This window comes from Kitasatospora sp. NPDC034023 (genome assembly GCF_055575795.1).
In genome coordinates this window covers 1-55970 of the sequence record NZ_JBVIRY010000028.1, presented here as the reverse complement: position 1 = coordinate 55970, position 55970 = coordinate 1, and the positions used below count along the sequence as shown (strand labels likewise).

Annotated in this window: 52 protein-coding genes and 1 pseudogene; 24 read left to right on the top strand and 29 right to left on the bottom strand. The window is 72.7% G+C overall.

Features of this window, described 5'->3' with window-relative positions; genetic code table 11:
• Positions 1-242 precede the first annotated feature (242 nt).
• On the top strand, positions 243-917 hold the full coding sequence (locus tag ACZ52R_RS30910; RefSeq protein ID WP_465754508.1) for a hypothetical protein: 675 nt from the start codon (positions 243-245) through the stop codon (positions 915-917).
• Between the two features lie 48 nt (positions 918-965).
• On the opposite strand, the gene ACZ52R_RS30905 is transcribed toward ACZ52R_RS30910, so the two are convergent.
• Positions 966-2240 carry a M23 family metallopeptidase gene (locus ACZ52R_RS30905; protein WP_465754507.1) on the bottom strand — a complete coding sequence of 425 codons (1275 nt, stop codon included), beginning with the start codon at positions 2238-2240 and terminating at the stop codon, positions 966-968.
• A gap of 336 nt (positions 2241-2576) precedes the next feature.
• Complete coding sequence (locus tag ACZ52R_RS30900) at positions 2577-3014, bottom strand: hypothetical protein (RefSeq protein WP_465754506.1); 438 nt, start codon at positions 3012-3014, stop codon at positions 2577-2579.
• Positions 3015-3263: 249 nt separating this feature from the next.
• Between ACZ52R_RS30900 and ACZ52R_RS30895 the strand changes: the two genes are divergently transcribed.
• Entirely contained in the window at positions 3264-3857 is a 594-nt protein-coding gene (locus ACZ52R_RS30895) for a DinB family protein (protein WP_465754505.1), read from the top strand.
• A gap of 413 nt (positions 3858-4270) precedes the next feature.
• Here the strand turns inward: ACZ52R_RS30895 and ACZ52R_RS30890 are convergent, their stop codons facing one another.
• Genes ACZ52R_RS30890 through ACZ52R_RS30870 form a run of 5 tightly spaced genes read right to left on the bottom strand, consistent with a single transcriptional unit; the run spans position 4271 to position 11937 of the window.
• Positions 4271-5638: a nitrate/nitrite transporter gene (locus ACZ52R_RS30890; RefSeq protein ID WP_465624636.1), complete on the bottom strand. Its 1368-nt coding sequence runs from the start codon at positions 5636-5638 to the stop codon at positions 4271-4273.
• Entirely contained in the window at positions 5635-5988 is a 354-nt protein-coding gene (gene nirD / locus ACZ52R_RS30885) for a nitrite reductase small subunit NirD (protein ID WP_465624638.1), read from the bottom strand. Before nirD ends, ACZ52R_RS30890 begins: the two co-directional genes overlap by 4 nt.
• Entirely contained in the window at positions 5985-8609 is a 2625-nt protein-coding gene (gene nirB, locus ACZ52R_RS30880; protein WP_465754504.1) for a nitrite reductase large subunit NirB, read from the bottom strand. Before nirB ends, nirD begins: the two co-directional genes overlap by 4 nt.
• Positions 8606-9826: an NAD(P)/FAD-dependent oxidoreductase gene (locus tag ACZ52R_RS30875; protein ID WP_465754503.1), complete on the bottom strand. Its 1221-nt coding sequence runs from the start codon at positions 9824-9826 to the stop codon at positions 8606-8608. The genes nirB and ACZ52R_RS30875 overlap by 4 nt, the downstream gene beginning before the upstream one ends.
• Complete coding sequence (locus ACZ52R_RS30870; protein ID WP_465754502.1) at positions 9823-11937, bottom strand: molybdopterin oxidoreductase family protein; 2115 nt, start codon at positions 11935-11937, stop codon at positions 9823-9825. Before ACZ52R_RS30870 ends, ACZ52R_RS30875 begins: the two co-directional genes overlap by 4 nt.
• Before the next feature lie 194 nt (positions 11938-12131).
• On the opposite strand from ACZ52R_RS30870, the gene ACZ52R_RS30865 reads away from it, so the two are divergent.
• Entirely contained in the window at positions 12132-13256 is a 1125-nt protein-coding gene (locus tag ACZ52R_RS30865; protein ID WP_465754501.1) for a uroporphyrinogen-III synthase, read from the top strand.
• The gene (locus ACZ52R_RS30860; RefSeq protein ID WP_465754500.1) at positions 13256-13951 is read left to right on the top strand and encodes a sirohydrochlorin chelatase; all 696 of its coding nucleotides are present in this window, start codon (positions 13256-13258) and stop codon (positions 13949-13951) included. The genes ACZ52R_RS30865 and ACZ52R_RS30860 overlap by 1 nt, the downstream gene beginning before the upstream one ends.
• A gap of 1 nt (position 13952) precedes the next feature.
• Here ACZ52R_RS30860 and ACZ52R_RS30855 read toward each other — a convergent pair.
• Positions 13953-14055, bottom strand: a pseudogene (locus ACZ52R_RS30855) (phosphorothioated DNA-binding restriction endonuclease); the annotation flags it as partial.
• Here ACZ52R_RS30855 and ACZ52R_RS30850 point away from each other — a divergent pair.
• From ACZ52R_RS30850 to ACZ52R_RS30840, 3 genes are all read left to right on the top strand, one after another.
• A complete protein-coding gene (locus ACZ52R_RS30850) occupies positions 14051-14788 on the top strand; it encodes a TIGR03943 family putative permease subunit (protein WP_465624650.1) in 738 nt (245 codons plus the stop codon). The pseudogene ACZ52R_RS30855 and the gene ACZ52R_RS30850 overlap by 5 nt on opposite strands.
• A 417-nt stretch (positions 14789-15205) precedes the next feature.
• A complete protein-coding gene (locus ACZ52R_RS30845) occupies positions 15206-16342 on the top strand; it encodes an eCIS core domain-containing protein (protein ID WP_465624652.1) in 1137 nt (378 codons plus the stop codon).
• Between the two features lie 52 nt (positions 16343-16394).
• Entirely contained in the window at positions 16395-17006 is a 612-nt protein-coding gene (locus ACZ52R_RS30840; RefSeq protein WP_465754499.1) for a hypothetical protein, read from the top strand.
• 84 nt (positions 17007-17090) lie between these two features.
• On the opposite strand, the gene ACZ52R_RS30835 is transcribed toward ACZ52R_RS30840, so the two are convergent.
• The gene (locus tag ACZ52R_RS30835) at positions 17091-17429 is read right to left on the bottom strand and encodes a hypothetical protein (RefSeq protein WP_465624656.1); all 339 of its coding nucleotides are present in this window, start codon (positions 17427-17429) and stop codon (positions 17091-17093) included.
• Positions 17404-18105: a hypothetical protein gene (locus tag ACZ52R_RS30830; RefSeq protein ID WP_465754498.1), complete on the bottom strand. Its 702-nt coding sequence runs from the start codon at positions 18103-18105 to the stop codon at positions 17404-17406. The genes ACZ52R_RS30835 and ACZ52R_RS30830 overlap by 26 nt, the downstream gene beginning before the upstream one ends.
• Positions 18106-18215: 110 nt before the next feature.
• Between ACZ52R_RS30830 and ACZ52R_RS30825 the strand changes: the two genes are divergently transcribed.
• The 4 genes from ACZ52R_RS30825 to ACZ52R_RS30810 all read left to right on the top strand — a co-directional run bounded on the left by ACZ52R_RS30825 (position 18216) and on the right by ACZ52R_RS30810 (position 19995).
• Positions 18216-18650 carry an Hsp20/alpha crystallin family protein gene (locus ACZ52R_RS30825; protein WP_465624660.1) on the top strand — a complete coding sequence of 145 codons (435 nt, stop codon included), beginning with the start codon at positions 18216-18218 and terminating at the stop codon, positions 18648-18650.
• A 135-nt stretch (positions 18651-18785) separates the two neighbouring features.
• Positions 18786-19079: an STAS domain-containing protein gene (locus ACZ52R_RS30820; protein ID WP_360506728.1), complete on the top strand. Its 294-nt coding sequence runs from the start codon at positions 18786-18788 to the stop codon at positions 19077-19079.
• A gap of 52 nt (positions 19080-19131) precedes the next feature.
• Positions 19132-19536, top strand: a complete 405-nt coding sequence (locus ACZ52R_RS30815; protein WP_465754497.1) for a DUF2267 domain-containing protein — start codon at positions 19132-19134, stop codon at positions 19534-19536.
• Between the two features lie 60 nt (positions 19537-19596).
• The gene (locus ACZ52R_RS30810) at positions 19597-19995 is read left to right on the top strand and encodes a DUF2267 domain-containing protein (RefSeq protein WP_465624664.1); all 399 of its coding nucleotides are present in this window, start codon (positions 19597-19599) and stop codon (positions 19993-19995) included.
• A gap of 240 nt (positions 19996-20235) precedes the next feature.
• Here the strand turns inward: ACZ52R_RS30810 and ACZ52R_RS30805 are convergent, their stop codons facing one another.
• The 3 genes from ACZ52R_RS30805 to ACZ52R_RS30795 form a co-directional block, all read right to left on the bottom strand.
• Positions 20236-20469 carry a DUF6296 family protein gene (locus tag ACZ52R_RS30805; RefSeq protein ID WP_465754496.1) on the bottom strand — a complete coding sequence of 78 codons (234 nt, stop codon included), beginning with the start codon at positions 20467-20469 and terminating at the stop codon, positions 20236-20238.
• 11 nt (positions 20470-20480) lie between these two features.
• Positions 20481-20885: an STAS domain-containing protein gene (locus ACZ52R_RS30800; RefSeq protein WP_360506739.1), complete on the bottom strand. Its 405-nt coding sequence runs from the start codon at positions 20883-20885 to the stop codon at positions 20481-20483.
• Positions 20886-21065: 180 nt separating this feature from the next.
• Positions 21066-21428 carry a helix-turn-helix transcriptional regulator gene (locus ACZ52R_RS30795; RefSeq protein ID WP_465624671.1) on the bottom strand — a complete coding sequence of 121 codons (363 nt, stop codon included), beginning with the start codon at positions 21426-21428 and terminating at the stop codon, positions 21066-21068.
• A 198-nt stretch (positions 21429-21626) separates the two neighbouring features.
• On the opposite strand from ACZ52R_RS30795, the gene ACZ52R_RS30790 reads away from it, so the two are divergent.
• Positions 21627-22595 carry an NPCBM/NEW2 domain-containing protein gene (locus tag ACZ52R_RS30790; RefSeq protein ID WP_465754495.1) on the top strand — a complete coding sequence of 323 codons (969 nt, stop codon included), beginning with the start codon at positions 21627-21629 and terminating at the stop codon, positions 22593-22595.
• Between the two features lie 522 nt (positions 22596-23117).
• On the top strand, positions 23118-23702 hold the full coding sequence (locus tag ACZ52R_RS30785) for a DinB family protein (RefSeq protein ID WP_465754494.1): 585 nt from the start codon (positions 23118-23120) through the stop codon (positions 23700-23702).
• Positions 23703-24465: 763 nt separating this feature from the next.
• Here ACZ52R_RS30785 and ACZ52R_RS30780 read toward each other — a convergent pair.
• Complete coding sequence (locus ACZ52R_RS30780; RefSeq protein ID WP_465664362.1) at positions 24466-25203, bottom strand: TetR/AcrR family transcriptional regulator; 738 nt, start codon at positions 25201-25203, stop codon at positions 24466-24468.
• A gap of 116 nt (positions 25204-25319) precedes the next feature.
• Here ACZ52R_RS30780 and ACZ52R_RS30775 point away from each other — a divergent pair, with 116 nt between their 5' ends.
• Both ACZ52R_RS30775 and ACZ52R_RS30770 read left to right on the top strand, forming a co-directional pair.
• A complete protein-coding gene (locus ACZ52R_RS30775; protein ID WP_465754493.1) occupies positions 25320-26027 on the top strand; it encodes a DUF4386 domain-containing protein in 708 nt (235 codons plus the stop codon).
• A gap of 455 nt (positions 26028-26482) precedes the next feature.
• Positions 26483-26884, top strand: coding sequence for a DUF5958 family protein (locus ACZ52R_RS30770; protein ID WP_465754492.1), 402 nt, complete (start codon positions 26483-26485; stop codon positions 26882-26884).
• Between the two features lie 99 nt (positions 26885-26983).
• On the opposite strand, the gene ACZ52R_RS30765 is transcribed toward ACZ52R_RS30770, so the two are convergent.
• Entirely contained in the window at positions 26984-27676 is a 693-nt protein-coding gene (locus tag ACZ52R_RS30765; protein WP_465754491.1) for an SDR family oxidoreductase, read from the bottom strand.
• Positions 27677-28126: 450 nt separating this feature from the next.
• Here ACZ52R_RS30765 and ACZ52R_RS30760 point away from each other — a divergent pair, with 450 nt between their 5' ends.
• The 3 genes from ACZ52R_RS30760 to ACZ52R_RS30750 all read left to right on the top strand — a co-directional run bounded on the left by ACZ52R_RS30760 (position 28127) and on the right by ACZ52R_RS30750 (position 30381).
• Positions 28127-28552, top strand: a complete 426-nt coding sequence (locus tag ACZ52R_RS30760; RefSeq protein ID WP_465754490.1) for a hypothetical protein — start codon at positions 28127-28129, stop codon at positions 28550-28552.
• 408 nt (positions 28553-28960) lie between these two features.
• Positions 28961-29416 carry a hypothetical protein gene (locus tag ACZ52R_RS30755; RefSeq protein WP_465754489.1) on the top strand — a complete coding sequence of 152 codons (456 nt, stop codon included), beginning with the start codon at positions 28961-28963 and terminating at the stop codon, positions 29414-29416.
• A 230-nt stretch (positions 29417-29646) separates the two neighbouring features.
• Complete coding sequence (locus ACZ52R_RS30750; RefSeq protein WP_465664365.1) at positions 29647-30381, top strand: class I SAM-dependent methyltransferase; 735 nt, start codon at positions 29647-29649, stop codon at positions 30379-30381.
• A gap of 257 nt (positions 30382-30638) precedes the next feature.
• Here ACZ52R_RS30750 and ACZ52R_RS30745 read toward each other — a convergent pair whose 3' ends face one another.
• Positions 30639-31172 carry an ATP-binding protein gene (locus ACZ52R_RS30745; RefSeq protein ID WP_465754488.1) on the bottom strand — a complete coding sequence of 178 codons (534 nt, stop codon included), beginning with the start codon at positions 31170-31172 and terminating at the stop codon, positions 30639-30641.
• Between ACZ52R_RS30745 and ACZ52R_RS30740 the strand changes: the two genes are divergently transcribed.
• The gene (locus ACZ52R_RS30740; protein WP_465754487.1) at positions 31123-31944 is read left to right on the top strand and encodes a maleylpyruvate isomerase N-terminal domain-containing protein; all 822 of its coding nucleotides are present in this window, start codon (positions 31123-31125) and stop codon (positions 31942-31944) included. The genes ACZ52R_RS30745 and ACZ52R_RS30740 overlap by 50 nt on opposite strands.
• A gap of 409 nt (positions 31945-32353) precedes the next feature.
• On the opposite strand, the gene ACZ52R_RS30735 is transcribed toward ACZ52R_RS30740, so the two are convergent.
• Complete coding sequence (locus ACZ52R_RS30735) at positions 32354-33499, bottom strand: ArsR/SmtB family transcription factor (RefSeq protein ID WP_465754486.1); 1146 nt, start codon at positions 33497-33499, stop codon at positions 32354-32356.
• A gap of 43 nt (positions 33500-33542) precedes the next feature.
• On the opposite strand from ACZ52R_RS30735, the gene ACZ52R_RS30730 reads away from it, so the two are divergent.
• Entirely contained in the window at positions 33543-33998 is a 456-nt protein-coding gene (locus tag ACZ52R_RS30730) for a peptidoglycan-binding domain-containing protein (protein WP_465624694.1), read from the top strand.
• Between the two features lie 168 nt (positions 33999-34166).
• On the opposite strand, the gene ACZ52R_RS30725 is transcribed toward ACZ52R_RS30730, so the two are convergent.
• The 5 genes from ACZ52R_RS30725 to ACZ52R_RS30705 all read right to left on the bottom strand — a co-directional run bounded on the left by ACZ52R_RS30725 (position 34167) and on the right by ACZ52R_RS30705 (position 41855).
• A complete protein-coding gene (locus tag ACZ52R_RS30725; protein ID WP_465624696.1) occupies positions 34167-35147 on the bottom strand; it encodes an LAETG motif-containing sortase-dependent surface protein in 981 nt (326 codons plus the stop codon).
• 365 nt (positions 35148-35512) lie between these two features.
• A complete protein-coding gene (locus ACZ52R_RS30720) occupies positions 35513-38665 on the bottom strand; it encodes a lantibiotic dehydratase (RefSeq protein WP_465664368.1) in 3153 nt (1050 codons plus the stop codon).
• Positions 38662-40074: a lanthionine synthetase C family protein gene (locus ACZ52R_RS30715; protein WP_465664369.1), complete on the bottom strand. Its 1413-nt coding sequence runs from the start codon at positions 40072-40074 to the stop codon at positions 38662-38664. Before ACZ52R_RS30715 ends, ACZ52R_RS30720 begins: the two co-directional genes overlap by 4 nt.
• 73 nt (positions 40075-40147) lie before the next feature.
• The gene (locus ACZ52R_RS30710) at positions 40148-40921 is read right to left on the bottom strand and encodes a hypothetical protein (protein ID WP_465624702.1); all 774 of its coding nucleotides are present in this window, start codon (positions 40919-40921) and stop codon (positions 40148-40150) included.
• Positions 40922-41249: 328 nt separating this feature from the next.
• Positions 41250-41855 (bottom strand): hypothetical protein, encoded by a 606-nt coding sequence (locus ACZ52R_RS30705; RefSeq protein WP_465624704.1) that lies wholly within the window; start codon positions 41853-41855, stop codon positions 41250-41252.
• Between the two features lie 59 nt (positions 41856-41914).
• On the opposite strand from ACZ52R_RS30705, the gene ACZ52R_RS30700 reads away from it, so the two are divergent.
• A complete protein-coding gene (locus ACZ52R_RS30700) occupies positions 41915-42748 on the top strand; it encodes an NAD(P)H-binding protein (RefSeq protein ID WP_465624732.1) in 834 nt (277 codons plus the stop codon).
• Positions 42749-42923: 175 nt separating this feature from the next.
• On the opposite strand, the gene ACZ52R_RS30695 is transcribed toward ACZ52R_RS30700, so the two are convergent.
• From ACZ52R_RS30695 to ACZ52R_RS30685, 3 genes are all read right to left on the bottom strand, one after another.
• A complete protein-coding gene (locus ACZ52R_RS30695) occupies positions 42924-43619 on the bottom strand; it encodes a DUF4241 domain-containing protein (protein WP_465664370.1) in 696 nt (231 codons plus the stop codon).
• A 414-nt stretch (positions 43620-44033) separates the two neighbouring features.
• Positions 44034-46586 (bottom strand): ABC transporter permease, encoded by a 2553-nt coding sequence (locus ACZ52R_RS30690; RefSeq protein WP_465664371.1) that lies wholly within the window; start codon positions 46584-46586, stop codon positions 44034-44036.
• A gap of 6 nt (positions 46587-46592) precedes the next feature.
• Complete coding sequence (locus ACZ52R_RS30685; protein ID WP_465664372.1) at positions 46593-47372, bottom strand: ABC transporter ATP-binding protein; 780 nt, start codon at positions 47370-47372, stop codon at positions 46593-46595.
• Between the two features lie 138 nt (positions 47373-47510).
• Between ACZ52R_RS30685 and ACZ52R_RS30680 the strand changes: the two genes are divergently transcribed.
• Entirely contained in the window at positions 47511-47888 is a 378-nt protein-coding gene (locus ACZ52R_RS30680) for a BlaI/MecI/CopY family transcriptional regulator (RefSeq protein WP_465624734.1), read from the top strand.
• Positions 47889-47898: 10 nt separating this feature from the next.
• The gene (locus ACZ52R_RS30675; RefSeq protein ID WP_465664373.1) at positions 47899-48855 is read left to right on the top strand and encodes a M56 family metallopeptidase; all 957 of its coding nucleotides are present in this window, start codon (positions 47899-47901) and stop codon (positions 48853-48855) included.
• 281 nt (positions 48856-49136) lie between these two features.
• Here ACZ52R_RS30675 and ACZ52R_RS30670 read toward each other — a convergent pair whose 3' ends face one another.
• Positions 49137-50132 (bottom strand): ribosome-inactivating family protein, encoded by a 996-nt coding sequence (locus ACZ52R_RS30670; protein WP_465664374.1) that lies wholly within the window; start codon positions 50130-50132, stop codon positions 49137-49139.
• Positions 50133-50143: 11 nt separating this feature from the next.
• Between ACZ52R_RS30670 and ACZ52R_RS30665 the strand changes: the two genes are divergently transcribed.
• Positions 50144-50713 (top strand): hypothetical protein, encoded by a 570-nt coding sequence (locus ACZ52R_RS30665; protein ID WP_465664375.1) that lies wholly within the window; start codon positions 50144-50146, stop codon positions 50711-50713.
• Positions 50714-51372: 659 nt separating this feature from the next.
• Here the strand turns inward: ACZ52R_RS30665 and ACZ52R_RS30660 are convergent.
• From ACZ52R_RS30660 to istA, 3 genes are all read right to left on the bottom strand, one after another.
• Positions 51373-52731 (bottom strand): M48 family metallopeptidase, encoded by a 1359-nt coding sequence (locus ACZ52R_RS30660; protein WP_465754485.1) that lies wholly within the window; start codon positions 52729-52731, stop codon positions 51373-51375.
• 801 nt (positions 52732-53532) lie between these two features.
• Positions 53533-54258, bottom strand: coding sequence for a dienelactone hydrolase family protein (locus ACZ52R_RS30655; protein WP_465624724.1), 726 nt, complete (start codon positions 54256-54258; stop codon positions 53533-53535).
• Between the two features lie 561 nt (positions 54259-54819).
• Positions 54820-55767 carry an IS21 family transposase gene (gene istA / locus ACZ52R_RS30650; protein WP_465664377.1) on the bottom strand — a complete coding sequence of 316 codons (948 nt, stop codon included), beginning with the start codon at positions 55765-55767 and terminating at the stop codon, positions 54820-54822.
• Positions 55768-55970 lie beyond the last annotated feature (203 nt).

Below are 55970 nucleotides of genomic sequence, written 5' to 3'. Positions count from 1 at the left end.
TCCTTCGCCGCGGCGTACGAAGAAGGCCGGGGGCTGGACCGCGTGACGGCCGCGACCGAGGTCGACCCCGCCTCGATGTCCGGAGCCAACGGACGCACTGATCGAAGCCCGGCGGCCGAGCGGCGCGCGGGCCGGGGCAGGTCGCCGTGCTTGTCGGAGTCGGTCGACCTCGTGGGCGGTCCTGTCGGCGGCGGACCGTATCGTTGGCGGAGTTCACCATCCGAACGCACGCGGGGGCACTCATGACCGTTCACCGGCCCGGACTGCCGGAGGACCTTCCGCCGGCCGAGGAGCTGTGGGCACGCTGGGCGCTCCTCGCCGCCCTTGAGGCGACCACCGAGGACGAGGAGCGCCCGCCGCGCTACCGGACCGGCCGGTGGATCGATGACGAGGGTCTGCACTGGGACGACTGCGGTTGCACCTGGTGGGTCATGTCCAAGGGGGGCGAGGGCCGGTTCGTGCTCTACGGCGAGGACGAGGCGAGCGACGTCAAATGGTACGAGCCGGCGATCGACGTGCTGGCGGGCGGCCCGAACTGGCTGCCCTACGAGGCACTGCGGGACCGGCTCGCAGGGCACGAGATCGGCTGCGTCTACTGGTACGAGAACGGCGCCTGGGCCCGGGCGCCGTACCCGGACGGCCTTGACGACGACGGCCTGGACTGCGGTATGAGCTCCTTCATCGACCGAAGCGAGGTGCTGGGCGATCTGACGAACCACCTGGACGACACGGTCGACGGGCAGAGCGCGGACAGCCTCCTGGCCGACGCGGAGGCGTACCGGCTGGAACCGCAGAGGCTGCTGGAACGCCTGGGGCAGACCAACGGCAACGACGACCCGCTGGACCGGCCGGCCATCGTCCGGGCGCTGGCCCGCGCGGGCCTGACAGGGGAGTTCGCGGCGAGCGACACCGTCTGAGCCGCCTGATGCGTCCCCAGGCCGGAGCGGGATGCGGCCGGAGCCCGGTCAGAAGTCCAGGACCTCGCGGTCGAGCGGATACTGCGCACGGTGGAGGCCCTCGTACGGCGAGGGCGTGATCGGCAGGACGCCGGTCGGCTGCAGGCCCAGGTTGTCGTCCCAGATCCGGGGTTCGACCTGTCCGAGGACGCGGAACCGCTGGAAGGTGAACGGCGGGCTGTCGGTCGGGAAGAACTCGGCTGTGGTCGTCACCTGGAAGTGCAGGTGCGGCGTGGTGGAGTTGCCGCTGTTGCCGATCAGCCCGAGGACCTGGCCGGGTTCGACGCAGTCGCCCTCCCGGACGCCGAGCGAGCCGGCTTGCAGGTGGGCGTAGAGCAGATAGCGGCCCGGCGCGACCTCCACGGTGACGTGGTTGCCGACGGTGTCCTCGATCGGCGGGACGGGCGGCGTGACGGGCGGCGGGTTGTCCGGGATTCCGTCCTGGACCTCCACCACCCGGCCGCCGGCCGCCGCCACGACCGGCTGACGGTAGCTCAGGTAGCTGGTGAGCTGGGCAGGGTCGCCTTCCCAGGCCTGCCCCTGCTCGCCGACCCGGTACCAGTCGATCGCGAAGCGCTGCGGCACGCCGAAGCGGCCGTTGATCGGGGCGAGGCCGCGCCGGTGGTGGGTGTTGCCGCAGCACGACTCGCTGGCGTACCAGGTGCCGGGCAGGACCGGCGGGTTCAGGTTCAACGGCGCGGTGCGGGCGATCGGGGTGGCCTGCACAGTCTCCTCGAACGCGGAGGGGCCGGAGGCGGTCAGGATGGCACCCGAGAGATGGTGTTCGAGGACGTCGGGCGCCGGCTGACCGCGGTCGAGGGTCAGGTCGAGCCAGATGATCCACTGCTGGGATCCCTGGATGACGGTCGGCGTCGGCGCGGGCGGCGGTGGGGTGTACCCGTCCGCACCCGGCAGGGGGTCGCCCACCGGATTGGCGGCCTCGCTCAGCGCCTGCCCGCTCAGCGAGCCGATGACCTGGTGGGTCCGGGCGTCTCGGACCTCGACACGGTCGAGCCGCATCGGCGTGCTGCCGGACAGTGCGCTCGTGGTCAGCAGTTCGTACGAGAGATGCGTCCTGCCGTCCGTGGCGTCGAACGGCGTCGGTTCGGTCAGCACCGCCGCCGTCAACGGCGTGAACTGCGTGCCGGGTGCCAGGGCGGCCGCGCCGGTCCCGTATCCGGGTCCCGCTGAGGCCGCCAGCACGGCGGCCGTGAGCACGGCAGCGGCGAGCCCGCGCAGGAGAGGGCTGCGGCTGGTGCGGTCGCGAGGGTCGCGCTCTGCCATGGTGCTCTTTCATCCGTCGGGTCCGGGTCCGTGAAGGACGCCGGCACGCCCCGCGGCGAGACGCAGGCCCATGTAACCCGCCGGCGCGCCGCTTCGGGCGGAGGCCGCCGAAGCCAGGTGCCGAACTGCACCCGTCCAGCCGCATCGACCGCCGAGTCCTTGCCTCCATGGCTCGCAGGAAGGGGAACGGGTGCAGGGGGCGGGCAGCCGGGGCGAGGCCATCGCGGCGGCGCGGACGGCGGGCCTCGGGTACTCGTGGCGGAGCGAGGTCGGGGGAGGGGACGGTCACGGACGCTGGGACGGTTCGAAGCGTCCCCGCCATCGTCCGTCCGGCGTTCACGATCGGTACGCGGCGTCGTGGTATCTGCGCAGCCGGGGGCCAGGGATCGCGGGCAGCCGGACCAGGGTGGCGCTGAAGGCGCCGTTGTGGGGTTCCAGGGGGTACCAGGGACGCGGCGGCAGCGGGTAGTCGTCACGCAGGACACCCGCCGGGAGCACCCCGGTGGCGGGCGTCGGCGAGGTCTCCTCCGCGGGACTGGCGAGGTACGCCCAGACTCCGCTGTCCAGCGGCACCACCGTCGCATCGCCGCCGGGTGGGCGCCACGGCTCACCCGTGTCGGGGTGACGGGGGACAAGGAGGACGTCGGGGCGGGGCTGGGGCTCGGGGATGCCCGGGCCGGCCAACCCCACCGACCGGGGGTCGGGCCCGGGCGGGAGGTAACGGGCGGCGGCGTGGCCGAGCAACTCGGCGACGGGGCCGGCGGGGAGGGCCACCGGGTGGTTCTCGGTCGCCGCCACCCTCGCTCGCGGCTGAGGATCCATCGGATTTCGGAGCGGCTCCAGGGCTTCCGGGGTGCGCGTCATCCCCGGGTTGATGACGGGTCGGCCCGGCCCCGGGGCGACGAACGCCCCGTGCCCGGAGCACCCGGTGGCTACTTCGAGGCCTTGTCGCCGGCTGGTGCATCCTGGGCGGCCGGCGAACTCACGCGACCGCTGTCGGTAGGTGATGCGAGACTCGGTCCCATGAAGCCCAATGACCCCAAAGACGACCTGCACCGCTACCTCAAAGCAGCCCGCGCAGCCCTCGTCTGGAAGCTGGACGGACTGTCCGAGTACGACATCCGCCGCCCCCTGACGCCGACCGGCACCAACCTCCTCGGCCTCGTCAAGCACCTCGCCAGCGTCGAACTCGGGTACTTCGGTCCGACCTTCGGCCGCCCGCACAACGAATCCCTCCCCTGGCACGAGGAGGGCGCCGAGCCCAACGCGGACATGTGGGCGCCCGCCGACGAGTCGCGCGAGGATGTTCTCAGCCTCTACCACCGCGCCTGGGCGCACGCGGACGCGACGATCGAGGCGCTACCGCTCGACGCGATGGGCCGCGTCGCGTGGTGGGGCGACAGCGGAGACGTGACGCTTCAGCGGATCATGCTGCACATGACGGCCGAGACGAACCGGCACGCCGGCCACGCCGACATCGTCCGCGAGCTGATCGACGGCAAGGTCGGTATACGGGAGGACAACAGCAACATGGATGGCGGCGACGAGGCGTGGTACCAGGGTCACTGGAACCGACTGGAGGCGTCCGCCAAGGAGGCTCAGGCCAAGCAGCGCTGAGGTCGTTCGGGGAGGTGTCTGCCTTGGCAGCCGTGTTGTCGCCTGCTTGCCCTCCCCGCTCCCCTCACGCAAGGATGGCGTCGGTTCCGGACGTTGATGACGCAAGGAGCTGTGTCATGACGGCGTCGTCCCTGGCTGTTGTCGAGCGAAGCGGCACGTGACGCGCACGACGAGCCTGCCGGTTGCGTCCAGGCGGAGGCGGCGCCCGTCATTGGTCAGCGCGGGGCCAGACGAGCGGGGGTAGTGACGCCGCTCCCAGGATCAGCTGTGCAGAGCCGTCCAGGCTGCTATCTGGACCGATGAGCACTTCACCGAGTCCGGGGAGGACGTCGTGAGGGATGAACCACCTTTGCATCTCGTTCGGCCCGAACTCCTGCGTGATCCCCCCGCGCAGGGGCCCGGAGGAACAGTCCTTACGGGCGCGCAGCGCGGTCCAGCACCAGCCCCGTCCGCGCGCCCGGCCGCAGCCAGACGAGCCACGTGAGCGCCGAGCACGCCAGGTACGCCGCCAGGAAGCCGAGGTACGCGGCGTCCCCGTTGTGGCTGGCCTGGAACGACTGCCGGAAGGCGAGGTTGACGATCACCCCGCCGAACGCCCCGATCGCGCCCGCGAGCCCGATGAGCGCGGCTGAGCGCCGCCGTGCGTCGGCCTCCGCCGTCGCCGGGTCGGCGCCCGCTGCGACGGCGGCCCGGGCCCGGCCCTGGTAGTGCGCGGGGATCATTTTGTACGTCGAGCCGTTGCCGATCCCGCTGAGCACGAACAGCGCGACGAACCCGCCCAGGAACAGCGGCAGCGAACCCGCCCGGGAGGCGGCGAGCACGACGGCCGTCCCGGCGCCCATGGCCGCGAACGTCGCGAGCGTGACGCGCGCGCCGCCCCAGCGGTCGGCGAGCCGTCCGCCGACGGGCCGCAGGAGCGAGCCGAGCAGCGGCCCGAGGAAGGTGAGCGCGGCGGCCTTGACCGGGGTGTCGAAGCGGTCGTGGAACTGCACCTGGAGCACCTGCCCGAAGGCGAAGCCGAACCCGATGAACGAGCCGAACGTGCCGATGTACAGCGCCGACACGGCCCAGCCGTACGGGTCCCGGGCCACCTCCCTGAGCGCCCGTCCCTCGCCGGTCGAGGAAACCGCCAGGTTGTCCATCTTCCACCAGGCCCCCGCCGCCGCGAGCACGATCAGCGGCAGGTAGACCAGCGGCAGCAGCCGCGGGTGGGCCACGCCCGCCGTGGCGAGGACGAGCAGCCCGAGCAGTTGCACGGCCGGCACTCCGAGGTTGCCGCCGCCCGCGTTGATGCCGAGCGCCCAGCCCTTGAGCCGGTGCGGGTAGAAGGCGTTGATGTTGGCCATGGACGAGGCGAAGTTGCCGCCGCCGACACCGGCCACGCAGGCCACCGCGAGCAGCGTCCCGTACGAGACGCCGGGCCGCAGGACGAGGGCAGCGAGCACGGTCGGCGCGAGCAGCAGCAGGGCGCTGATCACCGTCCAGTTCCGCCCGCCGAACCGCCCGACGGCGAAGGTGTACGGCAGGCGCAGCAGCGCGCCGAGCGCGGTGGGGAGCGCGGTGAGCGTGAACTTGCCCGCCGTGTCGATGTGGTACTGGGGCCCGAGGAAGAGCACGAGCACCGACCACAGGCTCCACACCGAGAAGCCGATGTGCTCGGAGAGGACGGAGAAGACGAGGTTGCGCCGGGCGATCCGGGCGCCGGAGCGCTGCCAGAACTCCTCGTCCTCCGGGTCCCAGGCGCGCAGTTCGGCCGGTCTGGCGTCGACGGCGGTGGTCACTGCGCACCCCCGGACACCCGGACCGGCCAGATCTTCAGGACTGCCGGGCTACCGTCGGGGGCGGTGTCCTCGTCGAGGCAGCGGCCGTCGGTGAGGTCGAAGACGTGCTTGTACATCGGCGAGGCGAGGGTCGGGCGGTCGCCGCGGCTGCCGAGCAGGCCGCGGGAGAGCACCTGGGCGCCGCTGAACGGGTCGAGGTTGTCGACGGCGTACAGCGTCCCGGTGCGGTCGACGAACAGCGCGACCTGGTGCGCGTCGCCGATCAGCGCGGCGACGCCGCGGCCGGGCTGCAGGTCGTCGAGGGTGCAGACGGCGTGCCAGCGGGTGCCGTCGTGGATCTGAACGGTCACGGGGTGAGCACCTCCAGTCGGGCTCCGGCGACGAGCACCGGAGCGTTGAGGCCGGTGAGGCCGGTGAGGGCGGTGAGGGACTGTCCGTCCTCGCCCGGGCGGGCGGGGCGGATCTGGCCGCGTTCGGGGACGAAGGTCACGGCCGGGTCGGGGGTTCCGGGGGCGTTGACGAAGGAGGAGAAGCGCCGCATCCGGTCGGGGTCGGCCAGGGTCTCGGCCCATTCGTCCTGGTAGCCGCTGATGTGACGGACCATCAGTTCATCGAGCTCGGCGGCGATGCCGAGCGAGTCGTCGAGGACGACGGCCCGCAGGTGGTCGAGGCCGCCCTCCAGGCGCTCCAGCCAGACCGAGGTGCGTTCGAGGCGGTCGGCGGTGCGGATGTAGAACATCAGGAAGCGGTCGATGGTGCGGATGAGTGTCTCGCGGTCGAGGTCGGCGGCGAGCAGGTCGGCGTGCCGGGGCGTCATGCCGCCGTTGCCGCCGACGTAGAGGTTCCAGCCGGCCGAGGTGGCGATGATGCCGAAGTCCTTGCTCTGCGCCTCGGCGCACTCGCGGGCGCAGCCGGAAACGGCGGCCTTGAGCTTGTGCGGGGAGCGCAACCCCCGGTAGCGGAGCTCCAGTTCGATGGCGAGAGTGGCGGAGTCCTGGACGCCGAAGCGGCACCAGGTCTCGCCGACGCAGGACTTCACGGTGCGCAGCGACTTGCCGTAGGCGTGCCCGGACTCGAAGCCGGCGTCGACCAGCTTGCGCCAGATCACCGGGAGCTGGTCGACGGTGGCGCCGAACATGTCGATCCGCTGGCCGCCGGTGAGCTTGGTGTAGAGGCCGTGGTCGCGGGCGATCTCGCCGATCGCGATGAGGCCCTCGGGGGTGATCTCGCCGCCGGGCACGCGCGGGACGACCGAATAGGAGCCGTTGCGCTGGAGGTTGGCGAGGAAGTGGTCGTTGGAGTCCTGGAGGGCGCCCTGTTCGCCGTCGAGGATGTGGCCGTTGCCAAGGCTGGCCAGGATGGAGGCTACGGTGGGCTTGCAGACCTCGCAGCCCTCGCCGCTGCCGTGCCGGTCGAGCAGGTCTGAGAAGGCGGTGATGCCGGTGACGCGGACGATCTCGTACAGCTCGGCGCGGGTGTGGGCGAAGTGCTCGCACAGGCCCTTGTCGGTGCTGACGCCGGCCGCCTCCAGCTCCTCGGTGACGACGGTGCCGAGCAGCTTGATGCAGCTGCCGCAGCCGGTGCCGGCCCGGGTGCACTTCTTGACGGCGGCGACGCTGTCGCAGCCCTGGTCGCGGACGGCGGCGCGGACGGCGCCCTGGGTGACGTTGTGGCAGGAGCAGAGCACGGCGTCGTCGGGCAGTGCGACCGGCCCGGCGTTCGCGAACCCGGCGGGCAGCACGAGCTGTTCGGCCGGGACGGTGAGCGGCTTCCCGGCCACCGCGAGCGGGCGCAGCGTGCCGTAGGCGTCGGTGTCGCCGACCAGGACGCCGCCGAGCAGGGCGCCGTCCTGCCCGATGACGAGCTTGCGGTAGACGCCGCCGCGGCTGTCGCTGTAGAGCACGTCGAGCGCACCCTCGGCGGTGCCGTGCGGGTCGCCGAAGCTGGCCACGTCGACGCCGAGGAGCTTGAGCTTGGTGGAGGTGTCGGCGCCGGTGAAGCCCTCTCCCGGCAGCTCCGCGAGGGTGCGGGCGGCGGTCTCGGCCATCTGGTAGCCGGGGGCGACGAGGCCGTAGACGCGGCCGTCGGCGGCCTGGGCGCACTCGCCGATGGCGAGGATCGCCGGGTCGGCGGTGCGGCAGTGCTCGTCGACGACGACGCCGCCGCGGGCGCCGACCGGCAGGTCGCAGTCGCGGGCGAGCTGGTCGCGGGCGCGCACGCCGGCCGAGAACACCACGAGGTCGGCGGCGAATTCGCGACCGTCGGAGAGCGCGAGCCCGGTGACCCGGCCGTCCTCGCCGGTGACGACACCGCTCGCGCCGGCGCTGGTGTGCACCGTCACGCCGAGGTCCTCGATCTTGCGGCGGAGCACGGCGCCGCCGCCGTCGTCGACCTGGACGGCCATCAGGCGGGACGCGAACTCGACGACGTGGGTGGTGAGTCCGCCCGCCCGCAGCGCTCCGGCGGCCTCCAGGCCGAGCAGCCCGCCGCCGACGACGACGCCGGTGCGGGCCGTTTTGGCGGCCGCGCGTATGGCGTCCACGTCCTCGATGGTGCGGTAGACGTGGCAGCCGGGGGCGTCCTTGCCGGGCACCGGCGGGACGAACGGGACCGAGCCGGTGGCCAGCACGAGTGCGTCGTAGTGGAGTTCGGAACCGGACCGGGTGGTGACGGTCCGCCCGGCCCGGTCGATCGTGGTGACCGGGTCGCCGAGGCGCAGGTCGATGCCGTGCTCGGCGAGGAAGCCGGGCGGGCACAGCGAGAGGTCCTCGGCGGTGCTGCCGTCGAACAGCGCGCTCAGGTGGACCCGGTCGTACGCGGGCCGGGGCTCCTCGGCGAGCACGGTGACCCGCCAGCCGGCCGCGGCGGGCTGCGCGGTGAAGGCCTCCAGGAAGCGCTGGCCGACCATGCCGTGGCCGACCAGGACGAGGTCGCGGACAGTGCCGTTCGCGCTGCGGTGGTCTGTGGTCATCGCGGTACTCCTCGGGTGAGCAGGTGCAGGGGGTGGCCGCCGAGCGGTCCGTCGCTCTCGAAGGCGCCGGCCAGCGCGTCCACGGTGGCCAGGTCGCCGAGCAGGATCGCGCCGACCAGGCGGTCGCCGCGCAGGACGAGCTTCTTGTAGCTGCCGCGGGTCGCGTCGGCGATCCGCAGGACGTCGAGGCCGGGGTCGAGGGTCTCGTCGACGGCGCCGAAGGCCGCGTACTCCAGGTCGCCGGTGCTGAGCCGGGCACGCGGGAGGCTGCCGGTGTAGCGGGCGTCCGGGTCGGCGCCGGACAGCCGCCGGGCGAGCGCGTCGGCCTGTTCCCAGGCGGGGCCGGCCAGGCCGTGGACGGTGCCGCGGTGCTCGGCGCAGTCGCCGATCGCGGACACGTGCGGGGCGGCGGTGGCGAGCCGGTCGTCCACCAGGATCCCGGTGCCGACGGGCAGCCCGGCGCCGTACGCGAGGGCGGTGCGGGGGCGGGTGCCACAGGCGAGCACGACCAGGTCGCAGTCGAGCCGGTAGCCGTTGGCCAGTTCCACCGCGCCGACCTTCTCCCCGCCGTGGACGGCGCGGGCGCGGTTGCGACCGTAGGTGTCGACGCCGAGCGCGAGCAGGCGCTCCCGCAGCACCTCGGCCGCCTCCTGGTCGAGTTGACGCTCGATCAGATATGGTCCCTGGTGGACGATTTCGGTGCGGACACCGAGCGCGGAGAGCGCCCGCGCGGCGCTCACGCCGAGCACCCCGCCACCGATCACGACCGCGCGCTTCGCGGTGACGGCCTCCTCGGCGAGCCGACCGCAGTCCTCCAGCGTGCGCAGGGTGTGCACGCCCTCGGCGAGGCCCAGCCCGTCGGGGCGGCGCAGCCCGCGCACGGGCGGCAGCACCGGGTTGGAGCCGGTCGCGAGGACGAGCTCGTCCCACGGCTCGGCGGTGCCGTCGGCCAGGGTCAGCGTGCGGGCGGCCGGGTCGAGGGCCACCACCTCACAGCCGGGCCGTGCTTCGGCGCCGCCGAGTGGCAGCGCGATCGACTCGGCGTCGTAGCGCCCGGTCAGGACGTCGGCGAGCAGCACCCGGTTGTAGGGCGCGCGCGGCTCGGCGCCGTAAACGGTGACGGTGCCCGGCCCGCCGAGCGCGCCGTAGCGCTCGGCGAAGCGGGCGCCGGCCATTCCGCCGCCGACGACGGCGATCCTCGGGGTCACGGGGGTCACGGGGCCACCTCCTGCTCGACGCGTTCCACCCGGACGGCGCACAGCTTGAACTCCGGCATTCGGGACACCGGGTCGAGCGCCGGGTTGGTCAGGCTGTTCGCCCGGCCCGCGCCCGGCCAGTGGAAGGGCATGAACACGGTGTCCGCCCGGATCGCGTCGGTGATCCGCGCCGGGGCCACCGCCCGTCCGCGCCGGCTCGTCACCGCCACCGGCTCCCCGTCGGCCACCCCGAGCCGCTCGGCGAGCCGCGGGTGCAGCTCGACGAACGGGCCGGGCGCGGCCTTGGTGAGCTCGGCCACCCGCCGGGTCTGCGCGCCGCTCTGGTACTGGGCGAGCACCCGGCCGGTGGTCAGGTACAGCGGGTACTCCTCGTCCGGCTCCTCGCCGGCCGGGCGGTGGGTGACGGCCACGAAGCGGGCCCGTCCGTCCGGCGTCGCGTACCGGTCGAGGAAGAGCCGCCTGGTGCCCGGGTGGTCCTCGGCCGGGCAGGGCCAGAACACGCCGTCCTCCGCCGCGATCCGCCGGTAGCTGATGCCCGCGTAGTCGGCGTCGCCGCCGGCCGAGGCGCGGCGCAGCTCGTCGAAGGCCTCCTCGGCCTCCGTCGGGAAGCCGGTCGCGACGCCCAGGCGGGCGGCGAGTTCGCGCAGCACCCACAGTTCGCTGCGGACGCCCTCCGGCGGGTCGAACGCGCGGCGGCGCAGGATGACCCGGCCCTCCAGGTTCGTGGTGGTGCCGTCCTCCTCCGCCCACTGCGTCACGGGCAGGACGACGTCCGCGAGGCGCGCCGTCTCGGACAGCACCAGGTCGGCGACGACCAGCAGGTCCAGCGCGCGCAGCCGCTCGGTGACATGCCCGGCGTTCGGCGCGGACACCGCCGGGTTGGAGCCGGCCAGCAGCAGCGCCCGGACGCCGTCCGGCCGGCCGAGGCCGTCCAGCAGCTCGTACGCCGACTTGCCCGGGCCGGGGATGCTCCCGGCCGGCACGCCCCACACCCCGGCGACGTGCGCGCGAGCGGCCGGGTCCTCGATCGAGCGGTAGCCGGGCAGTTGGTCGGCCTTCTGGCCGTGCTCGCGCCCGCCCTGCCCGTTGCCCTGGCCGGTCAGGCAGCCGTAGCCGCTGAACGGGCGGCCGGAGTGGCCGGTCGCCAGGCACAGGTTGATCCACGCGCCGACGGTGTCGGTGCCCTTGCTCTGCTGCTCCGGACCGCGCGCGGTGAGCACCATGCCGGTGGCCGCGGTTGCGAACAGCCGGGCGGCCTCGCGCAGTTGGTGGGCGGGCACGCCGGTGATCCGCTCGACCCGGTCCGGCCAGTGCGCCATCGCGGCCTCGCGGGCCGCCTCGAAGCCGGTCGTCCGCTCGGCGACGAAGCCCTTGTCCACCAGGCCGTCGGCGATCACCAGGTGCAGCAGGCCCAGCGCGAGCGCCAGGTCTCCGCCGGGGCGGGGCTGGAGGTGCAGGTCGGCGAGCTCGGCGGTGCGGGTGCGGCGCGGGTCGACGACGATCAACGTGCCGCCGTTCTCGCGCAGTTCGCGGAAGTAGCGCACGGCCGGCGGCATCGTCTCGGCCGGGTTGCCGCCGACCAGGATCAGGCAGCCGGTGTGCGGGATGTCCTCCAGCGGGAACGGCAGGCCCCGGTCCAGGCCGAAGGCCCTGCGGTGCGCGGCCGCCGCCGAGGACATGCAGAACCGGCCGTTGTAGTCGATGTTCGCGGTGCGCAGCACCACCCGGGCGAACTTGCCCAGCAGGTACGCCTTCTCGTTCGTCAGCCCGCCCCCGCCGAACACTCCCACCGCGTCCGGACCGTGCTCCTCCCTCGTGCGGGTGAGCCCGTCCGCCACGCGGTCCAGCGCCTCCGGCCAGGAGGCGGAACGCAGCGGCCCGCCGGGCCGGTCGCGCAGCAGCGGGCCGGTCAGGCGGACGTCCCGGGCGAGCACGGCCGCCGCCGAACGGCCCTTGCCGCACAGCGCGCCCCGGTTCACCGGGAACTCCGGCCGCTCCAGCACCTCGGGCGCGACGTCGACACCGCCCAGCCGCATGCCGCACTGCAGCGAGCAGTACGGGCAGTGGGTGTCGGTGGTCGGCGGCGGGGCCGACGGGCGGGTGAGGTTCATGCCGAGGAATGTCCGCCTCCGCTGTTTCGCGACCGCGTCACCCGTGTTGCGCGCGCGGTACACCTCACTCACGGCCTTCGGGCCCCAGGGTGCGCAGTAGGGGACACCAGCCGTAACCGGAGCATCCGTTTCGGTCACCTGGAGGTGACGGGCGGGCAACGCCCCCGTAACGTGCGCGCCGCACGCTGACCTGCATGGCAACCCCCACCACCCAGCCCGGTCCCCTTACCGGCTTCACCATCGGGGTCACCGCGGCGCGCCGCCGCGAGGAGCTCGTCGCCCTCCTCAGCCGGCGCGGCGCCCAGGTGGTCGAGGCGCCCGTGCTGCGCATCCTGCCGCTCGCCGACGACCTCGCCCTGCGCGAGGCCACCGAACGGTGCCTGGCCGCCCCGCTCGACTACGTGGTCGCCACCACGGGCGTCGGCTGGCGCGGCTGGATGAGCGCCGCCGAAGGGTGGGGCCGCGGTGCCGCCCTCGCCGAGGCCTGCCGGGGTTCGGTCGTGCTCAGCCGGGGCCCCAAGGCCACCGGCGCGGTACGGGCCAGCGGCCTCGGCGAGGGCTTCTCCCCCGGCACCGAAGCCACCGACGAACTCCTCACCTGGCTGCTCGCCCGCCCCCTCGACGGCTGCCGGATCGCCGTCCAGGAACACGGCGTACGGCTCGACGCCTTCGCGGCGGCCCTGCGCGAGCGCGGCGCCGAGGTGATCTCCGTCCCTGTCTACCGCTGGGCCCCGCCGGACGACATGGCCCCGGTACGGCGGCTGGTCGAGCAGACCGTCCGACGCCAGGTGCACGCGCTCACCTTCACCAGCGCGCCCGCCGTCGCCGCCTTCCTCGCCACGGCGGAGGCCGAGGGCCTGCGCTCTCAGGTACTCGACGCGCTGCGCGGGGACGTCCTGCCCGTGTGCGTCGGCGCCCTGTGCGCGCGCCCGTTCGCGGACCTCGGCCTGCCGACGGTCTACCCGGAACGCGGCCGGCTCGGCTCGCTCGTCCGGCTGCTCGCAGAGACCCTGCCCGCCCTCGGTCGGCGCGAAATCCCGTTGTCCGACGTGGTGTTGACGCTCCAGGGCAACGCGGCACTGGTCGACGGCGAGAGCCACCTCCTCAGCCCGCGCGGCGCCGCCGTCCTACGGGCGCTCGCGGAGCGACCGGGGCGTGTGCTGAGCCGCGCCGAACTCCTGCGCGCGGCCTGGACGGACGCGAGCGCGGACGAACACGCGGTGGAGGCGGCGGTCGGGCGGTTGCGGGCGGCACTGGGGTCGCACGCGGGGCTGATCCGGACCGTCCCGAAGCGGGGCTACCGGCTGGCGGCCGGCTGATGCTGCTGGCCGTAGCCCACGGAAGCCGGTACGCGGCCTCGTCCGCGACGATTCGAGCTCTGCTGCGGCGCGTTCGGCTACTCCGCCCCGAACTGACCGTCCGATGCTGCTTCCTGGACCTGAACCTGCCGTCCCTCGAACAGGCCCTATCCCAACTGTGCGGCGAGAGCCCCATCCTGGTCCCGTTGCTCCTGAGCACCGGCTACCACCTACGCGTCGACATCCCGGCCGCCCTGGCCGCCGCCGGCCTCCCCACGTCCCAGGTCGCCCGCGCGCTCGGCCCACACCCCCTGCTGGCCGAAGCCCTGGCGGCGAGACTGGCCGAAACCGGCGCCACCCCCGAGGCCCCTGTCGTACTGGCCGGGGCCGGCTCCTCCGACCCGACGGCCCTCGCCGACACGACACGGATGGCGCACCTCCTGGCACGCCACCTGGGCCGCCCAGTCACCCCCGCCCACCTGTCAGCGGCAACCCCCACCCCCCACGAGGCAGTAGCCGCCCTCCACGATGCCGGCCACCGGGAAGTAGCCGTCGCCACCTACGTCCTGGCCCCGGGCTTCTTCGCCCGCCGAGCCGCCACAACGACAGCGACGTGGACGAGCGCCCCCCTGGCCGCCCACGAGGCAGCGGCCCGCCTGATCCTCCACCGCTACGACGAGGCGCGCGCAGCGACGGCACTGCCTCTGGCCGCCTGAGTCAGTCCACCGACTGGCGCGGCTCACCGTGGAACACCTGCCGCACGTGCCACTCCCGGTGCCGGTCCGCGACCGGCGGGGTTGCCCCGCCGCGGGCCGATGACGGAGAGCGACCTCTATCTGCGCTATGTCAAGGAGAGCCTCCGACCGGCACTGATCCTCACCGGCGTGGTCCTGCTCCTGTTCGGGCTCGTCGCCGCCGTACGTGACGTCCGCCCTACCGGCGAGGAGCACGACGGCGACCATGGCCACGGGCATTCCGCAGCCGGTCCGCGGCCGGCCTGGCTCCTCGCCCTGCCCGCCGTCATGCTGCTGCTCTTCGCCCCGCCCGCCCTCGGAGCCTACACCGTCGCCCGCGACGGCTCCGGCACGATCGCCAAGCAGGCCTCCTTCCCGCCGCTGCCGCCGCAGGATCCCGTGGCCCTGTCCCTGACCGAGTTCACGAGCCGCGCCGTCTGGGACCGAAAGGAGTCGCTCAAGGGCCGCACGGTCCGCCTCACCGGCTTCGCCACTCGCGTGAACGGCACCACCTGGCAGCTCAGCCGCATCATCGTCAGCTGCTGTGCCGCCGACGCCCGCGCGGTGAACGTCGAGATCCACGGCATCCCCGCCCCCGCCGCCGACACGTGGGTCACCATCACCGGCACCTGGCGGCCGGCAACCGAGCTCCCCTCCCTGGACGCCGGCACGCTGGCCACCTGGAACACCGTCCCGCGCAGTCCCCGGAACTGGTCCAGGACCACCAGCACCGGCCGTTCGCCGCCGGCGTCGACGTGCATCCGGCAGAGCGGGCCGCCGAAAAAGCCCGCGCCGAGCGCGAACTCCCGTACCAGGTAACCGTCTTCGGCGTCGAATGCCGAGAAGCCCCGTCCCCGGGTCGAGCCCGGCTGGATGACCACGGGCCGCCCGCCGAGCTCGGCACCGAGCAGTTGCCCCGGGCCGGCCATCGGGCCGGTCCGGACCGTGTAGGGGTTCGACCTGCGTATGCGGTGCCGAACCTCGCTGTTCTCCACGGGGAAGAGGGGAACCGGCACCGTTCGCCGGGCGGCCCCTGAACCGCGGACCCTACCAGCCAGGCTGCCCCACCCTCTCCTGACCCGGCGGGCCGGCCGAACGGCGCACGACGACCTCCAGGTTCCCCGGACGCTGCCCCCGACACTGCCCCTCGGGCCCTTGTGCGAGCCGCGGAGCCCGTTATAGACCGGAATGGACACAGAGCGACCGCGGCTTGAACCGCCTGTCCAGGAGGTGCATGTGCACGCGCATGACCAGAAACCGCGGGGCGAGTCCGAGCGCCGTGACCGCAGCCGGCCGACCGCACAGCGGCAGTCCGCGCCGCTGGAGCCCCGCTCGATCGGTGCGCTGCAGCGCACCATCGGCAATGCTGCCGTTGTCCAACTGCTCAGGCAGCAGCAGGAGTCGGAAGAAGCACCGGTCCAGCGTTCGACGGTCCACCAGGTGCTGCGGTCGCCGGGCCGTCCGCTGGCCGACGGCGTGCGGGAGGAGATGGAGGCCCGTCTGGGCGCCGACTTCAGCAGCGTGCGGGTCCACGACGGCCCTGCCGCGGCCCACTCGGCGGCCGAGATCAGCGCCCGCGCCTACACCTCCGGCGAGCACGTCGTGCTCGGCCGCGGCGGCACCGACAGGCACACGCTGGCACACGAGTTGACCCATGTCATCCAGCAGCGGTCGGGCCCGGTGGCCGGCACCGACCACGGCGGCGGACTGTCCGTCAGCGACCCCGGCGACCGTTTCGAGCGCGCCGCCGAGGCGAACGCCGTCCGGGTGCTGAGCGGGCCCGTGCCCGATGCCGTCCAACGGGCCGCCGTCGGGTCTCCGTCCCCGGCACAGGAGCTGTCGGTACAGCGGGCGTTCACCGGCGCTGCGTACGTCAGCTACGGCGGAGTGAACGCAAACGGCGTCGGCACCACGATGCACGCCGAACTCTGGCCCGGGCAGCTCGGAACGGGCTCCGTGCCCAAGGAGCAGCCGTCCTGGTGGCCCAAGACCGGCACGACCGGCACCTGGTTCAAGAACTACATGGTGCAAGGGCACCTGCTCAACCACAACGTCGGTGGCCCCGGCGTCATGAAGAACATGACGCCGATCACCGCGTCCGCGAACTCGGCGCACCACGCCAAGGTCGAGAAGGACGTCAAGGACGAGGTGCTGAACAAGGGCAACGTGGTCGAGTACTACGTGGAGGCCGACTACAGCAAGCACCCCGCCGCGAAGGACTTCAAAACGGGCGACCCCGGTGTGGACACCGACATCGACACCAACTACGCCGACAAACTCGCGGGCAAGGTCCACGCCGAGTACACGGTCTACGACACCACCGGCAAGGAGCTGCGCGGCGACGCGTGGGAGATCGAGAACAACCGGATGTAGAACCGACCGCACCCGCTGTCGTCGCTGAAAGCGCCGAAGGAGACGTACGTACGTGATCAACCCCCGTGCCCGGCTGACCGCGATGATCGCCGACCTGGACCGCAACCCCCGCGTGCAGCTCCTGGAGGCCACCGTCGAGCCACCGACCTCACCGGACGACATCGAGCTCGCCACCCGCCTGGCCGACGGCCGTCTCCCGGACGGTGTCGAGGCCTTCTACCGCGAGGTCGGCGCGGTCCGCCTGACGTGGCGGCACACCGTTCCCGAGTTCCTGAACAACGACCTCTCGGATCAGGGCGTGATCGACCTGCTGCCGTTGCGTGAAGTCTTCGGCGACTGGAAGGGCGTCACCTGGCACTCGGCGAAGGACCAGGAATTCCGCGCCGTCAAACCCTTCGACAGGTTCGTCCCCGAAGCCTGCACGGCCTTCGTTCCCCCCCTCGACACCGTCCACTACCACTACCTCGGCGAGGAGCTGTACGACACCGGGTACTCGTTCGACGCGTACCTGGAACGGCTGATCGCCTCCCGTGGTTTCTGGTACTGGCCCCAGACCCTCTGCCGGGGTCTGGAGGACAGTGCGGAGGTCACCGCGTTCCGCCGCGCGATGCCGGCCGTCTTCCCGGACTACGACGACACGCTGTTCCACCCGGCACAGCACTGAGCCCGTGCACCGCCGAACCGGCGCTGCGGAACGGCCGGCCCCTCCGCAGCGCCCGGACGGTCGGCGTCCGGCGGTGTGCTGCGGTCATGCGGGTTCCCGGACGATCGCCTGGCCTTGGGCCGGGCTGTCCGGCGGGCCGCCTGGGGCGGTCGGGGTGCGTTGATGGCCGGCCGGTGCGGGCGGGCTGCCCGGAGGACCTTGCGGCGGGACGGCCGGGGGTGCGGGGGCGGCTTGTGGGGGCCGGGGCCAGTGGGCGAGGTCGTGGCGGAGGGCGTCGAGTCCGGCCAGGCAGGTGTCGATGGTGGCGATGGCGGCGCTGCTGTGCTCGCGGATGCGGCGTTCGATGGCGGTGAGCCGGTCTTCGATGTGCTGCCAGCGGTCCCGGGTGGTGAGGGGGTCAGGTGCGTCGTTGGTCGCTGTCATGGCGGAGGCGTTCGGTGCGGTCGGTGAGGTCGTCGAGACGGGTGGCGAGGTCCGGGTGGGTGGCGGTGAGGTGGGGCCGCATGTCGGCGAGGGGTGTTATCAGGTCGGCCGGGTCGGGGGTGCCGAGGGCCGCGGTGAGCGCGGCCAGTGCGGTACCGGCCCGGGGGGCCAGGCCGGGCGCGGCGGTGATCTGCGCGGCGAGGACGCGCAGGTCGGCGGCGTTGTCGCGGGCCCAGGCGGTGACGGCGCGGTCGGCGGCCCGGCGGTCGCGGACCGCCTTGACGCGTTCGGCCCCGGTTCCGGTTCCGGTGGCGGCGCGGGTCCGCCCGGCGGGCCGCAGGCGCAGGTAGCGGTTCTCGGCGGCCTGGCGGCTGGCGACGCCCATGGGCTGGGCGAGGTCGGCCCAGGTGGCGCCGGCGTCGCGGGCGTTCTCGACGAGGCCGGCTTCCCAGCCGGCGAGTTCGGTGCGCAGTTCGCGCAGCAGGACCAGGGCGGCCAGGGCGGGCTCGGGGCCCTCGCCGGGTGCACCGGCGCCGGACCGGGTGGGCGGGGTGGTGTTCTGGGCGCTGCGGACGGCGTCGTCGATGGCGGCGAGCGCGGCGGCGGCGGCGAGGAAGGACGCCGGTCCTGTGGGCGGGCCGCTGCCGGTGGCGGAGGTGTCGGGCTGCTGTCCCATAGCTGTCACTCCTTTGGCGACCCAGGTGTTTGTCATCGGATGGATGACATGCTAGAACAGATTCAGGTGAAGCGCACTGGCACCCATTCGATCAGTGGAGGTGTTTCGCGATGCTGATGCGCACTGACCCGTTCCGCGAGCTGGACCGGCTGACCCAGCAGTTCCTGGGCACGAACGGCACCTGGTCGCGGCCGGCCCCGATGCCGCTGGACGCGTACCGCACCGGCGACGAGTACGTCATCTGCTTCGACCTGCCCGGGGTGGACCCGCAGGCGATCGACATCGACGTCGAGCGGAACACGCTGACCGTCAAGGCCGAGCGCCGTCCCCGCCACGAGGGCGAGGGCGTGAAGTGGGAGCTGTCCGAGCGCCCGCTCGGTGTCTTCTCCCGCCAGGTCATGCTCTCCGACATCCTCGACCCCGCGGGGATCAGCGCCGACTACGACGCCGGCGTGCTCACGCTGAAGATCCCGGTCGCGGAGAAGGCCAAGCCCCGCAAGATCGAGATCAGCCACAGCGGAAGCCGCAAGCAGATCCAGGCCTGACCCCTCCCACCGGACCGCCGTCCCGCACCGACCCCCCGGGCCCTGTGGGACGGCCCCCGCCCGGCCGGACGACCCACCCGGCCCAGCACGTTCCGGCACTACGGTGTCCGGCCGGGCCCCCAGCAAGAGACCACCATGCGCGACCAGCGGCACGAACCCATCGTGGTACGGGCGAACGGCGAGATCGACCTCGACACCGCCCCCTCGCTGCGCCGTGCGCTGGCCGCCGCGCTCGAGTCACACCGGGAGGTGGTACTCGATCTGTCGGAGGTGACGTTCATGGACTGCGCGGGCCTGGGCGCCCTCGTCCACGCCCGCAACGAGGCCGACCGGCGCGGCGCTCGTCTGGCCCTGCGCGGGGCCGGCCGCCGCGTGGTGCGGCTGCTCAAGCTCACCGGTCTGCACCGGCGCCTGGCCGTGGAGCCCTGACCGGGGCGCCGCCTCGCGTCGGCCCGGGCCGTGGGACGGAGGGAGAACTGCGGTGACTCTTCGATGGGAAGCGTTCCTGGACACGGTTCAGGAACGCGGTGAGTACGACACCCCTCGGGAGGCCGAGCGGGCGGCGCGTGTCGTCCTGGCCCTGCTCGGCGCCCACCTCGTCGGCCAGGTCCGCGCCGACCTCGCGGCCCGGCTGCCCGAGACCCTCGCCCTGATCCTGCTCAACCCGCTGGAGGCCGCCGAGCCGCTCACGTCCGAGCGGTTCGTGCGCGCGACCGCGGCCTGGATCGAGGGCGCCACCGAAGCCACGGCCCTGTGGGACATCGGCGCCGTTCTGTCCACCGTGGCCGACGTGGCCGGAGACGACCTCACCGAGCGTGTCCTGCTCCAACTGCCGCCCGGCTACGACCTCCTGTTCGGCCGGCCCCAGCCCGGCCACCGCCCCTGAAATCCGCCCCGTGCCGCCGCAACTGCCCGGCCGGCCACCGCCCCGGAAGGCCACCGTCTCATGACCCGGTACCGCCTCCTTCTCCAGCAGGTCCGCAACCTCGGCCGCTACACCTGCGACGAGGAAGCCGAACGCGTCCTGCACGCGGTCCTTTCCGTCCTCGGCTCCCAGCTCACCGGCGAGGAACGCTGCGACCTCGCCCAAGCCCTGCCCCAGCGGGCCCGCGCCGTCCTCGTCTCGCAGATCCCGCTGCCCCAGCCGGTCGCCGCACCCGCCTTCGTCGAAGCCGTCGCCCGCGCCCTGAACACCAGCCTTACCGGCGCCCGTTGGGACGTCTCCTCTGTCCTGGCGGCCCTGAGCGACCTCGCCGGGGAGCACCTCACTGACCGTCTCCTCGCCGGCCTGCCCCGCGGCTACGCCCTCCTGTTCGGCCGCGCCGACCTCACCACCGCGGCTTGACCCGGGGCGGCACCACCGCCACCTCACCCCACCCCACCCCACCCCCCTCCGCAACGGTGGGGCGCCGCGGCCGTCCGGCAGCCCAGCGCGGAGTCGGTCGCGGCGAGTTCCCACGGCCCGTCGGTGAGCTGGAGTTCCGCCTCATGGACGACCTGCTCGACCGCCCTGACCATGCCCACGGCGGGAAGCCCATCGGCGGGAAGCCCATCGGCGGGGCCTGGCGCGCCGTCCGAGGGGGCGTCAGGGCAGTGGCACGGCGTGCAGGCAGGTGTGCCGGCCGGGCCCGGCCGGTTCCGTGAGGGGCCGTGCCACCTCCCCGGTGATCTCCACCCGGAAGGCGCCGGCTTCGTCCGCGTATACCGGTACCCCGTCCGCTGTCACCGTTCCGGTGGCGTGGACGACGACGACTTCCGGCGGGCCGTGCCGGCCGGGCAGTCCGGGCAGGGTCACCGCGTACCGTGCGGGGGCGTCCACGGCGGGCCCCCTCAGCGTGGCTGCCGGCCGGCGCCGGCCAGCAGGGCGACGGGAACGGTGGCGTGGATGGGGAAGACCTCGTCGGCGCCGGTGATCTCCAGCAGTCGCCGGGTCTGGGCCGGCGGCGCGGCCAGCACCATCCTCACGCCCGCGGCTTCCGCCTGCAGCCGCACGGTGAGCAGGGCGTTGAGACACACGGAGTAGCAGAAGGTCAGCCCGGCCAGGTCGATGATCAGCCGCGCGGGGCTGTCCGCGAGCGCCTTCGCGAGGACGTCCTCGAGTATGCCGCGGTCGCCCTGGTCGACTTCACCGTCGAGACGGACGGTCACCGCCGTCCCGGAGCGCGTCGTGGTGATTCGCAGGCGCGGTGTGGTGACCCGCAGAACGGATTCGCTGGGCTGGAGCACCGAACTCACCGCCCTTCTCAGCAGCCGGGCCCGTCGGCGGCCGGACCGCCGGGGGTGGCGCCCGGGGCGGGGTGCCCTACACCGGCGCGGTGGCCGGCGAGGACCTCGACGTGTCCGGACGCCCGGTTCCGCGATCGCCCGCCACAGGGACACGGTGCGGCGCTGCGCCGGAGGAGGTCGGGGGCGGGCTCACGCGTACTCGTCATGATGATCACCCCTGGAAGGTGCGGTGGCGGTACCGGGGCCGGAACCAGGATCGACATCGGCGAACAGGGCCAGCAGACCGGCGATCTCGTGAGGGGCCTCGGCAGGGTGGCGGAAGTGCGTGCCGTGTACGACGCGGTAGTGGTTGCGGCGTCCATGCCGGGTGTGGGTCAGGTAGCCGGCGTTCTCAAGATCGGTGACGATCCCCTGAACGGCCCGCTCGGTCACTCCGCATACTGCGGCGAGATCTCGCAACCGCACTTCCGCGTCACGCGAGATCATCAACAGCACACGGGCGTGGTTCGTCAGGAACGTCCAGCTCGTACGCGGTTCCCGCTCGTCCGACATACCACAAGTATGAACCCGGATTCCGGTTTTTCAATGCCTGATCCCAGATTCCGCTGTGGCTCAATCCGCCTGCGCTCGGCCCTCCCGGACACCCGCCCCGAGGCCTTACGCCGCCGCGCCCGCCGCCGCCCCTGCCGCCGGCCCCGACCTGCGCCGGGCCCGGTGTGGTGGCGGTACGGCCGCGCCGGACGGCACTCCATGAGCGACGCGCTCGACAACCCGGACGACCGCGCCGCCTGGATCAACGCCAGGCCGCCCGAGTACTTCGAGTGGAGCAGCCCGAAGTCCAACTGCTACAACCAGCCCACCGCCGCCGTCGCGCTCGGCGCGCCCCGGGCGAACGGCGGCACCTACGCCGCCAGGATCAGCGGACAGCAGGCCAGCACCAAGTGCAAGTCGTCGGCGGAGACCACCAAACAGGGAGCCGTCCAGCGCGGCGCGATAGGCAACGCCACCCGCGGCTTCGTCCGCAACGGCGACGCCTGCCTGCGCGCCCCCCGCGATCCCGCGGTCGACCTGGCCGCCTGCACGAGCGGCGACTACCAGGCCTGGGTCATGGGCGCGGACGGAACCCTGCGCCTGTCCTGGGACGACTGCCTCGCCGGCCAGGACGCCACCGTGACCTCCGGCCCGTGCCAGGGCCGGGACCCCGATGGCCTGGTCACCGACCCCGCCAAGCTCTGGACCTACGACCCGACCGCGCACCTCCTCAAGAACCGTCAGTCCGGCCGCTGCCTGACCACCACCGGCAACCGCGTCTCCACCCAGGACTGCACCGACTCGGCCGGGCAGAAGTGGACGCTCCCGCCGTCCGAGTACTCAGCCCAGCCCATCCCGACCCCCACGCCCATCCCGACCCCCACGCCCACGCCGACCCCCACCCCCACGCCGACCCCCACGCCGACCCGGCCCACCACCTCCCTGACCGACCTGCCCTGGACCAGGGCCACCGGCGGCTGGGGACCGGTCGAGAAGAACACCGGCAACGGTGAACGGCGCAGCGGCGACGGCCACCCGATCTCGATTCGCGGCACCACCCCCGCCAAGCACCTCACCGCCGACCTCACCGGCGGCACCACCCTGCGCCTGGCCGCCACCAACGGCGGCGACAACAACGGCTGGGACCACGCCGACTGGGCCGGCCCCCAGCTCACCTGCGCCAAGTGACCCACTCCGTCCCGCGCCACCCGCTGCCCGGCCCGGGCCGGGTGGTGCACGGGACTCCGTGACCTGGAGACCCGCATCGACGCCGCGTGAGAAGGCGGCCCGGGCAGCCACGCGGCCCCACCCGGGAGCCAGGATCCCTCCCCATCGCGCCGGCGGGCTCCCTCGGCCCGTCCGGCGCGACCCCGGGCAGCCCGCCCCCGGAACCATCCGGCGGACTGCCCGGGGCTTCCGCGATGAACACCGCGGTGCCCGGTGCGGTCGGAGGCTGAAGGCGAGCCGGTCTTCAGGACGGCGAGAACCCACCAGATCGGCAGGTCCGGAAGCCCCGACACGGGTGATCCGGAACCACTGCCCGAGGACCGGGACAGTACGTGCCTAGGAGGTTGTCTCACGTGGCAAGTTTCGAGAGCTTCTTGTAGCAGGTCAGGGCGCCGGCCATGGCCAGGCCTCGGCTCTGTCAGTCGTTGCGGACCACGTACGGGATCTTGAGACCACGAGCAGCCCATGGCAGGCTCATGCCGCATGATCGATGAATTCGCGAAAGACAACCTGCACGGGAGACTGCGGCGGGACCGCAACGCGCTGCTCTGGAAACTCGACGGCTTGTCCGAATACGACGCCCGCCGACCTTTGACAGCGACCGGGACCAACCTCCTCGGCCTGGTCAAACACGTGGCCACCGTCGAGGCCAGATACTTCGGCGAGGTCTTCGACCGCCCTTCCCCGGAACCGCTGCCCCGGTGGCAGGACTATGACGGCAGCGATCTGTGGGCGACCGAGGACGAGACCCGCGATCAGATCATCGGGTTCTACCGGCGCACGTGGGAACACGCGGACGCGACGATCAACGAGCTTCCCCTCGACGCCCCCGGCCACGTGCCGTGGTGGCCGGAGCCTTCTCCCAACACGAACCTGTTCGCCGTCATGGTCCACGTCCTCGGCGAGACCAACCGGCACGCCGGGCACGCCGACATCCTGCGCGAGAGCCTCGACGGCCGGACCGGGATGCGCCCCGAACACGGGAAGCAAATCGACGAGGAGGCCCGTGCGGCCTACTGCGCGAAGATCGAGCAGGTCGCCAGATCGGCCGCGCCAATCAAGGCTTAGAGGTTGTCCCACGTGACTTGATGTTCGTGCGCCATGATGCCGGTCGGGGGTGCTGATCTATCGAAGCGTCTGGTTCCTGGGGAGCTCTGGCAGCCGGCCGGCCCATTGCTTCCGTCACTCGCTGCTCGTCCGCAAGGTGGTGGGAGACCGCTCCATCGGGAAACCCGGCCGGTTCGTCGCCGACCACTTCGGCGGCCCCAGACCTTCACAACCGGCGACCTCGGCCCGGTCGTGCTCCACCGGGCCGGCCGCCACCGCGCCGCCACCGACCAATCCGCGGCCTCGGTCGCTCCGGTCGCTCCGGTCGCTCAGGCGGCTTCCCGACGAGGTGCCGGTGCCCAGCCTGAGCCAGGCCACCGGCTGGACGCAGCCCACCGATCGCGGCCTGGGTGAGGCGCGCCGTGACTCCGCCCTCGGTGACGGCCTGGTCACCTCACCTGGCCAGCCGCCCCCGGCGTCCGGGCTCTCGAACAGCGCGGCCGCCTGGCTGGTTGGACCGAGGTCTGCGACGACCTCGGGAACGGGGTCGCCCTCGTCTCCGGCCGACCGGCTGCCGGTCGCGGACCCGCAGGCCGGCACCTGGCCCGGCCGGGGTGCGGATGCTGACGCGGTTCTCGTACTTGCGGCGGGCCTGCTGCGGGAACGCCGTGGCCGCCGTCGAGCGGTCGGCGTGGCGGGCGAGGAGTCTGAGCGAGGGCCGGACGTGGCGTCCGGTCCCGCGCCCCGCAGGCCTTCCGCCGTGCCGGGTCTGGTGGGCGTCTGGTCAGTCGGCCCGTCCGCCGGCGGGGGACGAGGTCCAGCCCTGCTGCCGGAGCCGTTCGAAGCCGTCCAACAGCAGGTCGAGCGCGAACTCGAACTCGAACTGGTCGTCGCAGCCATGGCCCACCACGGAGTCGTCGTCGTGGGCGCTTGCCCCGGCCAGCTCCGCGACGTAGGGGTACCGCTCCGCCAGCTGCCGGAACGCCGCGTCCTGCTCGGCGGCACGCGGGTCGGGCCCAGTACCGGGCGCGGTGGCGGTGGCGGGCGGAGCGTCGAAGACCTCCTGGGTGAAGCCGAGAATGCGACTGCCCAGGGCGTGCATCACGTGATGGGTGAGGTCGACCGAGAGCCCGCCGGTCCGGAAGCTGCCGATCACCGCGTCCATGTGGGCGAGCAGCGCCGGGGTGGGGCCGCTCCGGGACCGGATCACCTGCAGGGCCCAGGGGTGGCTCCGCAGCGCCTCCCGGGCCGCGAGGATCCGCCCGCGGACGGCGGCGCGCCAGTCGGGGCCGAGGTCCGGCGACCCGATCCCGCCGACCACCGCGTCGACCATGCCGTCCAGCAGCTCCTCCTTGTTGGCGACGTGCTTGTAGAGCGCCATCGGCACCACGCCCAGCTCCTGGGCGAGCCGACGCATGCTGAGCGCCTCGATCCCCGTCCCGTCGGCGAGCGCGACGGCCGCGCGCAGCACCCGGTCCCTGCTCAGGGGGGCCCGTCGGGCCGCGTCCGTCGGCTGGGCCATCTGCCGGTCTCCCTCGGTTCGACTGCCGGACCGGTGTTCCGGCTTGACGAGTGTACGGCGTACGCCTACCGTGAGTGCCAGGTGTACGCCGTACACCTCTCGAGGGGAGTGTCCAGGTGAGCCCAACCAGAGGAACCGCGGTCGTCGCGGGTGTCCTGTTCCTTGTCACCGAGATCACCGCGGTCGGCGGCCTCGTGCTGTACGGGCCCGTCCTGAAGGGCGCCGACTACGTGACCGGCCCCGGCGCCGACGGCAGGGTGTTCCTCGGGGCGCTGTTCGAACTGCTGCTCGCGGCGGCGGTCGTCGGCACCGGGGTCACGCTGTACCCCGTCCTGCGGCGGCAGCACGAGGGGGCCGCACTCGGCTACGTCTGTGCCCGCCTGCTGGAGGCCGCCGTCATCGTCGTCGGCATCATCGGCGTCCTGTCGGTGGTGACCCTCCGGCAGGACTTCGCAGCCGGCGCCACGGGCTCCGACGCCGCTGCGGTGCGGACGGCGGGCCGGGCCCTGGTGGCGGTCCACGACTGGACCTTCCTCATCGGGCCCAACTTCGTGCTGGGCGCCAACACCCTGGTGCTCGCCTGCCTGCTGTACCGCGCACGGCTGGTGCCGCGCTTCGTGGCGGTGCTCGGGCTGGTCGGGGGGCCGTTGATCTGCGCCTCGGCGACCGCCGTACTGTTCGGCCGCTACGAGCAGGTCTCGACCGCGGGGTCGCTGGCGGCACTGCCGGTGTTCGTCTGGGAGGTGACGCTGGCCCTGCGGCTGATCGTCAAGGGCTTCGAACCCGTCGGCCCCGCCGTCCGCCAGGCCACGGCGGCCGTCTGACGGCCCGGCGGCCTGACAGCCGGTACGCCTGGTGGTCCGGAACCACCAGGCGTACCGGCGCCGGGGAGCGCCTTCGGGATGCGTCAGGCCTGGGCGCGACCACCGACACCACTGCCCTGGCCTGAGTGAGTCCCGGGCAGTATGCGGCGGCTGCCGGGCACGGACCGGAACGGCCGGGGAGCGGCAGTCGTCGATGCCGGTGTTGAAGCGGTCCAGGGCGCCCGGGATCAGCGAGGCGTCGCGGGGGAGGGGCGCGTCGGTCAGGACGCGCACTGGCGCGGGCCCGCTCGGCCGGTCCGGTGCGCGCGAGGGCGTGTGCGTGCAGCGCCGCAGGTATCGGGCGATGAGTCGCAGCACCGGGTGTGCGCGCTCCGTCGGGGGCGGTTCCGGCCGGCGCGGTCGGAGCCGCGACCGTGCAAGGTTGATGGGTCGGGGCGTTGTGGAGGTGGGGTGGGATGGACGAGCGCGCGGTGGTCCTGAACGGGCCGGCGCAAGGCATCCGTCCGCTTGATCAGGGTGTCGACTGGTTCGAGGGTCTGGCCGGCACCGAGAAGTTCGAAGTCCTGCGCGACCTGGCAGGGTTCTGCATCCAGGCCCGCGCCGTCATCGAGGACGGACCGGAGAGCATCCGCAGGGCCGGGATCCGGCCCACCCACACCCCGGCCGTGCTGCTCACGCGCGGGCACCTCACCGAGCAGCTCACAAAGATCGTCAATCTGCGGCAGGACGAGCGCGTCAAGGCGTTCCGGCTGTTGGTCGCACTGCTCGGCGTGGCTGACGAGCGGCGGAGGGCTCGGTTCTGCGCCAACGGGTGCGGCCACGCCTGGCACCGCCTGGGCACCGGTGCGGGGAACTGAAGCGGCGCCCCGGGGCCGTACGCCTCCTCCAGCTGCGCCACGACGCCCTCGGCATCGCGGACGACGGCTTTCAGCTCCGCTTCTATCGTCGTACTCGCGTCAGCCGAGCTGCCCGGTCGGCCGCATGGTGATCTGGTTGATGTCCACGCCCGCAGGCTGGTTGAGCGCGAAGGCGATCGTGGCCGCGATCTGCTCGGGGGTCATCGCCTCCTCAGGGGTGCCGCCGCGCTCGGCCCAGAACGCGGTGTCCACCACTCCGGGGGCGATGACGGTCACGCCGACTCGGTCCTTGCCGACCAGCAGCCGGGTGTTCTCGGCCAGCGCGTGCGCAGCCCACTTGGTGACCGAGTACAGGTTGCCGGGTGTGTTGCGCACCCCGGCGACGGAACCGATGAACACGATCCGGCCCTTGGATGCCCTCAGCTGCGGCAGGGTCTCGCGCACCAGCAGGGCCGGGCCCAGAACGTTGGTGAGGACCATGGCGCGCATGTCCTCGGGGGCGTGGCTCTCCAGGTTGCCGGGCAGCGAGAAACCGGCGTTGGCAATGACGTTGTCCAGTCGGCCCCACGCCTGAACCACGCGGCGCACGGCGGCGGCGACGTCCTCCGCCTCGGAGGCGTCGCCGGTGATCGTCAGCAGCCGCTCACCCGCTCCGGCCGAAGTGGCGAAGGCGGCCAGCTTGCCCGCGTCACGTCCGGTGACCGCCACACGGTGGCCCTGCTCGAGGAGGGTGCGGGCGGTCGCGGCACCGATTCCGGTCGATCCACCAGTGATCAGCGTGACGGGCTCCATACAACGGCCTCCTCGGCGACGTGAACATCAGTTCCCCAAAACGCCTGCACTATACGTGGGGTGAGCTGCTGCCAGGGTTGTCGCGCCGTACCGACTCCGCCCAGGCCCGCTCGACCGCCGCCGCCCCTGCGAGCTCCCACGGGTACGTGGTCCGGCCGCTCTCCTGCCCACCGCCGGGACGAAATGATCTCCGCCTACGAAAATCCTGCCAGAGCCAGATACAGGTGTACGCCGACACCTGCCGACGCTGGAACGTGCCCGCACCTGGTGCGCTGGGAGCCGGCTCGCAGGACTCCTACCTCTGCCAGGTCCCGGGCGCACCCACGCGAACCGCATCGCCCAACTGCCCACCGCCGACGCTGCCGTGGCCGCCGCCACGCTGCGCCACTGCGCGGAGGTGCAGTCGGACCGGGTGCCCGGGCCGCGGTACCGCGGCGATATGGTGCGGTCATGAGAAGTCGGATACGTGAGGACCGGCCGCTGCGAGACCTGCTCGACCGGCTGGGGGCCGACGATCCGGAGTCGGCGCGTCGGCGCAGGGTGCTGGCCGGTGCACTGGTCGTGGTGGCGCTGCTCGGGTCGAACGCGTGGGGGCGAACGGAGGCCGGGACCTGGTCCGAGGTGTGGATCGGCACGGCGGACGTGCTCCAGTGCGCCGCACTGATCGTCACCGCGTTTCTCCTGGTGCGGCGTTCGCGGTCGGTCGCGTGGGCCGGGGCCGCGAGCGTGACCCTGATGCTGCTCGGTGCCTTGTTCGACGTGATGACGAAGGAGGGCGAGGGCGCTTCGTACGCGGCACTTGCCGAGTCCCTGCTGATCAAACTGCCCACCGTGGTGGTGCTGGCGGTCCTGGTCAGGCGCGGCAGGCAGTGGTGACGGCTCGGCCGCCGGTGGTCCGGGGCGGCCGAGCCGCAATACCGTTGCTTTAGGGAGCTGTTCAAGGTTCGTACGGCCTCCACGGCGGCCGCCCCGGTACTGGCGCCACGCGCCTCGGGCAGCAGCCGCCCCGGGAATCCCCTCCAGGTCCGCCGGAACCTGTGAAACGTCAGCCGGTCTGACCGTACTCGTCGGGCCAGTTGGGGAGCGGGACAGGGCCGCCCGGCCGATCGGGGTTGACGGCCAGACAGAGCACAACGACGCTTGTCGATCGCTTTTGGGTGTACGAGCCGAAGACGTCAGGCCCCTCGTCGTAGCACGGCCCGCCTCGCGCAGACCAAAGCCAAGCAGCAGCGAGGCTAGCCCAAATCATCTGGAGATCGCCGGGGTTCCTGGCAGGCTGGGGACATGGCACCCTTCGATGATCAAGAGCTGGACACGGCGGTTCAGAATGCTGACTCGCCGGCCTGGTCCCTTCGCGCCGCTGCCGGGCGGCGGCTCGCGATGTCGGACAGGATCGACGAGGTGACGGACGTCCTTCACCGCCTCCTCCTGGATGTTCAGAACACCGCGGTCATCCAGGAGACGGCGGTGGCCCTGCTCGAACGCAATGACACCACCGGACTCCGCTGCGTGCTGCTGGCCAGAAGCTACGCGTCAGAAACCTGGACTGCGGATGAGATCCAAGCCGCCCTGGACGGCAACCCCGAATGGATGACGACCGAACGCGCAGACCGGCTGATCAAGCAGTACCGCGAGTTGGCAACGGACCAGGACGCCGGCGTCCGCGACGAAGCCCAACGGCTCCTGGCGCGGCTGCGACCGCGCGAGGAATGGGCGCGAGACGCAGAGGCCGACTCCTGACTCTCGATTGCTCGTGCGGCGACGGCGGAGACGCGCCGTTCGAGGACGGAACCCCGGTCGACGCCGACCACGACACCGCCCAGGACGGGGACGAGCCCGACGATGTCCACGGCCACTGGTCCGTCCGGGTAGGCGGACAGTTCGTGATCCTCGCGGGCGGACAGTCATCTCCCGCTGCGGTATGACCATGAGTCACTCGTCCGGGCGTGTCCTCCACTAAGTTGAGGCGAGTGATCGATTACAACGTCGAGGCGGAGTCGTATGACGCCTCTCGGGGAGGCGAGGCTCGTGCCGCCGCGGCTGCGGAAGCGATCGAGCGACTGCTGCCGGACGCCGCACGGACCGTGGTGGACGTGGCTTGTGGCACTGGCATCGTGACGAGAAGGCTGTCGCACCCCGCCCGCACGGTCATCGGCCTCGACCGCTCGCCGGGGATGACGAGTATGGCGACGGGGCGTCTTCCCGGGGCGCTCGTGCTCGGGGATGCCGCACGCCTGCCCATTGCAACCGCCCGGGTGGACGCGGTGGTCCTGATCTGGCTGCTCCACCTGCTTGCCGACGCGGAGCCGGTTGTCGCCGAGGCCGCGCGGGTGATCCGTCGCGAAGGCGCGGTGGTCACCACGGTGGACAAGGACGAAGCGGCGTTCCACGTCGACAGCGATGTAGCCGCCGTGACGGCGGCAGTACGCGGGAAGTACGCTCCGCGGGCTGCGGATCAGTTCGATCGGGTGGCCCGCCTGGCGGCCGGGTGCGGAATCCGACCGGTCGCCGAGGAGAGGTTCGTCGGGGCCGGCCAGGGACGCAGCCCGCGCCAGTGGAGCGAGCGCATCGCAGCCGGCAGCTTTCCCTGGAGCCGCGAGGCCACCGCGGACGAGATCGCCGAGATCCTCCGCGGCCTGGCCGCGCTGCCCGACCAGGACACACCCCGACCGGACCCGGTGTACCGGCTGATCGCGCTCGCTTGATCCCGAGCTCGGGGGCGGGAACCCGGCCGAGCGGGTCCGCCCCATGCCCCGGGCATCAGGTCGTGTCTGCCCGAGCACCGGTAGGGCTCGGGCTAACGGGGTGACATCGGCAGGGCGAGGCCGCGCATCTCGTGAGGTGTGCGATGCTCACCGACCCACCCGTCTCAGGCCGTTGGCAACCCAGCGCCGCGGTGGACCGGCCGGGTTGGGCATTGGGTCCGGTCGGTGTTGGGATCCGGCCGGACCCCAACTCCGGCTCACGTGAGCGGGACGACGCCCTGGCCGTAGGTGGCCCGGGCGAGCCGGAGGCTGGTGCCCTCGGTCAGCACGATGTGCGAGTGGTGCAGGAGCCGGTCGACCGCCGCGGTGGCGATGGTCTTGGGCGTGATCGTGTCGAAGCCGGCCGGGTGGATGTTGCTGGTCACGATCATGGACCGGCGTTCGTGGGCGGCGTCGATCACGCGGTAGAACGCCGCGGCGGCGGCCTGGCGGCGGCCTGGTGGCGGCCGTGTGGTCGTCCCGGGTCGCGCGGTTCGCCTGCTGCGCGTCCGCTGCCGTCGTCGCTGTCCGGACGGGAGGGGCTGCTGACGGTCGACTGTGGGGCCGGCACGGTGATGGCCGGAAAAAGCTTTCGGAGGGTGAGCGATGAGTTTCCCGCGCGGGCGTGGTCTTCTCCTGTGCAAGGCGACAACGGACTTCCCGGTGACCGCTGGAGCGGCACCTTCCGAAGGGACGAAGAAGATGATCGAGCTGAACGCGGAACACGCCCGCCGGACGATCGTCGAGCACACGGAGCGTCTGGCGGCCTCAGCCGTCCTGGCCGGACCCGACGCCGCGGTTCCGACTGCTCCGGAGTGGACCGTCACCGACCTGGTCGAGCACGTGGGCCGGACCCAGCACTGGGTCGCGGAGATCATCGAGCGGCGCATCAACGACCCCGCACAGCTGCCCACGGAGCTGGCCGTACTCCCCGCTGACCCCCGCGAGTGGCCGACGTGGCTGTCGGAGTCCGCGCGGCGGGCCGCGAACGCGTGCTCGGACGACGCGCTGGACGCGCCGGTGTTCAACGCCGCGGGAGACGAGCGGCCGGGAGCGCTTTTTTGGATGTCCAGCCTCCTCAACGAGGCGGTCGTCCACGGCTTCGACGCGGCCGCCGCAGCCAACACGGTCCGCGAAGCCGACCGACTGACCGACATCGACGCCGACATCGCGGCGGCTCTCATCGGCAACCACTTCACCATGCTCGCCTCCCCCACGTGGAAGCTGCAGCGCCCGGAGTCCGCCACAGCGATCAGCGGTTCGGGGCAAACCCTGCAGTGGCTCGCCACCGACATGCCCGGTGACGCGGGCGCCTGGTTCGTGGAACGGCACGCCGACGGGGCGAGGTGGCAGCCTCGGATTCAGCCCGCCGACGTGACGGTCACCGGCCCGGCACGCTCGCTCCTGCTGACCCTGACCCGACGGCTCCCGCTCACCGGCCACGACACCACCGGCATCACCGTGGAGGGCGACACCGCCCTTGCCCGGCACTGGATCGACAACACCGTTCACGCCAGCGGCTGACCCGCCACCAGCGGACCGACGCCCGCCCCAGCTGTTGTGCCGGACCTGGCCGACCGAGACCGATTTCCTGCTGCCGGGCGGCCGACGCAGGTGCGCTGCGGGAGAAGGCCGGCCCGGGCCGGCTGGACTGCCCGGGCTGCGAAAAAGCCCGTGCGGCACAGGACTTGGGCCCGCTGGTGCTGCCCGCCCCGGCCACGCTGGAGCTGGTGGCCGCGCCGGCGTAGCCGGCCGTGCCGCGCCTGGACACGGGTCACGTGGCGGGGGAATTGGGGAAACCGCCCCGTCAGACGATCAAGACCGCAGACTCCCGCCCACCAGCACGAGCACGAGCACGGGCACGGGCAAGGACCGTCACGCCAGCCCCGCTGACCAGCACGTTTTGAAGACGGAGACACTTCAATGGTGCCTCCTACGCGGTGTCCAGCAGTGCGAGTCCGGCGGCGGTGGGCGTGTGAAGGGCGGTGTTGTGGTGGCGAAGTGTGGTGATCAGGCCGGCCTCGCGCAGCACGGTGGCGTGCTGACTGGCACTGGAGGGGCCAACGCCCAGGGCCGTGGCGATCTCACCGGTCGTGCAGCCGGGGCGTTGCGCGATGATGCGCAGTACGGCGGCGCGGGTTCGGCCCAGCAGCGCGGCCAGTGGTGCCGGTGTGCCGTCGGTTGCGCTCGGAGTCATGAGGGTCAGAGGGCCGGCCTTCTCATCGCGGTGGGCGGGGTAGGTCAGGATGGGCTGGGGTTCGGCATCCGGATCGACCACGGGTGCTTGCGTGGCGAACGCGGACGGCATCAGCAGCAGGCCCCGGCCCCCCAGGTGGACGTCACCTTCCAGTCCGGACACCAGGTCGACCTCCAGCACGGGTGCCCGCCACCGGATACGCGGCGGGCACAGCCCGGTCAGCAGCCGCTCGACACCGCCGTGCAGGAGCTCACGGGACCGGACGGCCAGGTCGGCCGCGACCTGGTCGGTGACCTGGGGCCAGTACGGGGCCAGGACGGTTGCGTGGACCCGGCCGAGGGCGTCGACAAGCTGCCGTAGCACCTCGGGGTCGTCGCCCAACCCGGAGGCCCAGCCGGGCATGCGTTGCCGCTCGGCGATCCGGGCCAGGTTTGCCCGGAGTTGTTTTGACGGTGTGGCGGCGACCTGCTCCAGCAACTCGGGGACGCTGCCGATTCCTCGCGGGCTCAGGAAGGCAGGCGCCCATCCGTGGCGGGGTGCCAGGTCGAGAACCATGCGCGCCTGGGGCGGCAGGCGGGCCCAGACTTCGCGGCGCCACGCGCCGAAGCGCAGTGCCTGGTTGCGGTCCTGTAGGACGCGCAGCGCGATGCTCAGTTCTTCCAGCGGCGGGACCGACGTTGCGACGCGGGTGCGGGCAAGGTCGGCGCCGGTGAAATGGAACCGGTAGACCATCCGTCCTCCGCCGCCCGTCCGGTGTGCCGCTGTGGGTGCCGATTCTTCCCATAGGTCGTTGTTCACGCCAGGTTGAAACAGGACGACGTCGCCGGTGGCCGCGACCGATGCTGTTGGGGCAGGGAACACAGTGCCCCTGTGGTCGCCCATCCGGATCCCGAGGCGACCGACCGGACATCAGAGAGGCAAACGCATGCGATCGAACGCCTTCGCCAGGACCCTCGTCAGCGTCACCGTCGCGGTCGGCATAGCCGCCGGCAGCATGGCGGGGGCGAGTGCGGGCTTCGCGGCTTCCCGACCGGCCGTCAGGCCTGCGGCGAGCGTCCAGGACGCCTCCATCCTCGCGGTGAACAACCTCGGCCTGAGTACGGACAGGGCCATGAACTGGCAGAGCTGCCTGAACGCCTGGGGCTTCAACGCCGGCACCCCCGACGGGCAGCTGGGCCCCAACAGCTGGGCGGCGGCGCAGAGGATGCTCAACGCCTGGCACTACAACGCCGGTACCGTCGACGGCGCCGTCGGACCCAACACGATCACGGCGCTGCAGAAGTTCCTGAACGCCACTGGCTACAACGCCGGAACCCCCGACGGGATCGCCGGACCGCAAACCAGGGCCGCGTTCTGGAACTACAACGCCACGGGCTGTTGAGCTGACCCGGAGTGCCGCGAGGGTCTGGCCGGGCGGGGCCGCTCGGCCAGATCGGCACCGACCTCACCCACCGCTCTGGCGTGCCGTCCGGACCGTCCGGGGTGAACGGACGACGGACGCCCGCGGTCCGGGGACCGCGGGCGTCCTGGGTACCTCAGCGGTGCCGCGTCAGCGGCGGGCGCCCCGACGGCGGGCGATCACCAGCGCGCCCCCGCCGACGGCGAGCAGCGCGGCCCCACCAGCGCCGTAGACGATCATCTGGCTGCTGTTGCCACCCGTGCTGGCCAGGGTGCTGGCCGGCGTGGTCGAGACCGGATTGGCGGTCGGCTTGCCGACCGGGCCGGTCGTGTCCGCCGGGGCGGACGGCGCCGGCACCGCCGGGGCGGTCGACGGGGTGCCACTGGACGGCGTCCCGGTGGTGGCCGGCGCCGACGGCTTGGCGGTGGTGGAGGGCGAGGCGGTGGCCGTCGCGGTGGCGGTGGCCGAAGGCGTCGTCGTGGCGGTGGGCGTCCCGGTCGGGTGCGGGGTCGCGGTGGCCGTGGGCGACACCGAGGAGGTCGGCACCGGGACGGTCGGCGTGCCGGTCGGCGTCGGCACGCAGGCCTTGCCGCCGTTCCAGGCCGAGATCAGGTTGTCCGGGAAGACACCGTCCGGGTACCTCGGCGCGGGGTTGGCGACGCCGTCGAACTTCTTGTCGCCGTTGTACAGGTCGATCTGGCCGTAGCACTTCGGCAGGTGGGCGGAGACGTCCAGGGTCGCCTGGCGGTTCCCGCTGCGCAGCGTGGTGGTCGCCCAGCCGAGGAAGGTCTGCTTGCCCGAGGTGGCCCAGGTCGGCCCCTCGGTGTCGTAGGAGGCCAGCGAGACCCGGTAGTCGCAGCCGTCCACGACGTCGCCGACCAGGCGGACCTGGATGACGCCATGCGGCTGGGACATCCGGCCGTCGGAGATCCAGCCCTTGCCGCCGTCGACGGAGAACTGGACGCCGACGGCGCCGCACCCGTGCTCGGCCTGGGCCTGGGCGGTGCCGGCGGTGAGCAGCGGAGCGCCGACGGCTATGCCGAGGGCGGCGAGGGCCGGAACGCTCCGGCGCAGGAGTTGGTGCACGAGGAAGCTCCCTAGGGGGTTGTACACGGTTCGGGTGGGACTCACCGCTCCCCGGTGGCGATCCGGACGGACCGTCACCGGAACTGAGCGGACGTGAAACCGTGACCGTACCCGATGGCCCCGCGGTCCCGGGCCCCGCACCCCTGCCGAGCAGGTCTTCGCCGCTCTGCTGGGCCTGCTCGGTGGCGTAGGCGTGGATGTGGCGTAGGCGTGGATGAGGTCGTGCATCCGCCACCGTCCGGTGTCCGGGTCCTGCCGGATGAGGCCCAACCACCGAGTACCGCACCCGCACCCGGGCCCGCCTCGACGCCCGGGATCAGGCCGAACACGAAGCCGAGCACCAACGGCCGGAAGCCAGGCTGCGCGACGCGGCACGCACCGGGAACCGACCTGCGGCGGCCGCCCGGCCGTCAAGTGACGGGTGCTTTGGCCAGGCCCTCGCGGGTGCGGCGCAGCAGTTCGAGGACCAGCCCTTCGCCGTCGCCCGCCGGGCCCAGGCCGAGCCGGTTGAGGTGCATGTGGACGTAGCTGCGGCACAGCGCGCCGTGGCTGCGCCGCAGCCTGCCGTCCTGGCGCAGTGCGGCGAGCAGGGCGGCCGCTGGGGCGAGGGCGGCGCGGCGCTGCGCCAGCAGCAGGCGCAGGACCTCGGTGTCGGGCCGGTCCGGACCGGCGAGGGCCAGGCGCAGGTCGTTGCCGCGGCGCCGGTACTCGTCGCCGCCCTCGCGGGTGGTCTCGGCGGCGCCGCGCAGGAACGCCAGCCGTTCCGGCTCGGACAGGCCCAGGGTGTCGAGCAGGTCGTCGACGCTGCTCACCGCCAACGCCGTGCGGTCGAGCGGGATTTCATCCTCCTCGCCCGCCTGGAGCAGCCAGGCGACCGAGGTGCTGTCCGCGCCGAAGACCTCCTCGGCCACCCGTACCCCGTCGTTGCCGCCATAGCGTTCGACCTCCCGCTCGTAGGTGTCGAAGGCGAGCCTGGTGGCGGCCCCGGTCGCCAGCAGGTCTTCCGCCCAGCGGCAGGCCTGGTCCATCAGCGGGCCGAGCAGGGCGGACCGCTCGCCGTGGAAGCGGATCCGCAGGTGGCTGTCCGTGTCCGAGTAGCGGATGAAGAACCAGTTGTCGGCCAGTCCGGCGGCGGTGGCGAACTCGGCGAAGGTGCGCAGCGGTCCCGCGATCAGCTCGTCCTGCTGCCAGGGGCTGCCGTAGAGCTTGAGGTACAGCCAGTCACTTCCGGGCGGCCGGAACCGGGTGCCCGCCGCCACGGTGTCGGCGGCCGACGTCACCGCGGCGGCCGCGTGCGCGTGACCAGCCGGGTGCCCGTCGAGCCCAGCCGGGTGCCCGTCGAGCCCTGCCGGATCCACGGCCGCGGCCCGCGCGCGCACCAGCGGAACGACGAGCTCGCAGATGTGGCGGCCGTCCGGCCCGGGCAGCCAGGCGTCCTGCGGCTGCGGCAACGCCTCCTGGAACTGCAGCGCCTGCGTGCCGCGCAGGGCCCGCAGTTCCTCGCGCGCCACCTCGACCTGGTCGCGGTCGGCGAGGTCGAGCAGCAGGCGGTTGTCGCCGACGCACAGGTAGACCAGGTGCGGGACGGCCCACCGCTGCCGCCAGGCCGACAGCGCGGCCGCGAACTCCTCGCCCGCGCCGGTGGGCAGGTCGGCCGCGTCGAGCCGCCACTGCGCGAGGGCGAGCACGGTGCGGCCGTACTGGACCCGGGGCAGGAACGGGAAGCCGTTCGCCGGGCCCCAGGAGAACAGCGAGGGCTGGCAGCGCCCGTCGGCGGCGGCGTCCAGCAGGAAGCGGACCGGGGCGGGTGCGCCCATGCTGTTGAGCATGTGGCCCTGCACCCCGGTGATCCGGGCGGCGGCGGCGGGCCACTCGACGCTGAACCGGCCCTCGTGCAGGCCCACGACCAGCTCGCGCAGCGGGATGGCGTCCCGGTGCGGCACCCCGGGCCCGGTGCCGAGCACGATCTCGTGGGTCCGGACCGCCGGCCGGATCGCGACGTTGGCAAAGCGCGCCCGGCGCGGCAGGTAGACGACCTCGGCGAAGAGCGTGTCGGGGCTGGCCTCCTGCTCGGCCCGGGCGATCTCGTCGAGGGCGGTACGGGCCTCCGGGCCGAGCAGGTCGGCGAACCGGCCGAGGTGACGGCCGGCGGCCGGGGCGCCGAGGTTGGGGCCGACGACCAGCCGGAACTCGCCGGCGTCCAGGGCGGCGGGCGAAGCGGCGGTGACGAACAGCGCGAGCTCCAGTGAGAGCGGGCAGGCGGCCGGATCGGGCCGGGACACGGTGAGTGCCTCGATCTGCTCGTCGGTCAGGTCGACGCTCTGGCGGTGCTCCCGGTTGGCGGCGAGGGCCAGGCCGAGCAGCAGCCGGTTGCGCTGCGGCGGCTGCGGGGTCGAGCGCTGGTGGGCCGACGAGTCGGTCGGGGGTCCGAGCCCCACGTCCGGGTCCAGCAGGTCCAGCAGGGGAACCCGGCGCTCCGCCCCGTAACGGCTCAGGAACGCCCGCCGGTAGGACTCCAGGCGGGGCGGACCGGCCGGGAGGGGACTCAGCCGGAGCAGCAGCTCGGCGGCGCGGGCCGCCTCCGCCGCCACCTCGGCGTTCAGGCCCCGGCCGGCCAGGGGAAGGGCCAGGTCGGTCTGGAGGACGGGGTCTCCGGGCGCCGCCGGGTGCAGCCCGTCGGCGCGTTCCAGCAGGTCAGCCCAGGGTCGGACCCGTGCGTCGAGCGGGAGGGCGTCCCACCGGGCGAGGTCCCGGGACAGGTGGTCGAGCCCGGCGGCCAGCTCCCGCGCACCGGGGACGGCGGCCAACCGCTCGCGGACGTGGGTGGCGGGGTCGCCGTTGGTGAGGGGCGGTCGGAGATCGGTCTGGAGGAAGCCCTGGGCCCGCAGCCGTTCGACCAGCCCGGCCGCCTTGTCGGGGGTCGCGCCCGCCAGCCCGGCGAGCCCGGCCGCCAGGTCGTCCGCCGCGACCGGGTGTCGCGCCGTCTCCAGCACCTGCTGTACGGCCGGGGTCAGCCGGACCGAGACGGTGTCCGCCGCGCCGTCGGCTTCGGCGTCGCGGAGCAGGGCGCGCTCGCCGCGCAGGACGACCGCCTCGTTGGTGACCAGCCGCAGGCCGGCGCGGATCTCCGGCTCCTCCTCCAGCCGGTGGATGAGCCCGAGCAGCCAGGCCATGTCCGGCCGGGTGCGGGTGCGCGGCGGGTACGGCCCGAGCGCCAGATCGGTGTGGTCGCTCCAGCGGGCCAGGCCGACGCCGGCGAAGACACCGAAGGGCGTCGGCCTGGTGCACATGCGGATCAGGTAGCGCGTCAGTTTGCGGCGAACCCGCCGAGCTTCCGGGTCGTCGGGGCGGGTGCGGTGCAGGGCGGCGGCGAGGTCACGGCTGGCCACCTCGACGGCGAGGCGGACCTGCGGCGCGTCGGGCATCAGGGTGTCGCCGCCGGTGGCCGCGCCGACGGTGGCGAGCGCGTCCACCGGGAGCAGCGGTGCCCGCACCACCGCCCAGTCCAGCGGCCGGTAGATCGGCTGCGCGCGGCGGCGGTGCTCAGGGTCGTTGACCGTCATGACAGCAGGAAGAACCGGTCCCAGGTGGGCTCGGTGTCGGTTGCGGCGGCCAGCAGGACCATGACCACGCCGGGGGCTCCGTCGAGTAGGCCGGGCGAGTCCACCCGGTTGCCGGCCGGTTCCACCGCGGCGTACCCGAGCGGACGGTCGGGATCGAAGTGATCGAGCAGCTGGTCGACCAACTGCTCGGCCCCGGCGGTGAACTGCGGCAGGCCGGTGTCGTGGGCGAAGCGCAGTACCACCTGGAGCAGTCCGGCGACGCCGTGGCAGAACGTGGGCGAGGCGAGCTGGCGGGCGGTGTCGGGCCGCTCCAGCACGCGGGTGATGGCCTCGACGGCGACGTCGCGCAGCCGTCCGTCGTCCAAGGCCTCGCCGGCGTGCCAGAGTGCCCGCGCGATCCCGGGGCTGCCGTAGCACCAGGAGCTGCGCGCCGGGCCGGGGTCCGGCGGCGGGGGTCGTCCGGGCGCCGCCGGCAGCGGGATGGCCGACGGCCAGTTGATGCCCCACGCGTCGTCGAGGCGGTGCGCGGTCAGCCAGTCGGCCAGGTAGCGGACCGCCGCCGCCTGGCCGGGTGCCTCACGGCCGGCCCGCAGGGCGAGGGCGAGGATCGCCAGGGGGCCGGGAATCCCGTGCGCCAGCCCGCAGTTGAGGTTGCCGTACGGGTAGATGGGCCGCGTCGCGGGGTCCCCGAGCTGGTCCTCCGGCGTGGCCCAGCGCGGCGTCGCGCCGTTCGGCGCGGCCAGGTGGACCAGCGCGCCGAGCAGGTCGGCGAGCGCGCCGTGCGGATCGCGCGGCAGCAGGCCGGCGGCCAGTCCGCTCGCCCCGGAGACCAGGTCGAAGTCGCTCACCGGCCGACCGTGGCGGCCCTCGGCGAGCCGCGCGGCCATGAGCTGTGCGCGGGGCACCAGTTCGTCGTCGAGGGCACCGAGCGCACGGCGGTAGCGCGTGCCGTCGCGGCTGAGCGCGGCGACGGCGAACGCCGTGCCGCCGAGCCCGCTGTAGAGGCCGGAGCCGATCCGCGCGGGATCCTGCCCGATGCCGTCGAGCCCGGTGACGAGGAAGCGGTGGCCGGTCTCGTCCCACCCCTGGCCCGGCCGACACCGGTCGAGGTACGCGCACAGTAGCGCGATTCCGGCGTCTCCCCCGGCCACCCCGGGGGAGACCCAGCCGATCGTCCGGGGGAGGCGGGTCTGACGGGCGGCACCGGCCAGCGCCTCGCAGATGCGGGCGCGATCCACGCAGCGCTCGGCGGCGGCATCGGCGGCGGCGAGCGCGGCCGCCCGCTGGTCGCCGTCGAGCACGCTGCGCCAGGGGCGCGGCTCCGGGGCGCGCCCGTCGGCCGTCGGCGAACCGGAACGGCCTGTCGCGCCGAAAGCGTTTGTCGCATCGGCGAGTTCGCGTCGCGGCATGTGGTCTCCCTCGGAGCGGACCGGCTACGAACGGCGAGGCGGCCGGCGCGGTGACACGCCGGGCGAGCGACCGTCAGCCGCAGGCCACGCCGGTCAGAAATTCACAGCACACGGTGCAGCTGGTTTCCCCGCAGGTGTTGCAGGTGAAGCAGGTCTCGCACGTGGGAGCGCACGTGGGAGCGCAGGTGAACTGGCAGGTGTCGTCACAGGTGCCGTTGCAGGACTGCGGACAGGTCTGGTCGCAGGTCCCGTCGCACGAGACGCAGGTGTCTTCGCACGAAGCGCAGGAGACGAACTCGATTGTCTGCTGGCCACAGGGGGCGCCGCACGTGCAGCCCTCCTGCGGAGCGAAGCGGCCGGCCGCACGACGCGCCAGGGCGGCTGGTGACTCCCGTGGTGTTGGCCCTCGGCCGCGCTGTGGGCCCCTCGGGCCCGCCCGGCTCATCCGGCGGACGTCGAGGTCGAAGTCGTCCGACGGGCGGACCGGGGCGCTGTGGGTGTAGCTGACCTGGGCTCCTTCCCTCAGCGTGACCTCGGTTGCCTCCGTTCCGACGAAAGGAGGCCGGTCCGGCGGAATACCGGTGCTGTCGATGACGTCCTCGGTGGCGAATTCGACGTAGTAGTCGAGGTTCTTCGTCAGGTAGAGCCGCCGGTGTCCTTCGCGGTCGCTGTCGCCGAGGAAGCCTTTGAGGGTGAGTCCTCGGACGGGCGCGTGGGCCGGGTCCGGGCGGAATCTGTCGACCAGCGGATCCTGCGGACCGTGGATGTCCTTGGTCCGGTCCGGGGTCCGGTCCGGCTTGTCGCCTGGGCCGTTGTCGGATCCGCCGCTGTTGGCTGGGGTGGTCATCGTGGACCTCCCTCGATGGAAGAGGGCCCTTCTCATGCTTTCACCCGGGCCACAACCTGACAACTCGACGGGTCTCCATGACACAGGGTGACCTCCGGCCGAGCGGCGGGCGGTTGCGGCGGGGCCTCCGACCGGTTGCGGTGGGCGAACCATGCCCTGGGTTCGAACGCCATCCCTGCGGCAGCGCCCGGCACCCAGGGTCACGACGGAAGCCCGGCCACCGCCGGTCCCGGCCTGATCGGAGTGCGATGAGCGACCGCTCCACCATGGCGCCGCCGGATGGGGTGCGGCCGCAGGGTCGCCCGCGCCGTGCCTGTCCGGGCGCCGGCTAGCTGAGGATGAGCAGGGTTGCCACGGTGTTGCCGTCGGCGTCCAGGCACCCGGTGGTGTTGGAGCCGTCCGGGTCGGCCAGGATGCCCAGCACGGTGCCGGTGCCGTCCTCGTCCGGGATCATCAGCCAGTCGTCGGCGAAGTCGCCTTCGACCGGCTCCACCGGCCAGTCGGCCGGGTCCACCGACGCGTCCTGGAGCTTCTTGCGGAGTCTGTCCAGCCTCCGGCTGTCGCCCTCGGCGGCGCGCGCGTGCAGGGCGGCCCAGGCGCGCTTGAGCATCCCGGTGCCCGGTTCGATCCAGGTCCTGCTGGAGTTCGCGTGTATCACGGCCAGTCCGGACGGGGTCCCCATACTGTCGCCGCAGTCATCCGTCCGGACCGGGACGGTCTCCCCCGGGTGCACCAGGACCGCTACCGGCACCCTGGGGTTGTCCTCGCGGGAGAGCAGGTAGACGGGCGTGCCGCCGGGCCGCATCGGGAAGCCCTCACCCTCCGGGCCCAGCGGGTCGTAGATCGTTCCGTGCCCGCGGTCCCCCTGGATCAGGCCGGCCCGCTCGATCCGCCAGCCCCCAACTGGGGATGCCAGACGTTCTGTTGACTTCAAGCGAGCTTGAGGTTCTAGCGTGTCACTCACTTGATCATCTGACGAAGGGAAACCCGCTCGTGATCCTCGTGACCGGAGCCACCGGAAACATCGGCAGTGCCCTGCTGAAGGAGCTGCACACACGTGGCGTCGGGCCGCTGAGAGGGCTTACCCGGGATGCCGCACAAGCCGTCTTCCCGGACGGTGTCGAGGCCGCGGAGGGCGACTTCGCGGAGCCGGCGTCGTTGAAGCCCGCGCTGGAAGGGGTGCGCTCGCTGTTTCTCGTCTCGCGCCTGGGCCCGGACGCCGACATCCTCGACGCCGCCCGCGCGGCGGGTGTGGAGCACGTCGTCCTGGTGTCCTCCATCACCGTCCAGACCCACCCGCACCTCGGCGCCGCCGCCGAGAACCTGGCGGTCGAGCAACTGCTCAAGGCAAGCGGTATGGCCTGGACGATCCTGCGGCCGACACAGTTCGCCTCCAACGCGTTGATGTGGGCGGCCACCATCCGTGGCCACGAAACCGTCCGTGCGCCGTTCGCGGAGACCGCACTGCCGACCATCCACCCTGCGGACATCGCGGCCGTGGCACGGGTGGCACTGACCGAGTACGGCCATCACGGACGCACATACGCCATGACCGGTCCAGCGCCGGTCAGCGCCCGACAGCAGGTCGAGGCCATCGCCGCAACACTGGGCCGGGAGGTGCCCTTCGCCGAAATCAGCCGTCAGCAGGCCCACTCACAGATGGCCGCGGTCTTCGGGTCCGACAACGCGGACGCGGTGCTCGACGTCACAGGTGGAGACGTCAACGAGGAGCTGCTGATGGTGCGCGACACGGTTTCAGAGGTCACCGGAACCCCGGCCCGCCCGTTTCGGCAGTGGGCTTCGGAGAACGCCGACGCCTTCCGTTGAGGCAGGCGATCGCCCCCGCTCACGCCACCACGGGGCGCTGCGCCGCCGGATGCGACCCGTGGCAGGCCGCTGACGCCGTGCCGCGGTACTCCCTGCTCGACGCCCTGGACGACCCGGACGACCGCGCCGCCTGCGAGCAGCGGCAGGAGAAGAGAAGAAGCCCCGTCAGGCGGTCTCAGTCCCACGGGCTGGTGGGCACCGGGCCCGGTATGACGATCACCGCTATCTCGCCCTCGCGGGCACGGCCCGTCCAGACCTGGCCCCAGCCTTCCGGGACGCCGAAGGTCAGCAGGTCGGCCCGGCGTTCCTCGTCGCGGGCGAGTTCGAAGTAGTCCTCGCAGAGGGATTCGGTGTCCCGCCCGGGTGCCGGGCAGCCGAAGCCGACGTCGGCCACGTCCGTCAGGTAGCGGCGGAAGGGTTCGGTCAGCGGTTGCCAGGCGGTGGCGTCGGCGAAGCAGCCCATGGTCTCCTCCGCCGCGAACCCGGCGCCGGCAGCGCGCAGGGCCGGGTCCTCGCCCACGCCGAGGGCGAGGACCCAGGTGACCACCGGCTCGTCGCGCACGCGCAGGCGCGTCGCGGCGCACTCCCGGTACTCGTTGTAGTAGCCGTCCGAGAGGTGGGGCCAGTCGGCCCAGGAGACGTCCACCGGGTACTCACCGGGCGGGACGCGCAACGCGAGCTCGCGCGGCGGCCCGGCGATCCAGGGCGAGTCGACGACCAACCGGCCGCTCGGCAGCCGGATCGCGGCGACCTCCTGCACCTCGGCGATCTCGATCCAGCTGTACGGGGTGTGCGCATCGCCGCCGATCCGCAGGCCCGGTGTGAACAGTCCGTCGAGGTACTCGCGCGTCTGTGGCCTGACCTCGTCCATCCCCGCCTCTTCCCTCTCACTTCTGTGACACCTGCTGCCCCGGACGATACGCACCTCCACAGACAACTCCGGTGCCGCAGACTGCGCGGAGGTGTCCGGGGCCGGCCGCAAGGCCTCCTTCCCGAGCCGACTGCCCGCACGGCGAACGCCTCGCTGCGCCTGTGCTGGTCGTGCCAGGGGTTCGGTCGGCGGGAAGGAGGGCTCGCTGCTGGAGCTGCGGGAGTTCGGCGGCGCCCATGGTCCGGCCGAGGCGACGGCGAAGGCGATCAGTCCGCCGAGGAGGACGGGGCGGGGCACGAGTCCTCGGCACCGTACCGGAGGACGCAAAGGCGGTATGCCGGGCGGCGGCGCGGGTCCGGGGGGTTCCGCGCCGCCGTCCTGGGGGTACCTCCCGGCCGAAGGCCGGGGGCCGGTCTATGCGGTGGCGATGGCGGTCAGGACCTTGGTCCGGGCGGCTTTCATCGCGGGCAGGATCGCCGCTGCCAGGCCGGCGAGTGCCGATCCGGCGAGGACGGCGAGGATGGTGGTCCACGGGATGCTGAGTGCGGTGATCCCGTACAGGGTGAGGACCTTCTGCCCGGCGATGCCCCACGCGAGCCCGAGTGCGAGGCCGAGCAGCGCGCCGTGGACGGCGATCAGCACCGACTCCAGTCGGATCATCCGGCCGATCTGTCGGCGGGAGGTGCCGACGGCGCGGAGCAGGCCGATCTCGCGGGTGCGCTCGACCACGGACAGGGCGAGGGTGTTGATGACCCCGAGGACCGCGATCAGGATGGCCAGCGCCAGCAGCGCGTAGACCAGGTAGAGGACGGTGTTGACCTGGCCGGTGATCTGGTTCTTGTAGTCGGCCTGGCTCTGCACGGTGACCTGTGGGTAGCCGGCCAGGGCGGTGTCGAGGGCGGTCTGAACCTGCTTCTTGTCGGCGCCGGGTGCGGTGTTGAGGTAAAGGGTGAAGTCCTGGGCCTCGGGGGCGTACGTGCCGAGGGTGTCCAGGGAGACCTCCCAGCTGCCGCCGTCCTTGCCCGCGCCCGCCGGGGGCTTGGCGATCGCGCCGACGGTGAGGGTGCCCACGTTGCCGTTGAGGAAGTGCAGCTCGACCGGGGAGCCGATCCGCAGACCGTCGGCCTTCGCGGTCGTCTCGTCGACCATCACCTTGCCGGCCGCGACGTCGGCGGTGGAACCGGCGACGTACTGCGGCTTGACAGCCCGGTCGACGGTGGCGACATCGACACCCGAGAGCACGAGTTGGAAGCCGCCCAGGTGGGCGACGGCGTAGCGCCGGCGGGTGACGGCCTGGACGCCGGGGATCGCGTGGACCTTGGCGGTGACCTCGTGGCCGATGGGCTGCTGGCCGTTGCCGGTCAGCACGTAGTCGGCGCCGAAGGTGTTGTCCACGTCGCGGTTGATGGACGTGGTCAGCGAGGCGGCCAGGACGGCGATCGCGCCGACCAGCGACAGGCTGATCATCAGCGCGCCGGCGGTGGCGCCCGTGCGGCGCGGGTTGCGCACCGCGTTGAGGCGGCTGATGCGGCCGACCGCGCCGAACAGCTTCGGGAACGGGGCGCCGAGGCCGTGCACGACGAGCCGTGAGAGCGGCGCGCCCAGGACGACCAGGGCGACCAGCGAGGCGACGATGCCGCCGCCGAGCAGGCCGGCGGCTGTGATCAGTGTGGCGTGGTGGGTGGCGGCGCCGTACAGCAGGCCAAGGCCGGCCGGCAACAGCACGGTGCCCAGGGCCGTGCGGCGGCCCAGCGGTGCGACGGGCGGGGTGGCGGCCTCGCGCAGGGCGGCCATCGGGGAGATGCGGGCGGCGCGGCGGGCCGGCAGGTAGGCGGCGACCAGCGTGACGAGCACGCCGACGCCGTAAGCAGCGGCCGGGGTGAGCGGGTTGATGACCAGTGCGGTGCCGGACAGGTCCACGCCGAAGCTGCTGATCAGGCTCTTCAGTAGCGCGGCCAGGCCGATTCCGGCGCCCAGGCCCAGCGTCGAGCCGACGACGCCGAGCAGGAGTGCCTCGGTGAGCACCGAGCGGGTGACCTGGCGGCGCCCGGCCCCGAGCGCGCGGAGCAGTCCGAGTTCGCGGGTGCGCTGGGCGACCAGCATGGAGAAGGTGTTGAGGATCAGGAAGATCCCGACCAGCACCGCGAGGCCGGCGAAGCCGAGCAGCGCGTAGGTGACGACGCTGAGGAAGGAGCTGACCTGCTGGGCGGCGGACTGGGCCTGCTCCTCCTTCGTGGCGATGGAGAAGCTGTCGCCGAGTGCGGCGTGGATGCGCTGCTGGGCGGTGGTGTGGGTGGTGCCGGGGGCGGTGTCGGCGGTGACGGTGGTGAACTGGCCGGGCTTGCCGAGCAGGGCCTGCTGGGCGGTGGCGGTGTCGACGTAGACCATCGTGACGCCGGGGTTGCCGGTGCTGAAGGTGACGATGCCGACGACGGTCGCCGGGGTGGAGCCGGTCGGGGTGAGCACGTGCAGCGCGTCCCCGAGGTGGACACCCTTGTGCTGGGCGCTGGCCTGGTCGATGACCAGCTCGCCGGCCTTGGTGGGGGCGTTGCCCTGGACGAGGCGGACCTGTGGGTTGTCGTACCAGTTCTGGCCGAGGGTGGGTGCGCCGGTGGTGGGGCCGACCGGCTTGTTGTCCTTGCCGACGACGGTGAGGTTCTGCAGGCTGACCTGGCCGTGTGCGGCCTGCACACCCGGGACGGCGGCGACCTTGGCCACGACGGATGCGGGCAGGGTGGGGATCTCGCCGGACAGGGCGCGGTCCTCGATCTCGGGGGTGAACGCCTGCTTGGGCTTGATCGTCACATCGGCGGCGGTGGAGCTGGAGATGCCGGTGAACGCGAGGTTGATGGTGTCGGAGAAGACCAGGGTGCCGGAGACGAACGCGACCCCGAGCAGGACGGCGAGGGTGGACAGGGCCATGCGGCCCTTGTGGGCGAGGAAGTTGCGCAGACTTGCCTTGATCACGGTCCGTCAGCTCCTGCGTCCGGCGCCGTCGAACTGCCGCATCCGGTCGAGTACCGAGTCGGCCGTCGGCTCCGCGAGCTCGTCCACGATCCGGCCGTCGGCGAGGAAGACGACGCGGTCGGCGTGGGCGGCGGCGACCGGGTCGTGGGTGACCATCACGATGGTCTGCCCGAGGTCGTCCACGCTGCGGCGCAGGAAGGCCAGGATCTCGGCGCCGGCGCGGGAGTCGAGGTTGCCGGTCGGCTCGTCCGCGAAGATGATCTCCGGTCGGCTCGCCAGCGCCCGCGCGCAGGCGACGCGCTGCTGCTGACCGCCCGACAGCTCGCTGGGCCGGTGCCCCAGGCGCTCGCGCAGGCCGACGGTGTCGATCACCGTGTCCAGCCACGCCGGGTCGGGCCTGCGGCTCGCGATGTCCATCGGCAGCGTGATGTTCTCCAGTGCGGTGAGTGTCGGGAGCAGGTTGAACGCCTGGAAGATGAAGCCGATCTTGTCCCGGCGAAGCTGGGTCAGGTGCTTGTCCTTGAGCCGGGTGACCTCGGTCTCGCCGATCCAGATCTGCCCAGCGGTCGCGGTGTCCAGGCCGGCCAGGCAGTGCATGAGCGTCGACTTGCCGGAGCCGGACGGGCCCATGATCGCGACGAACTCGCCGCGCTGCACCGAGACCTCGACCGCGTCCAACGCCACCACGCAGGTCTCCCCGCTGCCGTACGCCTTGGTGAGGCTCTCGGCGCGGGCCGCGATGGCCTGGTGCGGGGCGGGGACCGCCGTTGCTGTGCTCACGCTCATCCTCCTGGGTTTCGCTGCGCGGCCTGCGCACTCGTTTGCGGGCATGGCAGACTCGGGGCAGGCAGATAGCTTCTACGAACACGTAGAACTTCTACGAGTTCGTAGAAGATAGCGCAGGAGGTGACCGGGCCCGTGACCATGGACGAACCCACCCCGCCCAAGGGCGGCCGGGCCAGGGGCGAGCTGGAGGCCGACGTCCTCCGCGCGTTGCAGCACGCCGCCCCCGAGGCGCTGAGCCCCGGCGAGGTCAGGGAAGTGCTCGGCGGCGATCTCGCCCACACCACCGTCGTCACCGCCATGTCGCGGCTGCACGCCAAGGGCCTGCTCGAACGCACCCGGCGCGGACGGACCTTCGCCTACGTCCCCGTCGCCGACGACTCCGGACTCGCCGCCCGCCAGATGCGCCAGGTCCTGGAGGGCAGAACGGATCGCGAAGCCGTCCTGACCCGCTTCGTCGACGACCTCTCCGACGACGACGAGGAACTGCTGCGCAAGCTGCTGGACCCGGGACAGTAGGGCCGCCCCGATGTACGTCGCCGTCTACCTGCCGCTGCTCTTCCCGCTGCTGGCCGCCCTGGCGGCCAGGCCGCTGGGCGAACGACTCCCGCCCCGCCTGGCCACCTGGCTGCTGACCGTGGGCGCAGTGGCCCTGGCAGCCGCGAGCAGCCTGGTCCTGGGCATGCTCGCGATCACCGCACTGATCCGCTTCCCCGCTCTCGCCCGGCTGGCGCAGGGTCACTGGTCGGCACAGGCGGCCCAGCACCACGACCCGGCCGCACTGTCGGTCGGCCTGCTCGCCGCTGCCCTGCTGGCCACGGCCACCACCGCGACCGCGGTGCTGCTGTGGCGCCGAGTCCGCACGCTGGCCGCCGCCGCCGCGGAAGCCGCCTGCCTACCCGGACGCGATCAGCTGGTCGTCGTCGACGACCCGGCCGCCGAGGCGTACGCCATCCCCGGGCTGCCCGGCCGCATCGTCGTCTCCACCGGCATGCTGGCGGCCCTCGACCCCGACGAGCACCACGTCCTGCTCGCCCACGAGCGAGCCCACCTGGCCCACCACCACTACCTCTTCGTCGCGGTCGCCCAACTGGCCGCCACCGCCAACCCGCTGCTACGGCCCCTCGCCGACACCGTCACCTACACCATCGAACGCTGGGCCGACGAGAGCGCCGCCACCGCCATCGGCGACCGCCGCCAGGTCGCCCACACCGTGGGCAAAGCCGCCCTGGCCACCCGACGCACCCGCACCCGCCGCTGGATCCCCGCCGCCGCCCTGGGCATCCTGGGCCGCTTCTCCCCAGCCGGACCGGGCCCCGTACCGCGCCGGGTCGCCGCTCTCCTCGCCCCACCGCTGCGCAGCCGCGCACTGCCACTCGCCGGCATCCCCGCACTGCTGCTGGCCAGCGCCGCGTGCGCCGCCGAGGCCGCACACGACCTGGAACTGCTCCTCGAACTGGCCAAACGCGGCGCCTCGCAACACTGAGGGAAGGCAGCGCGGCCAACCGCGCACCCGGCGGCGGTCGTGGCGAAGGCCGTGCGGCGATCGTGGCCGAGCCTCCAACGCGGCGCCTACGGGCTGACGAGCAGGGCGCCGTGCACCGTGCGGCCGTCGGCCAGGATGATCGCCATGAACGATGCCCTCATCCAGTGCTGCCCGCTCCGGTCCCGGTCTCGTTCAAGCTCCTCAGCAACAAGCCCCTGGGAGGAAAGCCGGCCCGGGCCGACTTCCTCCCAGGGGTGGGTTCGCGGAGCTCCTACGCCCTGTTATCGGCCCTTGACCGTCGGGGCGAGCGCCAGCGCCAGGTACGCCAGGGCGCGGGCGACGTTCTCCACGTGGGGCACGTGCGGGCCGACGTTCAGGCCGCCACCGTTCTGGCCTGCGGCCGCGTACCGGGAGAGCGCGCTCCAGCCGTTCTCCAGCTCCTGCTGGCGGGCGGGCATGGTGTACGCCATGTTGTGGTTCGCCATCATCTGGATCACGATGCCCTGTACGTCGCGGAGCCGGGCGGCCTCGGCCGTCACCTGGATCAAGCGCAGGAGGGACCTGGCGGTGGCCTGGAACTGGCTTCCGCCGTTCTGCTCGGTGCCGCGCGCAAGGTAGGCCAGCTGGAAGACGGAGTTCATCAGTGAGCTGTAGCTCATGCCGGTTTCGTCACGGTTCACGCCCGGGCCGCCCTGCGCCTGCGGCCGTGCCATCTGCGGGTAGCTGCCGTCGTAGGACAGGCTGCGGTAGGTGGCCGGCGGGAGCAGTCCGCCGTCGGGGCCGTTGCGCAGGGCGTCCATGGTCCGGCCGAGGTTGAACCCCTCGTCGTTGAACGCGTAGGTGATGTCCCCGTCGCCGGGCCGGGCGTCGACGGGGGTCGTCGTGAAGCCGCGCAGGTACAGGTTGTCCGGAGTGAACCAGAGCCGCAGCGTCATCTGGCGGCCACCGCCGTTGACGGCGTTCAGGTCGGCCCGGATCAGCGACACCGAGTTGGAGCCCTGCGTCATGTAGGTCTCGCCGTTCCAGCGGCTCCCGGAGGCGTTGCGCAGACTCTGCAGGAAGGTGCCCCAGTCCTTGGAGATCTGGCCGGGGTTCTGCCACTCGCCGCTCATGTTCACCCAGCAGTGGGCGACGTGGTAGTCGCCGGTGTTGGCGCGGGCCGCGCCCGCGCCGGAGACCAGGGTCACCACGCCGGCGACGATGGCAATGAGCAGGGCGGTGAGCCTGGTCCGCAGGTTCCGGCCGAACGCCGGGCGCCGCGAATGTGTCAAATGCATGTCATTAGTCCTTGATCAAGGGGGATCCGCGTCGGTGGACGCGGATCCTCGACGGGCGTGCTCCGGTCGGCCGCCGACATCGCGGCCGTCGCACGTCCCGCGCCCTCGGCGTTCCTCAGCCGATCGGCCCTCCCACCCTCCTGCACCGCATCGCCTGCGCACATCAGTCATCTGACTGCACGTGGACGACGCCGCCAAACCAGCACGTCCGCGTCGCCGTAGCCGATGGAGAACTCCGCCACCTCGAAGCCACACGGGGGCCGCACACGGCCTCTGCGGGCACAAGCCGCACCCTGGCCGTCATCACCCGGCCGGAACCGGACGGGGAGATCGCCGACGGCCCGCAGCTCAAGCACGCCTCCCGCCGGGCCCTGGCCGACGCGGTCACCGCCAGCTACGGGCAGGCCGACCAACTGTGGGCCAAGGAGTTCAACACCGAGCCGGAGACCGCCGCCGCCGAACGCCTCGTCGCCATGCTCCCGGGCCCGCCGCAGCGGCCAGACGGTGGCGATCGGCCCGGTGTCCACCGTCTCCACACCGGCCTCGACAACGTCAACACCCGCCTCGACCCAGGCCCTTGAGTAGGACCGCACCCGCGCACCCACCGCTCCCTCGCCGCGCTCCCGGCCCCCGACTGACCGGCGGAACCGGTGTTGCCGCCGGAGTCGGCCGCGCTACCAGTACCCGGCCTCGCGGGCGAGGGCAGCTTCGTTGCGCTCTTCACGAAGGGCCTTCAGGTCGTCCACGTCACGCTTGTTGCGCTTCAGGCCGAGTCCCCCGAGCGGGAAGTTCCAGGAGTGACGTGCTAGCCGAATGTGACGTTTTGTGGTGCCGCCCCCGCCACAGGCCTGCGTCGTGCGAGCGGCCGACGACGCACCTGTTGGCTTCCTCGATCACACCCCAGTGGGCGGAGGCCTCGATCTCGATCGGCCCCCAGACCTCCCCGACGATGTCCAAGCCGCGCCGTGACGTCGCTCCACGCTGGTCCAGTGCGAGGGCGACCTCGATGGCTTCATGCACCAGCACCGGTCCCAGGTCGTCCCCAGTAGCAGGTGTCGTCCACCACCCGTCCCCGTTCTCGTCTGTCACGTAGTCGACGTACAGGGCGTCCTCGCGCCCGGCTTCAATAGCGTGACGGAAGATCCAGTCCGAGTCGTTGGGGCCGTCCAGGCCGGTTATGGCCGTGCGCAACGGTTGTCCCGGTGGGCCAGGGAGGTGGCTCCGCCGCCGGCCCGCCTCGTCAGCCGGCCAGCAGCCCGGCGGCGATCCGGGCGCGGTGCGGCGCCAGCTCGGCGGCGATCGAGGCGCCCTCGGCGGCGGTGACGGTGACGGCGGCGTCCCCGTCCCCGGCGCGGGCGGCCAGGGCGATCCGCAGGTGGGTCGGCGGGTGGGAGCCGTCCACGGCGGACCGGTCACGAGCACTGAGCCGCAGCAGGCGCTCCCGCTCGACGGCGGGGACGGAGGCGAGGTGCTCGCGCACCCGCTCCCAGAGCAGGTCCGGCGCGGGCGGCGCGGGCGGCGCGGGCGCGTCCTCGGTCCGGCGGCTCCGGGCGCGGCCGATCCGGGCCCGTCCGCGCTCCTCGGCCCGGATCTGGTGGATCGCGGTGTCCACCGAGCCGGGCAGCAGCAGCGCCGCGAGCATGCCCCGGGCCGCCTCGCCACCCGCCACCCGGGCGGCGAGCACGTCCGAGTGGTACTCGGCCTGCTGGCCGGCCCGGGAAGTGAGCCGGTCGAACAGCACCAGCCCCTGGTGCAGCACCCAGGCGACGCCCCGCAGCACCAGCCGGCCGAACACCGCGCCGAGCCGTACCAGCATCGAGACCTCGTCCCGGCCCACGCCCGGCCCGTCGTGGCCCGGTCGGGCCATGTCGTACCAGGCCCAGAGCGCCGAGACGGCGCTGTACAGCCAGAACGAGCGCCGGCGGTCGCCGTTGACCCGGTGGCCGAACTCGTGGCCGAGCAGGGCTGTCCGCTCGCGGTCGTCCAGTACCTCCCACAGCGGCAGGCCAAGCCGCAGCACCGACCGGCGGCGCAGCCCGACCAGCCCGTACGAGGCGTTGAACTCGTCGGTGACCTGGATGACGTCCACCGGGCGGGCGCCGACCTCGGCGGCCACCCGGTCGGCCAGCCCGTACAGGGCCGGCGCCCCGGCACGGTCGAGCACGCCCGCGTCCTTCGGCAGCCGGCCGAGCCGCGGCCGCAGGGTCACCGCGATCACCAGCACCACCGCGCCGACACAGCGCTGCACGACGGTCCCGGTGATCAGCAGCCAGAGCGCCAGGGCGAAGGTGCCGAGGGTGACGAGGTGGACCACCCCGGCCGCGGCGGAGGCCAGCAGCCAGTCCCGGCGGGCGGTGGGGGAGTCGCCCCCGGCGGCCTGCTCCTCGTAGAGCCGGTCGGTGCGGGCGACCGCGGCCCGCTCGCGCCGGGTGGGCCCGGGGGCGGCGTCCTCGCCGGGCACGAGGTTCCAGTCGCAGGCCGGGCACCAGAGGAGGAAGCGCGGGTCGTCGGTCAGGGGGGCGACGCAGCGCGGGCACGGCGAACCGTGGACGGGCCTGTCGGCGGACGCCGCGGCGGGCGGCTCGGGGTAGGTGGACACGGTTGATCATGATGGCGGGCCGGGGCGCCGGTGGGCAGGGGGGTTATTCGTATCGTGACCATGCCCGTCGTGACCATGCCCGTCGTGACCCCTGCCCGTCGTGACCCCTGCCCGTTGGGAACCCGGCCCGTCGTGACCAAGCCCTGCCCCGTGACGCGCAGTTTGAAGGCCAGCCGCGAGTGGACGCGCACCGTGACCCTGGACGAGAGCCGTAGCAAGACCGTGAACGGCGGGGTGGGGGCGACCCTCGTATGGCTGTCGGCGAAGGCGGCCGTCGAAGCCGAGCTGCAGCGGACCCTGTCCGTTGCCATCGGCAGTACACACCTGTTCGCGGAGGAGTTCAGCATCACGGTCCCCGAACGGACCGCTGTGCGGATCGCGTTGCGCTGGAAGCACGTCGTTCAGTGCGGCAGTGCCCGGCTGATGCTGTCCAATGGAACGATGTACAGCGTGCTGTACCGGGCTGTACTCAAAAGTCCGACCGGCGTTTGCCCCGGTTCGGAATCGAACGGGGGCCGAAGCCGAGAACGTTGGCATCAGGCATCAGGCATCAGGCAGTCGGCAGCTGGGAGCGGTCCGCGTGACCTGTGGCGATGGCGCCCGTTGCCCTTGGCGTGGCAGAACCCGAGACCCCGGCCTTGCTCCCGATACGCCGGACCTCGTTCGGCTGCCCGCACCTCCCCACGGGCCCGGGCGGCAGGCCGATCCCGCCAGCCGCTGACCGTGTCGAGGGTGAGGCCACCGGAGCCGGTGGCGTCGACGGGCCTGGTCCGCGGCCCGGAATCGCGGTTGTCGACCGGATCACTCCGTTGCGGTCAGGCACTCGGCGAGCAGGTCGACGACGTCGTGCCAGGCTCGCTGCGCGTGCCGTGGGTGGTAGCCGACGCCGGGGACCACGGGGTGGTCGACCGGCGGGTGGTGGAAGGCGTGCAAGGCGCCGCCGTAGACCACGAGGCGCCAGTCGACGCCCGCGGCCTGCATCTCGGCGGTGAACGCGCCCCGTTGCGCGGGCGGCATGATCGGGTCTTCCGACCCGACCCCGGCCCACACCGGGCAGCGAATGCGCGCCGCCTCGCCCGGTCGGCCCGTGGTCAGCGCGTTGACTGTCCCGATCGCGCGCAGGTTGACGCCGTCGCGCCCGAGTTCCAGCCCGACGGCGCCCCCGGTGCCGTAGCCGATGGCGGCGATCCGGTCGGGGTCGGTCCGCGGCTCGGCGCGCAACACGTCGAGCGCCGCATGACCGATGCCCCGCATCCGGTCGGGGTTGGCGAGCAGCGGCATGCAACGAGCAAGCATCTCCTCGGGGTCACCCAAATAGCGCCCGCCGTGAAGGTCGAAGGCCAGCGCTACGTATCCCAGCTCGGCGAGAGCATCGGCTCGGCGGCGCTCGACGTCGCTGAGCCCCATGCCCTCCGGCCCGAGCAGCACCGCGGGCCGGCGATCGACTCCGGCCGGGAGTGCGAGGTGCCCGATCATCGTCAGACCATCGGCCGGGTACTCGACCGTGCGCGTGGTAATCGTCGCCATGCGACTGGACTGTAGTGATCGTCGAGTCCGATCGGGCCGCTGTTCTGCCGCCGGCAGAACAGCGGTGGGCGTTCCTCTGAAATGCGGCGATGGCTCACGATCCGCCACAAACCCCGTTCCCGCGGCAGCGGTTTCGGATCACCTGCCCTGGCCACGGTGCTGGAGGTGGACCTGCCGGTTCTTCCGTCGGCTGGCAAAGCGGCTGACCTTCGGCGCCGAGCGCTGGCCGGGCCCGGTCGGCCCCCACGACTCCGAAGGCCGGTGGGACGATGCCCGCAGACTCCTCCCCGACGCAACACTGCCCACAGCCGACCGGGTCGCCGGACTACTCCCGCTCTTCTACGCGCAACGGCTCAGCACGATCAGCACCCTCACCGTCGACCAGCTCAGCGAGGCGAACGGCCAGGTCCCCGTCCAACTGGGGACCGCCCCGACCCGTCCTGCCCGAACCACTCGCCGTACTCGACCTCGACCTGATCGCAACCCGCCGCCCCTACACAGTGATCGGACACGCCGACCAGACGCCCTGGCTCTTCCCAGGGCAACGCCCTGGCCAACACATCAGCGCCGGCCGTCTCGGCCAACGCTGATCAACCTCGGGATCCAACCCGGCCAGGCCCGGTCAACGGTCCTGTTCGCCCTCGCCGGGGGCAGGGTGAGCATCGCGCCCCGGTCGGCTTCCCAGCGTTCGGCGGGCCGGCAGCCGATCGTGCGGTGGTGTCGACGGTTGGCGATCTGCAGCCATGCCGTGAGCTGGGTGTTGAAGTCGCCCGGTCCGGCGAACGTGCGGCCGGGCAGGAAGCTGGTCTCCAGATAGCCGTTCACCCGCTCCACCAGGCCTTTCGCCTCCGGGTCGCGGGGCCGGCAGAGGCGGATCCTGATCGCGAGCAGGCCGGCGAAGGCCGCGAACTCCGAGGTCAGCTTTCCCTGGCCGACGCCGCTCTCGTTGTCCCAGACCAACATCTTCGGGACGGCCTGCCAGCCGGACAGCAGCCGCCAGTGCCCGTCGATCAGGTCGGCGGTGGTCCGGGACGGCAGCATCCGAGCCGTGATCATCCGTGAATAGCCCGCCACCATGACCAGCACCGGAGGGCGTCCCGTCTGCCCGTAACCCAGCGGGATGTCCGTCGGCGGGAACCACAGATCGCACTGGGCGAGCTCGCCCGGCTGGTAGACGGTCCGCGAGACGGGATCCACGGGAAGGTAGGCGGGCCGCAGCTCGCGGACGCGTTCCTTGAGGATGGTCAGCCCGCGTGTCCAGCCGATCCGCTCGGCGATCACCGTGGCCGGCATCGTCGGCGTCTGCTTCAGCAGCTCGCGGATGGCCGGCTCGAAGACGTCGACCGCCGATCCCTTCAGAGGGCGCTGGTAGACCGGCGGCCGGTCCGAGGCCAGGGCCCGTGCCACGGTGCCCCGGGAGATCCCCAGTTGCCGGGCCACGGCCCGTGCCGACAGACCCTCGGCCCGGTGCAGCCGGCGAATCTCGGCCCAGTCCTCCACGCCGATCACCTCTTTCCTCCTGACTCCCGTACCAGTGAAGTCAGGATGATCAAGAGATCACGCAGTGACCCGCTTTTGATCCGCCGTCCGTGGTCCTCGTTTCACCCGTCGCCGACAATGTCAGTCCAGGAGAACTTCGTGACGTAGGCAGGGGTGCCAGGGGCACCGAACACCCATCGGTCATTCCTGAACTTGTTGCGTTTACCGAAGTA

Coding starts and splice junctions, on each gene's coding strand:
- ACZ52R_RS30910 (WP_465754508.1), top strand. CDS start 243: ATGACCGTTCACCGGCCCGGACTGCCGGAGGACCTTCCGCCGGCCGAG.
- ACZ52R_RS30905 (WP_465754507.1), bottom strand. CDS start 2,240: ATGGCAGAGCGCGACCCTCGCGACCGCACCAGCCGCAGCCCTCTCCTG.
- ACZ52R_RS30895 (WP_465754505.1), top strand. CDS start 3,264: ATGAAGCCCAATGACCCCAAAGACGACCTGCACCGCTACCTCAAAGCA.
- nirB (WP_465754504.1), bottom strand. CDS start 8,609: ATGACCACAGACCACCGCAGCGCGAACGGCACTGTCCGCGACCTCGTC.
- ACZ52R_RS30870 (WP_465754502.1), bottom strand. CDS start 11,937: ATGAACCTCACCCGCCCGTCGGCCCCGCCGCCGACCACCGACACCCAC.
- ACZ52R_RS30865 (WP_465754501.1), top strand. CDS start 12,132: ATGGCAACCCCCACCACCCAGCCCGGTCCCCTTACCGGCTTCACCATC.
- ACZ52R_RS30860 (WP_465754500.1), top strand. CDS start 13,256: ATGCTGCTGGCCGTAGCCCACGGAAGCCGGTACGCGGCCTCGTCCGCG.
- ACZ52R_RS30850 (WP_465624650.1), top strand. CDS start 14,051: ATGACGGAGAGCGACCTCTATCTGCGCTATGTCAAGGAGAGCCTCCGA.
- ACZ52R_RS30835 (WP_465624656.1), bottom strand. CDS start 17,429: ATGACAGCGACCAACGACGCACCTGACCCCCTCACCACCCGGGACCGC.
- ACZ52R_RS30830 (WP_465754498.1), bottom strand. CDS start 18,105: ATGGGACAGCAGCCCGACACCTCCGCCACCGGCAGCGGCCCGCCCACA.
- ACZ52R_RS30825 (WP_465624660.1), top strand. CDS start 18,216: ATGCTGATGCGCACTGACCCGTTCCGCGAGCTGGACCGGCTGACCCAG.
- ACZ52R_RS30820 (WP_360506728.1), top strand. CDS start 18,786: ATGCGCGACCAGCGGCACGAACCCATCGTGGTACGGGCGAACGGCGAG.
- ACZ52R_RS30810 (WP_465624664.1), top strand. CDS start 19,597: ATGACCCGGTACCGCCTCCTTCTCCAGCAGGTCCGCAACCTCGGCCGC.
- ACZ52R_RS30795 (WP_465624671.1), bottom strand. CDS start 21,428: ATGTCGGACGAGCGGGAACCGCGTACGAGCTGGACGTTCCTGACGAAC.
- ACZ52R_RS30790 (WP_465754495.1), top strand. CDS start 21,627: ATGAGCGACGCGCTCGACAACCCGGACGACCGCGCCGCCTGGATCAAC.
- ACZ52R_RS30785 (WP_465754494.1), top strand. CDS start 23,118: ATGATCGATGAATTCGCGAAAGACAACCTGCACGGGAGACTGCGGCGG.
- ACZ52R_RS30780 (WP_465664362.1), bottom strand. CDS start 25,203: ATGGCCCAGCCGACGGACGCGGCCCGACGGGCCCCCCTGAGCAGGGAC.
- ACZ52R_RS30770 (WP_465754492.1), top strand. CDS start 26,483: ATGGACGAGCGCGCGGTGGTCCTGAACGGGCCGGCGCAAGGCATCCGT.
- ACZ52R_RS30765 (WP_465754491.1), bottom strand. CDS start 27,676: ATGGAGCCCGTCACGCTGATCACTGGTGGATCGACCGGAATCGGTGCC.
- ACZ52R_RS30760 (WP_465754490.1), top strand. CDS start 28,127: ATGAGAAGTCGGATACGTGAGGACCGGCCGCTGCGAGACCTGCTCGAC.
- ACZ52R_RS30755 (WP_465754489.1), top strand. CDS start 28,961: ATGGCACCCTTCGATGATCAAGAGCTGGACACGGCGGTTCAGAATGCT.
- ACZ52R_RS30740 (WP_465754487.1), top strand. CDS start 31,123: ATGATCGAGCTGAACGCGGAACACGCCCGCCGGACGATCGTCGAGCAC.
- ACZ52R_RS30735 (WP_465754486.1), bottom strand. CDS start 33,499: ATGGGCGACCACAGGGGCACTGTGTTCCCTGCCCCAACAGCATCGGTC.
- ACZ52R_RS30730 (WP_465624694.1), top strand. CDS start 33,543: ATGCGATCGAACGCCTTCGCCAGGACCCTCGTCAGCGTCACCGTCGCG.
- ACZ52R_RS30720 (WP_465664368.1), bottom strand. CDS start 38,665: ATGACGGTCAACGACCCTGAGCACCGCCGCCGCGCGCAGCCGATCTAC.
- ACZ52R_RS30715 (WP_465664369.1), bottom strand. CDS start 40,074: ATGCCGCGACGCGAACTCGCCGATGCGACAAACGCTTTCGGCGCGACA.
- ACZ52R_RS30710 (WP_465624702.1), bottom strand. CDS start 40,921: ATGACCACCCCAGCCAACAGCGGCGGATCCGACAACGGCCCAGGCGAC.
- ACZ52R_RS30695 (WP_465664370.1), bottom strand. CDS start 43,619: ATGGACGAGGTCAGGCCACAGACGCGCGAGTACCTCGACGGACTGTTC.
- ACZ52R_RS30685 (WP_465664372.1), bottom strand. CDS start 47,372: ATGAGCGTGAGCACAGCAACGGCGGTCCCCGCCCCGCACCAGGCCATC.
- ACZ52R_RS30680 (WP_465624734.1), top strand. CDS start 47,511: ATGGACGAACCCACCCCGCCCAAGGGCGGCCGGGCCAGGGGCGAGCTG.
- ACZ52R_RS30675 (WP_465664373.1), top strand. CDS start 47,899: ATGTACGTCGCCGTCTACCTGCCGCTGCTCTTCCCGCTGCTGGCCGCC.
- ACZ52R_RS30670 (WP_465664374.1), bottom strand. CDS start 50,132: ATGCATTTGACACATTCGCGGCGCCCGGCGTTCGGCCGGAACCTGCGG.
- ACZ52R_RS30655 (WP_465624724.1), bottom strand. CDS start 54,258: ATGGCGACGATTACCACGCGCACGGTCGAGTACCCGGCCGATGGTCTG.